At 59.3% G+C, this 55,243-nt stretch carries 66 protein-coding genes and 1 tRNA gene (3 of these 67 running past the window's edge); 53 read left to right on the top strand and 14 right to left on the bottom strand.

Translation table 11 applies throughout. The features are described 5' to 3' along the window. Window positions 1-4, top strand: partial view of a recombination protein NinG gene (locus V476_RS25345; RefSeq protein WP_024961032.1) — the end only. 635 nt of this gene lie to the left of the window's left edge; only the last 4 of its 639 coding nucleotides appear in the window; the start codon falls outside the window, past its left edge; the stop codon is at window positions 2-4. Continuing rightward, window positions 1-528 carry the 3' portion of a hypothetical protein gene (locus V476_RS25340; protein WP_024961031.1) on the top strand. 18 nt of this gene lie to the left of the window's left edge, so 528 of the gene's 546 nt are visible here — the last part of the coding sequence; the start codon falls outside the window, past its left edge; it ends in the stop codon at window positions 526-528. The genes V476_RS25345 and V476_RS25340 overlap by 22 nt, the downstream gene beginning before the upstream one ends. A 162-nt stretch (window positions 529-690) precedes the next feature. After that, window positions 691-1,095 (top strand): hypothetical protein, encoded by a 405-nt coding sequence (locus tag V476_RS25335; RefSeq protein ID WP_024961030.1) that lies wholly within the window; start codon window positions 691-693, stop codon window positions 1,093-1,095. 119 nt (window positions 1,096-1,214) lie between these two features. On the opposite strand, the gene V476_RS25330 is transcribed toward V476_RS25335, so the two are convergent. Next, complete coding sequence (locus tag V476_RS25330) at window positions 1,215-1,544, bottom strand: hypothetical protein (RefSeq protein WP_024961029.1); 330 nt, start codon at window positions 1,542-1,544, stop codon at window positions 1,215-1,217. 114 nt (window positions 1,545-1,658) lie between these two features. On the opposite strand from V476_RS25330, the gene V476_RS25325 reads away from it, so the two are divergent. The 4 genes from V476_RS25325 to V476_RS29125 all read left to right on the top strand — a co-directional run bounded on the left by V476_RS25325 (window position 1,659) and on the right by V476_RS29125 (window position 3,612). After that, window positions 1,659-2,030 carry a DUF3450 domain-containing protein gene (locus V476_RS25325; RefSeq protein WP_024660209.1) on the top strand — a complete coding sequence of 124 codons (372 nt, stop codon included), beginning with the start codon at window positions 1,659-1,661 and terminating at the stop codon, window positions 2,028-2,030. Beyond that, on the top strand, window positions 2,030-2,368 hold the full coding sequence (locus tag V476_RS25320) for a hypothetical protein (protein WP_024961028.1): 339 nt from the start codon (window positions 2,030-2,032) through the stop codon (window positions 2,366-2,368). Before V476_RS25325 ends, V476_RS25320 begins: the two co-directional genes overlap by 1 nt. Before the next feature lie 634 nt (window positions 2,369-3,002). Then, window positions 3,003-3,233 carry an Acb2/Tad1 domain-containing protein gene (locus V476_RS25310; protein ID WP_024961026.1) on the top strand — a complete coding sequence of 77 codons (231 nt, stop codon included), beginning with the start codon at window positions 3,003-3,005 and terminating at the stop codon, window positions 3,231-3,233. Window positions 3,234-3,477: 244 nt separating this feature from the next. After that, complete coding sequence (locus tag V476_RS29125) at window positions 3,478-3,612, top strand: hypothetical protein (protein ID WP_258043937.1); 135 nt, start codon at window positions 3,478-3,480, stop codon at window positions 3,610-3,612. Between the two features lie 19 nt (window positions 3,613-3,631). On the opposite strand, the gene V476_RS25305 is transcribed toward V476_RS29125, so the two are convergent. Continuing rightward, entirely contained in the window at window positions 3,632-3,952 is a 321-nt protein-coding gene (locus V476_RS25305; RefSeq protein ID WP_024961025.1) for a hypothetical protein, read from the bottom strand. A gap of 119 nt (window positions 3,953-4,071) precedes the next feature. On the opposite strand from V476_RS25305, the gene V476_RS25300 reads away from it, so the two are divergent. Further along, a complete protein-coding gene (locus V476_RS25300; RefSeq protein ID WP_024961024.1) occupies window positions 4,072-4,518 on the top strand; it encodes an Ntn hydrolase family protein in 447 nt (148 codons plus the stop codon). Window positions 4,519-4,532: 14 nt separating this feature from the next. Here V476_RS25300 and V476_RS25295 read toward each other — a convergent pair whose 3' ends face one another. After that, the gene (locus V476_RS25295; protein ID WP_024961023.1) at window positions 4,533-4,733 is read right to left on the bottom strand and encodes a hypothetical protein; all 201 of its coding nucleotides are present in this window, start codon (window positions 4,731-4,733) and stop codon (window positions 4,533-4,535) included. Between the two features lie 117 nt (window positions 4,734-4,850). On the opposite strand from V476_RS25295, the gene V476_RS25290 reads away from it, so the two are divergent. The 21 genes from V476_RS25290 to V476_RS25190 all read left to right on the top strand — a co-directional run bounded on the left by V476_RS25290 (window position 4,851) and on the right by V476_RS25190 (window position 21,364). After that, a complete protein-coding gene (locus V476_RS25290; RefSeq protein ID WP_024961022.1) occupies window positions 4,851-5,474 on the top strand; it encodes a putative metallopeptidase in 624 nt (207 codons plus the stop codon). A 31-nt stretch (window positions 5,475-5,505) separates the two neighbouring features. Then, window positions 5,506-5,967, top strand: a complete 462-nt coding sequence (locus V476_RS25285) for a DUF2280 domain-containing protein (protein WP_024961021.1) — start codon at window positions 5,506-5,508, stop codon at window positions 5,965-5,967. Further along, window positions 5,954-7,255 (top strand): terminase large subunit domain-containing protein, encoded by a 1,302-nt coding sequence (locus V476_RS25280; protein ID WP_024961020.1) that lies wholly within the window; start codon window positions 5,954-5,956, stop codon window positions 7,253-7,255. Before V476_RS25285 ends, V476_RS25280 begins: the two co-directional genes overlap by 14 nt. Next, the gene (locus V476_RS25275; protein WP_024961019.1) at window positions 7,252-8,673 is read left to right on the top strand and encodes a DUF4055 domain-containing protein; all 1,422 of its coding nucleotides are present in this window, start codon (window positions 7,252-7,254) and stop codon (window positions 8,671-8,673) included. Before V476_RS25280 ends, V476_RS25275 begins: the two co-directional genes overlap by 4 nt. Further along, the gene (locus V476_RS25270; protein WP_024961018.1) at window positions 8,648-9,733 is read left to right on the top strand and encodes a minor capsid protein; all 1,086 of its coding nucleotides are present in this window, start codon (window positions 8,648-8,650) and stop codon (window positions 9,731-9,733) included. Before V476_RS25275 ends, V476_RS25270 begins: the two co-directional genes overlap by 26 nt. A 96-nt stretch (window positions 9,734-9,829) precedes the next feature. Continuing rightward, window positions 9,830-10,141, top strand: a complete 312-nt coding sequence (locus tag V476_RS25265) for a hypothetical protein (protein WP_024961017.1) — start codon at window positions 9,830-9,832, stop codon at window positions 10,139-10,141. Between the two features lie 82 nt (window positions 10,142-10,223). After that, complete coding sequence (locus V476_RS25260) at window positions 10,224-10,952, top strand: hypothetical protein (RefSeq protein WP_011267977.1); 729 nt, start codon at window positions 10,224-10,226, stop codon at window positions 10,950-10,952. Window positions 10,953-10,964: 12 nt separating this feature from the next. After that, window positions 10,965-11,915, top strand: a complete 951-nt coding sequence (locus V476_RS25255; protein WP_002553404.1) for a major capsid protein — start codon at window positions 10,965-10,967, stop codon at window positions 11,913-11,915. Window positions 11,916-11,960: 45 nt separating this feature from the next. Then, on the top strand, window positions 11,961-12,389 hold the full coding sequence (locus tag V476_RS25250; RefSeq protein ID WP_235810975.1) for a CTP synthase: 429 nt from the start codon (window positions 11,961-11,963) through the stop codon (window positions 12,387-12,389). 3 nt (window positions 12,390-12,392) lie between these two features. Further along, window positions 12,393-12,893, top strand: coding sequence for a DnaT-like ssDNA-binding protein (locus V476_RS25245; protein ID WP_024961015.1), 501 nt, complete (start codon window positions 12,393-12,395; stop codon window positions 12,891-12,893). A gap of 35 nt (window positions 12,894-12,928) precedes the next feature. Further along, window positions 12,929-13,123 (top strand): hypothetical protein, encoded by a 195-nt coding sequence (locus V476_RS25240; protein WP_024961014.1) that lies wholly within the window; start codon window positions 12,929-12,931, stop codon window positions 13,121-13,123. A gap of 17 nt (window positions 13,124-13,140) precedes the next feature. Next, complete coding sequence (locus V476_RS25235) at window positions 13,141-13,509, top strand: hypothetical protein (RefSeq protein WP_024961013.1); 369 nt, start codon at window positions 13,141-13,143, stop codon at window positions 13,507-13,509. Then, window positions 13,506-14,162 carry a hypothetical protein gene (locus tag V476_RS25230; RefSeq protein WP_024961012.1) on the top strand — a complete coding sequence of 219 codons (657 nt, stop codon included), beginning with the start codon at window positions 13,506-13,508 and terminating at the stop codon, window positions 14,160-14,162. The genes V476_RS25235 and V476_RS25230 overlap by 4 nt, the downstream gene beginning before the upstream one ends. Next, on the top strand, window positions 14,159-14,569 hold the full coding sequence (locus V476_RS25225; protein ID WP_024961011.1) for a phage tail terminator-like protein: 411 nt from the start codon (window positions 14,159-14,161) through the stop codon (window positions 14,567-14,569). Before V476_RS25230 ends, V476_RS25225 begins: the two co-directional genes overlap by 4 nt. 71 nt (window positions 14,570-14,640) lie before the next feature. After that, window positions 14,641-15,297: a phage tail protein gene (locus V476_RS25220; RefSeq protein ID WP_002553409.1), complete on the top strand. Its 657-nt coding sequence runs from the start codon at window positions 14,641-14,643 to the stop codon at window positions 15,295-15,297. A 3-nt stretch (window positions 15,298-15,300) separates the two neighbouring features. Next, window positions 15,301-15,684, top strand: coding sequence for a phage tail assembly chaperone (locus tag V476_RS25215; RefSeq protein ID WP_002553410.1), 384 nt, complete (start codon window positions 15,301-15,303; stop codon window positions 15,682-15,684). A 62-nt stretch (window positions 15,685-15,746) separates the two neighbouring features. Next, a complete protein-coding gene (locus tag V476_RS25210) occupies window positions 15,747-15,995 on the top strand; it encodes a DUF1799 domain-containing protein (protein WP_024961010.1) in 249 nt (82 codons plus the stop codon). Between the two features lie 10 nt (window positions 15,996-16,005). Then, on the top strand, window positions 16,006-19,497 hold the full coding sequence (locus V476_RS25205) for a phage tail tape measure protein (protein WP_024961009.1): 3,492 nt from the start codon (window positions 16,006-16,008) through the stop codon (window positions 19,495-19,497). Window positions 19,498-19,499: 2 nt separating this feature from the next. After that, window positions 19,500-19,838, top strand: a complete 339-nt coding sequence (locus V476_RS25200; protein ID WP_002553413.1) for a phage tail protein — start codon at window positions 19,500-19,502, stop codon at window positions 19,836-19,838. A gap of 9 nt (window positions 19,839-19,847) precedes the next feature. Continuing rightward, entirely contained in the window at window positions 19,848-20,597 is a 750-nt protein-coding gene (locus tag V476_RS25195) for a phage minor tail protein L (RefSeq protein WP_024961008.1), read from the top strand. Window positions 20,598-20,599: 2 nt separating this feature from the next. Then, window positions 20,600-21,364, top strand: coding sequence for a C40 family peptidase (locus V476_RS25190; RefSeq protein WP_024961007.1), 765 nt, complete (start codon window positions 20,600-20,602; stop codon window positions 21,362-21,364). 30 nt (window positions 21,365-21,394) lie between these two features. Here V476_RS25190 and V476_RS25185 read toward each other — a convergent pair whose 3' ends face one another. After that, a complete protein-coding gene (locus V476_RS25185) occupies window positions 21,395-21,697 on the bottom strand; it encodes a hypothetical protein (protein WP_024961006.1) in 303 nt (100 codons plus the stop codon). A 139-nt stretch (window positions 21,698-21,836) separates the two neighbouring features. Here V476_RS25185 and V476_RS25180 point away from each other — a divergent pair, with 139 nt between their 5' ends. From V476_RS25180 to V476_RS25140, 9 genes are all read left to right on the top strand, one after another. Next, window positions 21,837-22,259, top strand: coding sequence for a hypothetical protein (locus tag V476_RS25180; protein WP_024961005.1), 423 nt, complete (start codon window positions 21,837-21,839; stop codon window positions 22,257-22,259). 55 nt (window positions 22,260-22,314) lie between these two features. Further along, window positions 22,315-22,908: a tail assembly protein gene (locus V476_RS25175; RefSeq protein WP_024961004.1), complete on the top strand. Its 594-nt coding sequence runs from the start codon at window positions 22,315-22,317 to the stop codon at window positions 22,906-22,908. Window positions 22,909-22,965: 57 nt separating this feature from the next. Then, entirely contained in the window at window positions 22,966-26,688 is a 3,723-nt protein-coding gene (locus V476_RS25170; RefSeq protein ID WP_024961003.1) for a TipJ family phage tail tip protein, read from the top strand. 8 nt (window positions 26,689-26,696) lie between these two features. After that, a complete protein-coding gene (locus V476_RS29015) occupies window positions 26,697-27,005 on the top strand; it encodes a hypothetical protein (protein WP_024961002.1) in 309 nt (102 codons plus the stop codon). Then, window positions 27,005-27,685, top strand: coding sequence for a hypothetical protein (locus tag V476_RS25160; RefSeq protein ID WP_024961001.1), 681 nt, complete (start codon window positions 27,005-27,007; stop codon window positions 27,683-27,685). Before V476_RS29015 ends, V476_RS25160 begins: the two co-directional genes overlap by 1 nt. Window positions 27,686-27,710: 25 nt before the next feature. Further along, window positions 27,711-29,048, top strand: a complete 1,338-nt coding sequence (locus V476_RS25155) for a tail fiber domain-containing protein (protein WP_024961000.1) — start codon at window positions 27,711-27,713, stop codon at window positions 29,046-29,048. Between the two features lie 64 nt (window positions 29,049-29,112). Continuing rightward, a complete protein-coding gene (locus V476_RS25150) occupies window positions 29,113-29,646 on the top strand; it encodes a glycoside hydrolase family 19 protein (RefSeq protein ID WP_024960999.1) in 534 nt (177 codons plus the stop codon). Beyond that, window positions 29,643-30,155 (top strand): DUF2514 domain-containing protein, encoded by a 513-nt coding sequence (locus V476_RS25145; RefSeq protein WP_032629577.1) that lies wholly within the window; start codon window positions 29,643-29,645, stop codon window positions 30,153-30,155. Before V476_RS25150 ends, V476_RS25145 begins: the two co-directional genes overlap by 4 nt. A 26-nt stretch (window positions 30,156-30,181) precedes the next feature. Further along, window positions 30,182-30,394, top strand: a complete 213-nt coding sequence (locus V476_RS25140; protein WP_010439676.1) for a hypothetical protein — start codon at window positions 30,182-30,184, stop codon at window positions 30,392-30,394. Between the two features lie 300 nt (window positions 30,395-30,694). Here the strand turns inward: V476_RS25140 and V476_RS25135 are convergent, their stop codons facing one another. Continuing rightward, a complete protein-coding gene (locus tag V476_RS25135; protein WP_024960997.1) occupies window positions 30,695-31,288 on the bottom strand; it encodes a hypothetical protein in 594 nt (197 codons plus the stop codon). Between the two features lie 382 nt (window positions 31,289-31,670). On the opposite strand from V476_RS25135, the gene V476_RS25130 reads away from it, so the two are divergent. Both V476_RS25130 and V476_RS25125 read left to right on the top strand, forming a co-directional pair. Then, entirely contained in the window at window positions 31,671-31,889 is a 219-nt protein-coding gene (locus V476_RS25130; protein ID WP_235810974.1) for a hypothetical protein, read from the top strand. Then, a complete protein-coding gene (locus V476_RS25125; RefSeq protein ID WP_024960995.1) occupies window positions 31,886-33,130 on the top strand; it encodes an SGNH/GDSL hydrolase family protein in 1,245 nt (414 codons plus the stop codon). Before V476_RS25130 ends, V476_RS25125 begins: the two co-directional genes overlap by 4 nt. Before the next feature lie 14 nt (window positions 33,131-33,144). Here V476_RS25125 and V476_RS25120 read toward each other — a convergent pair whose 3' ends face one another. From V476_RS25120 to V476_RS25090, 7 genes are all read right to left on the bottom strand, one after another. Beyond that, window positions 33,145-33,489 carry a hypothetical protein gene (locus V476_RS25120; protein ID WP_024960994.1) on the bottom strand — a complete coding sequence of 115 codons (345 nt, stop codon included), beginning with the start codon at window positions 33,487-33,489 and terminating at the stop codon, window positions 33,145-33,147. Between the two features lie 186 nt (window positions 33,490-33,675). Beyond that, window positions 33,676-33,761: transfer RNA gene (locus V476_RS25115), tRNA-Leu, on the bottom strand. Window positions 33,762-33,928: 167 nt separating this feature from the next. After that, window positions 33,929-34,999 (bottom strand): DNA topoisomerase IB, encoded by a 1,071-nt coding sequence (locus V476_RS25110; protein ID WP_024960993.1) that lies wholly within the window; start codon window positions 34,997-34,999, stop codon window positions 33,929-33,931. A gap of 89 nt (window positions 35,000-35,088) precedes the next feature. Further along, complete coding sequence (modC, locus tag V476_RS25105) at window positions 35,089-36,177, bottom strand: molybdenum ABC transporter ATP-binding protein (protein WP_024960992.1); 1,089 nt, start codon at window positions 36,175-36,177, stop codon at window positions 35,089-35,091. A gap of 3 nt (window positions 36,178-36,180) precedes the next feature. Further along, window positions 36,181-36,861, bottom strand: a complete 681-nt coding sequence (gene modB, locus V476_RS25100) for a molybdate ABC transporter permease subunit (protein ID WP_003314826.1) — start codon at window positions 36,859-36,861, stop codon at window positions 36,181-36,183. Further along, window positions 36,862-37,629 (bottom strand): molybdate ABC transporter substrate-binding protein, encoded by a 768-nt coding sequence (modA, locus tag V476_RS25095; protein WP_024960991.1) that lies wholly within the window; start codon window positions 37,627-37,629, stop codon window positions 36,862-36,864. It lies immediately after the preceding gene. Window positions 37,630-37,730: 101 nt separating this feature from the next. After that, entirely contained in the window at window positions 37,731-38,810 is a 1,080-nt protein-coding gene (locus tag V476_RS25090) for an NAD(P)H-dependent flavin oxidoreductase (RefSeq protein WP_024960990.1), read from the bottom strand. 135 nt (window positions 38,811-38,945) lie between these two features. On the opposite strand from V476_RS25090, the gene acuR reads away from it, so the two are divergent. Then, window positions 38,946-39,605, top strand: a complete 660-nt coding sequence (acuR, locus tag V476_RS25085) for an acrylate utilization transcriptional regulator AcuR (RefSeq protein WP_003416942.1) — start codon at window positions 38,946-38,948, stop codon at window positions 39,603-39,605. Window positions 39,606-39,654: 49 nt separating this feature from the next. Next, complete coding sequence (acuI, locus tag V476_RS25080) at window positions 39,655-40,638, top strand: acrylyl-CoA reductase (NADPH) (RefSeq protein WP_024960989.1); 984 nt, start codon at window positions 39,655-39,657, stop codon at window positions 40,636-40,638. Between the two features lie 5 nt (window positions 40,639-40,643). Here the strand turns inward: acuI and V476_RS25075 are convergent, their stop codons facing one another. Further along, a complete protein-coding gene (locus V476_RS25075; RefSeq protein WP_024960988.1) occupies window positions 40,644-41,108 on the bottom strand; it encodes an antitoxin Xre/MbcA/ParS toxin-binding domain-containing protein in 465 nt (154 codons plus the stop codon). 223 nt (window positions 41,109-41,331) lie between these two features. Between V476_RS25075 and V476_RS25070 the strand changes: the two genes are divergently transcribed. From V476_RS25070 to V476_RS25015, 11 genes are all read left to right on the top strand, one after another. After that, on the top strand, window positions 41,332-42,297 hold the full coding sequence (locus V476_RS25070) for a site-specific integrase (RefSeq protein ID WP_024960987.1): 966 nt from the start codon (window positions 41,332-41,334) through the stop codon (window positions 42,295-42,297). Window positions 42,298-42,630: 333 nt separating this feature from the next. Further along, window positions 42,631-43,023 carry a cupin domain-containing protein gene (locus V476_RS25065; RefSeq protein WP_003410749.1) on the top strand — a complete coding sequence of 131 codons (393 nt, stop codon included), beginning with the start codon at window positions 42,631-42,633 and terminating at the stop codon, window positions 43,021-43,023. Then, window positions 43,016-44,515, top strand: coding sequence for a methionine--tRNA ligase (locus tag V476_RS25060; protein WP_024960986.1), 1,500 nt, complete (start codon window positions 43,016-43,018; stop codon window positions 44,513-44,515). Before V476_RS25065 ends, V476_RS25060 begins: the two co-directional genes overlap by 8 nt. Before the next feature lie 14 nt (window positions 44,516-44,529). Then, window positions 44,530-45,684, top strand: a complete 1,155-nt coding sequence (locus V476_RS25055; RefSeq protein ID WP_024960985.1) for an NAD(P)/FAD-dependent oxidoreductase — start codon at window positions 44,530-44,532, stop codon at window positions 45,682-45,684. Continuing rightward, complete coding sequence (locus tag V476_RS25050) at window positions 45,681-46,661, top strand: ABC transporter substrate-binding protein (RefSeq protein WP_032629574.1); 981 nt, start codon at window positions 45,681-45,683, stop codon at window positions 46,659-46,661. The genes V476_RS25055 and V476_RS25050 overlap by 4 nt, the downstream gene beginning before the upstream one ends. A gap of 44 nt (window positions 46,662-46,705) precedes the next feature. Then, complete coding sequence (locus V476_RS25045) at window positions 46,706-48,025, top strand: lysine N(6)-hydroxylase/L-ornithine N(5)-oxygenase family protein (RefSeq protein ID WP_024960983.1); 1,320 nt, start codon at window positions 46,706-46,708, stop codon at window positions 48,023-48,025. Between the two features lie 5 nt (window positions 48,026-48,030). After that, complete coding sequence (sbnB, locus tag V476_RS27780) at window positions 48,031-50,091, top strand: 2,3-diaminopropionate biosynthesis protein SbnB (RefSeq protein WP_080278600.1); 2,061 nt, start codon at window positions 48,031-48,033, stop codon at window positions 50,089-50,091. After that, window positions 50,091-51,839 carry an FAD/NAD(P)-binding protein gene (locus tag V476_RS25030; protein ID WP_024960981.1) on the top strand — a complete coding sequence of 583 codons (1,749 nt, stop codon included), beginning with the start codon at window positions 50,091-50,093 and terminating at the stop codon, window positions 51,837-51,839. Before sbnB ends, V476_RS25030 begins: the two co-directional genes overlap by 1 nt. 15 nt (window positions 51,840-51,854) lie before the next feature. Further along, a complete protein-coding gene (locus V476_RS25025) occupies window positions 51,855-52,499 on the top strand; it encodes a LysE family transporter (RefSeq protein WP_024960980.1) in 645 nt (214 codons plus the stop codon). A 23-nt stretch (window positions 52,500-52,522) separates the two neighbouring features. Continuing rightward, the gene (locus V476_RS25020; protein ID WP_024960979.1) at window positions 52,523-53,677 is read left to right on the top strand and encodes an iron-containing alcohol dehydrogenase; all 1,155 of its coding nucleotides are present in this window, start codon (window positions 52,523-52,525) and stop codon (window positions 53,675-53,677) included. Window positions 53,678-53,680: 3 nt separating this feature from the next. Next, on the top strand, window positions 53,681-54,871 hold the full coding sequence (locus V476_RS25015; protein WP_024960978.1) for a serine hydrolase domain-containing protein: 1,191 nt from the start codon (window positions 53,681-53,683) through the stop codon (window positions 54,869-54,871). On the opposite strand, the gene ftrA is transcribed toward V476_RS25015, so the two are convergent. Beyond that, on the bottom strand, window positions 54,831-55,243 hold the 3' portion of the coding sequence (gene ftrA / locus V476_RS25010) for a transcriptional regulator FtrA (protein ID WP_003314848.1). 541 nt of this gene lie beyond the right edge of the window; 413 of the gene's 954 nt are visible here — the last part of the coding sequence; its start codon lies beyond the right edge, outside the window — the gene reads right to left on this strand; its stop codon occupies window positions 54,831-54,833. The two genes, V476_RS25015 and ftrA, sit on opposite strands and share 41 nt — an antisense overlap.

The raw sequence follows: 55,243 nt of genomic DNA, 5'->3' as shown, positions 1-55,243 counted from the left end.
GTAGCAGCAGTGGTCCGGGCTCTGGCCGCGGAAACCATCAACTCGGCCGGCGGGTGTGATTTCGAGCCAAAGGTTCAATGCGCCAAGCAGAAGGGCGAGATCGTCGGCAAGGAGGCAGCATTCCTGACCGACTGTTGGGTTTTCGGTCGACTGCACAAGGCGCTGAGCCCGGAGCACTGGCGCGCGCTGGTGGCGAAGTTCTCGACGCACACCGACCGCAAGCACGCGGCGATCACGGAAATCACCAAGCAGTACCGGTCGCCGGCGCCTGAGAGGTTCCGTCACTGCGCGATCGTCACCTGGGCCATGCCAAAGCTTCCTGGCATCGAAGGCAAGCGCAGCACAAATGTGCTTCCAGCCACCTGGTACGAGATGGACAACTGGAGCGACGATCCGCACCCAATCAAAACGCAGGAGCGGTGGAGGCGTGACATTCGCAAGGGCCTGGAGAGCATGGTAGACGTGGCGCTGACTGAGGCTCAGCAAATTTTGGAGGCTGAAGGCATTTTGATTGCAGATTGCGCTTGACGGGGATTGAACCACTGAGCCATTATCCATTCCATCATGTCATTCCTGCGCATATTGAGGATTGAGGACATGGAAGCCCGTCAGTTATGTCGGGTTTTTTGTTTGATAGGTTTTGCTGGTTGCTTCTCCGAATTACCTTCTTGACAGGGATGCTGGTTTTATATGACGACTGATCTCGGTGGGTTAATGTTGGAGCTTCATAAAGAGGCAAATGAGTACCCGTATACTACGCCCTCATCGGATGAATATCCGAGTTTCGCCGTAAGGGTTCAGCTTTCTAATCCTGAGCTGTATGACGACCTTCACGAAATCATGGAAAAGCACGGATTTAACAGAACCATTCGTGATAGCAATGGGACGCTGAAGTATCTTCCGACCGCCATGTATAACTACATTGCGAAGACGGAGTACCTATCCTGTGAGACGGTCTGCGATTACGCCAAGGATGCTGTTAACGAACACCTTGATTCCACCAATCAAAAAGACGCAGGGGTTGAGCTTTTCGTTTCAAACTTGACCGGCGCGTGGTTCGTTCTGAATGAAGCCAAGGAAGTAGGCAGCGACTGATGTATCGACCACCCAAGCCCAGCCTCATTGCTGGGCTTTTTTTATGCCTGCGATTTACTCAAACCCCTTGGAACCTCTGATCATCAAGTTCAGAGAGGGCCTCATTCGGCACCAGGTCTTCATAAAGGTCTTTTACCGCTACTCACGTCGGCTAAGTCGTGAATCAGAAACTTCAAGAATTCTAGGGCGAGTAAAGCGTAAAAGACGGCCTCCAAGATTTCCCACCGGTTGATCGGGTCGCCGTTCAGGCCGAAGTCCAAAAGCTTCGATAGGCAAAACACCATGAGCAGAAAGCCGATTCCGAATCTCGCGATCACCCTAATCAACACCCTGATCAACTTCCCAGTTTTTTGACTGATGGTTTCGATCAGGGCTGACTTGTTGATCTGGTGCGCTATGACAGTCGCGATAATTGCCACCAACATTGTTATCCATAGATCCTTTGGCATCCGACAGTCCTTGTAATTTTATTGATGTGAGAGTCAACGAGATTAGACGAAGGGCTAGCGGAAGCTTTTATTTTTGTTTGGCCGTGCGGCCAACCTAATTTCCCCGGAGTAAAGATGGACCCAACCGACCTCGGCCCAGGCACCGCTACCTGGCTGGGCGGTACGGGCACAATCCTGCTGGGTGGCTTCCTGTGGTTGAGGAAATTCCTCTCCAGGGATGCGACCGACCGCGCCATGGACAACGCCGACATCGGCACCGTTCGCAGGCTGAACGAGCTGCTCGACTCTGAGCGCCTGGCTCGCAAAGAGGCCGAGGCCCGATCTGACCAGTTCGCCAAAGAGCGCAACGAACTGGCTGCCGCTGTCGGCCGAATGGAAGGGAAGATCGAAGCCCTGACCAGCCAGATCACTCAACTCACTGACAAGGTCACATCGCAGAGCGCAGAGATTGCCCGCCTGCGTACCAAGTTGGGAGGGCTCAACTGATGGAAAGATGCGTCAGAGATTTCATCGCCCGGCGCTGGTGGCGTCGGGTAGAGGTGTGGGTTATTGCCTCGCTGCTGGTAACCGGCTCGTTCGCGCTGGGCTTCGGTGCTTCGCAATGGTCGCTTGCCAGTTGGTATAGCGCCCAGGTCGCCGAAGTTCGCCGTGGTTATGACGAGGCCACCGTGCAGCGCGACATGCGCCTGAACAAGTTGGCCAAGACCGCGACCGATGCAGCAGGGAAGGTTGAGGATGCAGCCGGCAAGGCCACCAAGGCGGCAGAGACAGCGAGCAAGGCAGCAGACAAGGTCAACGAGGCGGTAGAGCGGCAGACGCCATAGCGCCAAAGTAGAAAGTATGGCGCGCAGACATCCTTACATTACATTCCTTCGAAAACTATCTGAGCGCTTACGAGCACTTGATCTTTGAAAGTGACTTTACAGAATGTCTCGGGAGCCGAGCCCCCAGCAACCTTCTTCAAAGATTCGCATTTAAGCTGCACGTTATCCAAGCCTTCAAGCGGCACTACAGCTCCATTAATGGCTTCGCTAAGGGGGTACTTGAATGGCCTCCGGTAGCCAGCCCCTGCCCAAATCTGTGGCCCATTAGCACTAATCAGGCCTGACGAGGGAGTCGCGCATAAATTGAAGCGCGTACGTTTGCCGTCAATGATCTGCGCATCTGTATAGCAGACATATCGCCCATTTTCAGTGACGATCTTGGAAGGGCCGTGGTTTGTCCACGTTTCCTGAGGTTGCGTGGCGCAGCCGCTGAGAACCAAAGATGCGAGGATTGATACTGCAGTGATGCGGGTGCGTGTAAACGGCATTAGGTTAGCTACCTTGCTTTAAAAGTCGCCACTAATACCGGCTAACGGCCATCATTTCAAGCGCTGCGTAGAAACTCTGGCACCACGGTAGCGCTCCACAAATTCAGACACTGCCATTTCGTGGCGCGAACGACAGAGGAAAGATCATGGATAACCAGCACAAGAAAATCACCGGCTATCGCGACCTGAGCCAGTCGGAGATCGACGGCATGAATTCGATCAAGGCCTTGGAGGCTGATACCGGCGAGCTGTTCAAGCAGATCGGCCAGATTGAAGGTGTTGATCCCCGAGTACTGGCTCTGGCTAAGACCAATCTTCAGCAAGGGTTCATGTGGTTTGTGCGCGCCATCGCCAAACCAGCCGACCCCTTTATCTGATAACCCGCTGCGGTACGGAGTGACCATGCCTCATCCCACTTTCCACAGTGTCCGAGACGGCCGTGGTATTAGACGCGTGTTCGTGAATGGTAATGAGGTCGACAATGTTCTCTGGTGCGATACGGCTATTGGCATTGTGGTCTACGCGCCCAACCCTGTTATAGCAAAGCGTCCTGCCCGTGAAGAGGTCTACACCCGGCGCTTGCGCGGACGAGTAACAGTTACCCCTCGATGGTGAGTGATCATGACCAAAAAGAATTGGATGGTCACGACGCCCGAGCACAAACCATTCCCGATGATCCTTCTTGAGTGCGCCCTCGATCACGCAGGGGCGCTTGCCTTTGCCCGGTCGATTTGGCCGAACTGCAAGGTTGAATGACCAGGTTTTTGTTCCTGCTTCATGGCTCCTGTTTTTTACGTTTTGCGCTAATAGAGCGAGCGCAGTTGCCCAACACTGCTGCTGAATAAAATAAAGCGTTAGACAGCGAAGCAGCGAGCGCATAAATGTCGAGACGGCCGGGGTATCCGCTAGCAACGCAGAATTTCCATACGAAAACGACAGAAATCCCTGCACCGACCCCCATCACGAAGTTCCCCGTCAGGCTCTGCCAGTAGCCTAAAACTCTGGTGGGTTTTGTTGAGTGGGCCACTGCTAACGCAACGCTAAGCAAAAGAAAAAACGTCGGGATTCCGACGGTAAACATTTGAAAGCCGTTCATGCACACCTTCTTTTTTTGGATCGGTAGTCGCGAGATTTTCAGCAAAGTCGTTCAGCGCAGCAGTTTAAATGCATGGCCCATGCATCATCGATAACTTTTAGCAGCATCGGAGTCTCAACATGACGACCATTGCCTACAAAGACGGCGTGATCGCCTATGACTCGCGAACCACAAGAGGCACGACAATCAGTGACGATGACTGCGAGAAGCTGCAGACCGTCAACGGTGTTGAGTTCCTCTGCACAGGCTGCGCCTGCGATTTTGATGCGCTGATAGCTGGATACTTTGGAACTGTCGCAAGCAGCCAGGTGGAAGCGTCTGGTTACGCCATTGATGATGGAAAGCTTTTCCTGATCGGTTATGACGACAAAACTGGATTTTGGAAGTCGGCCTTGGACCTCGATCGTGTAGACGCCATCGGCAGCGGCTCACCATTCGCTTTGACGGCCATGGATATGGGCACCACTGCATCCGAAGCGGTAGAGATGGCCAAGAAGCGGGATACAGGCACGGGCGGGAAGGTCAGGATGTTGAGCATTCGCGAAGAGGGTGTGCCGCAGGTTTAGTGCGGCACGATGGATCAGCCTTTTAGAGCCGCCTGAATCTTATCTGCGTAATCCGAAAGGCTTGCTATTTCCTGACTCAAATCAACTGCAGCAGAGCTTGAGGCGCGGGCCGCTATTAGCTCTAAAGCTATACCGACAGCGAAAGCGCGCTTGTCGCTGGTGTCATAGGCGGCATTATTACTGTTAAGCGTTGCTGCATGAATTGTCGTAGACATTTCTACTTCCTTGCATTTGATGATTCCCATCAATACCGGCAAACGGCCATTACTTCAATCCTTTTTTAGTGATCTGAATTCACTTACTACCACCAAGCAACTCGCCTGGGAGGGAGCATGAATAGGCCAACGCCACCAGCCGAATTGCTGAGGGGGTCAGAAGAATCAGATGTGTTCATGCGGCTTGTGCCAGCGAAAGGCGTGTGGGATTGGGTGCAGAGCGAAATCCTTGCCGACACTGGCACCATCCACAACGAAGACCATGCTCATCTGATCGATGCTGACATCTGCATCATGTGGGCTTCATCTGCATTCACGAAGCAAGGTCGCACAGTGCTGGGCCAGGCCGAACAGGTTGCGTTCCGAGCCGGTGGTTGGCAGAAGGCCCGGATGGAGCAGCAGATGCGTGACTGGTTCGGCTACGTACCGAGCTACATCATCACCCTGGCCGCCGATTACTGCTCGCAGTGCAGCGATGCGGACTTCTGCGCACTGGTCGAGCATGAGCTCTACCACATCGCTCAGGCGGCCGATCAGTACGGTGCTCCCAAGTTCACGCAAGACGGATTACCGAAGCTGGAGATGCGCGGTCATGACGTCGAAGAGTTCGTCGGTGTGGTTCGTCGCTATGGGGCAAGCCCAGACGTCCAGCTGCTGGTCGACGCTGCAAACAAGCCTGCTGAGGTAGGTAAATTGAATATATCGAGGGCCTGCGGAACCTGTCTGCTCAAGTCGGCCTGAAATTTGACAGGCATTAGACGGAATCCAACCTATGGCAGCCCTGAAGCATGAGGTGAAGAGCTTCATCGTTCAGGCGTTGGCTTGCTTCGACACTCCCTCGCAAGTTGTAGAGCAGGTCAAACAAGAATTCAGCATTGAGATATCACGCCAGCAGTGTGAGTCGCACGACCCAACCAAACGAGCTGGAGCAACCCTAGCGGCCAGATGGGTGACGCTGTTTCACGACACACGTAAGCGTTTCCGTGAAGACACGGCAGAGATTCCGATTGCCAACCGGGCCTATCGGCTGCGCGCCCTCGGCAGGATCGTTGAGAAAGCAGAGGGCATGCGCAACTTGGCGCTGGCCCTTCAGGTATTGGAACAGGCTGCTAAAGAATCCGGCGATATGTACGTCAACCGTCACCGCAAGGATGAGCCGGGCGAAGAGCCGGCGATTCCGACTCGCATCCAGGTCGACGTAGTGGACGCGAGGAAGCCTGATGCCCAGCCTTAACGTCCCGCAATCGAAATTCCTGCTGCTGCCCCACAAGTTTCGTGCATTTGTGGCCGGTTTCGGCTCTGGGAAGACGTGGGTCGGCTGCTCGGCGCTGAGCAAGCACTTCATGGAGTGGCCGGGTGTCAACGCCGGTTATTTCGCACCGACTTATCCGCAGATCCGGGACATCTTCTATCCGACGATGGAGGAGGTGGCTTACGAGTGGGGCCTGAAGACAAAGATCAATCAGGCGAACCATGAGGTTCACATCTATAGCGGTCGGCAGTATCGCGGCACCGTGATCTGTCGCTCGATGGAGAAGCCGCAGACCATTGTTGGTTTCAAGGTAGGGCACGCCCTGGTCGACGAGCTGGACGTTCTGACCTCGATCAAGGCGCAGCAAGCCTGGCGCAAGATCATCGCGCGAATGCGTTACAACCTGCCCGGGCTGAAGAACGGCGTAGATGTCACCACGACACCGGAAGGCTTCAAGTTCGTCTTCCTGCAGTTCGTGAAGCAGCTGCGCGACAAGCCAGCGCTCAAGGAGATGTATGGGCTCATCCAGGCGAGCACCTTCGACAACGAGCTGAACCTGCCGGACGACTACATCCCTTCGCTGATGGAGTCGTACCCAGAGCAATTGATCAGGGCGTACCTGAACGGCCAATTCGTCAACCTGACGTCTGGGTCGATCTACCACGCTTATGACCGAAAACTGAACCAGTGCTTCGACACGGTCCAGGTCGGTGAGCCTCTTTTCATTGGCATGGACTTCAACGTCGGCAAGATGGCAGCGATCACGCATGTGAAGCGTGACAAGGGCCTGCCCCGAGCCGTGGACGAATTCGTGGACGGCTACGACACGCCCGACATGATCCGACGCATCAAGGAACGCTACTGGCGCCACGATGGCGACAAGTACATCAAGACCTGCGAAGTCAGGGTTTACCCAGACGCCTCCGGCGACTCGCGCAAGTCAGTCAATGCCAGCGTCACGGATATCGCCATGCTCAAGCAGGCAGGCTTCACAGTGATCGCCCCTGCGGCCAACCCTCCGGTGAAGGATCGAATCAACGCTATGAACGCGATGTTTTGCAACGCGCAGGGCGAGCGCCGATACCTGGTCAACCCTTTCACCTGCCCGACATATGCCGATGGCCTCGAACAGCAGGTCTGGGCGGCCAACGGTGAACCCGACAAATCACAAGGCAACGACCACGCGAACGATGGCGGCGGTTATTTCATCCACCGCGAGTACCCGATCATAAAACCGGTCACCTCTCTAGCCCTGGGATACGCCCGATGAATAATGACGTTTCCTTCAAACGGCCCGAATACATCGAGGCTTTGGATCGCTGGCTTACTGTGCGCGACGTCTGTGCTGGCCAGCACCGTGTTGTTGACCGGCTGCCTTACATCAACCGACACGACAAGTCAGAAGAGAACGTCGAGCGCAACAACGCGTACCGCGAGCGCGCGGTGTTCAAGAACGCCACCGGCCACACCCGAAACGGGCTGATTGGTTTGGCGTTCCACAAAGACCCCACGCTAACGGTCCCCAAGAACCTTGAATACCTGCAGGACAATGCCAACGGCGCAGGCGTGAGCATCTATCAGCAGTCGCAAGGCTCGCTTGAGAAGGTCTTGGAAGCCGGTCGTCATGGTCTTTTCGTGGACTTCCACGAGGACAGCGGCATCGGTGGGCATTCGGTCATCCTCACTTACACGGCTGAAGACGTCATCAACTGGCGCACCGGTATGGTGGACGGCCACAACGTCCTGATCATGGTTGTTCTGCGTGAGATGAACGAAGAGCCAGATGGGTTTGGGCTGAAGTGCACTGAACAGTTTCGCGAGCTGGCCCTTGGCGAGGATGGACTGTACGTTTGTCGCGTCTGGCGTCGTAAAGGCCCGCGCGGCGGTGGCCCTCTTGAGGTTGTGGAAGAGTACATGCCAGCCGGGAAGGGCGGACGTCTCAAGGAGATCCCTTTCACTTTCATCGGCGCGCAGAACAACGACCCAAGCATTGACGAGTCGCCGCTTTACGACATCGCTATGATCAACCTCGGCCATTATCGGAACAGCGCGGACTACGAGGACAGCGTGTTCTGGTGTGGCCAGGCTCAGCCATGGATCAGCGGCGTCGACGACCAATGGCTCGAAATGGCGCGCAAAGAAGGCGTCTACGTAGGCTCCCGCGCTCCGATCCCTGTGCCTGCTGGCGAAACGTTTGCTTTTGCCCAGCCCCAGCCCAACACGCTGGTGAAAGAGGCGATGGCCGACAAGAACCAGATGATGATTGAGCTGGGCGCACGCATGGTTGTGTCGTCGATGACGGCCAAGACGGCTACAGAGTCGAGAGGCGACCAGTCGGCGTCCACGTCGGTGCTCGCGATCTGCGTATCCAACGTCAACGAGGCCTATACCCGAGCGCTGGGTTGGTGTGCTCAGTTCTTGGGCGCCACCGGCAAGACGGCTTACCTGGTCAATCAGGAGTTCGTCGAGCTCAGCGCGGACCCGCAGATGATCACCGCGCTTGTGCAGCTATGGCAGAGCGGCGGGTTTGCCAAAGCCGATCTGCGCGGGTACCTGCGCAAGTTGGGGCTGATCGCACCGGAGCGAACCGACAAGCAGATAGACGGAGAGCTTCAGGAACAGACCGACAACCTCGGCCTGGATGATGACGAGGACTTAAACGATGGCCGTCAACCAAGCGGTACTTGATGCCACGATTCGGCACTCGGTGTTTCTGGAGCAACTGAAGGCTGGAGAGGTCGAGAAATTCGCTCCTTTTCTCAAGGAGATCGACCGGGCGGTGCGCGAGCAGCTCACCAATGCCGACCTGAGCGAGTACAACATCAAGCGGCTGAACCAGCTGCTCGACGAGGTCGACAGCCTGCTGCTCGGCATCTTCGACCGCTATACCACCACGCTGAACCTTGATCTGATCGACTTGGCCAACTACGAGGCTCAGTTCGAAGCGACGGCGCTATCCCGGTCCGCCCCTGTGGGTGTCACCTTTGATGCAGTGGTACCGCCAGCGCGCGCGATCCGCTCGGCGGTGCTCAACAACCCGCTCAGCGTGCGCGACAACGGCGGCGGCAAGCTGCTGGAGCCGTTCATCAAGGACTGGGCAACTACCGAACGCGAGCGCGTCAGTGGTGCCATCAGGCAGGGATTCTTCGAGGGGCAGACGAACTTTCAGGTCATCCGCAAGATTCGCGGTACCAAGGCTGCTGGGTACAGCGACGGGATATTGGCAACGACCAAGCGCAATGCCAGTGCAGTCGTGCACACGGCTGTGCAGCACGTCGCCTCGCAGGCCCGAATGGAGACGATCAAGGCCAATCCTGATGTAGTCGCCGAGATTGAGATCGTCGCCACACTCGATAGCAAGACAACCCAGACCTGCAGGTCGATGGATAAGCGTCGCTTCCCAGTCGATTCCGGGCCGCGGCCCCCGTTCCATATCAGGTGCCGGACTACCTTCGTTCCTGTGACCAAATGGACCAAATTCCTCAGCAAGGATGCTACCCGCGCCTCGGTGGGGCCGGACGGCGGAGGCCAAGTGGCAGCCGATCTGAGCTATTACGATTGGCTCAAGCTCCAGCCGGCAGCTTTTCAGTATCAGGCGCTTGGCCCAACCCGCGCCAAGCTGTTCCGTGATGGCGGACTGACGCTTGAGCGCTTCTCTGAGCTGCAGCTCGACCGCAATTTCAAGCCGCTCACGCTGGAACAGATGAAAAAGCTTGAGCCGCTGGCATTCGAGCGTGCAGGTATTTAGTCCTTCAAATGCGGTAGCGGATTGGTAACAGCGAAAATGATTGAATTGGGCCGCCCTCCTTGAAACTATCGAGGCTGGAATCTTTGGACCTCCGTCATGACTTACAAAATCATAAAGCTGCAAACCAACAAAAAACGTAACTACATCCTGCTTTCGGATATTTTCGATTGGTTTGAACCGGAGATCATTGGCGGTACAAAAAAGTCAGAGAGTTCTTCGAGAAAGGCTTACGTGATCTACGGAAATATTGAGACCGTGGAGGACTTTATCGTTTCTGATAAAAAAATCTTTCGCCAGCGTAAACGTCGCTTCGTTACGGCTTTCCTGGACCAGCACGGCCTCCATAAGGGTGACCTCGTAAGAGTGGAGCGACTCGCGCCTTTCACGTATCGATTTTTGCCAGGTTAGACCGGACATTCATTATCAACCCGCTTCGGCGGGTTTTTTTATGCCTGCAAAGCGGGCGAACAAACCCAAGGGGTGCATCACCGTGGCAGAAGAAAACGAAATCGACCTGGAAAACCCGGCAATCAAGGCCGCTATCGCGACTGCCGTTGAAGCATCCGTTTCGGGGCTGAAGACCAAAAATACCGAGCTGCTGGGGAAGTTGAAAGACACCTCCACCAAGCTGACTCAGTTCGAAACCCAGTTTGAGGGCATCGACATCGACGCCGTCAAAGGGCTGCTGAGCCGCGCCGGTCAGGACGAGGAAACCAAGCTGCTTACAGAGGGCAAGGTGGACGAGGTATTCAACAAGCGCACCGAGCGTCTGCGAGGCGACTATGAGAAGCAGTTGAAGGCAATCAGCGAGCGCGCGACGAAGGCTGAAACATTCGCCGCCAAGTTCCAGGGCAAGGTCCTGGGCGACTCGGTGCGCGGTGCAGCCCTCAAAGCCGGCGCGCTGCCTGAAGCAACCGACGACATCATCCTGCGCGCCAAAGGCGTGTTCTCACTGAACGAAGAGGGCGAAGCGGTCGCCGTTGATGAGTCTGGTCAGACCATTCTCGGCAAGGACGGCAAGACCCCTCTGACCCCGCTCGAATGGGCGGAATCCTTGCGCGAAAGCGCTCCTCACCTGTGGCCAAGGGCCTCGGGTACGAATGCCCCGGGCGGGGGTGGCGGCCAGGCTGCACTGAAGCGCTCCGAAATGACAGCCACGCAAAAGCGCGACTACCAGCGCAAGCACGGCCAAACCGCATACCTCAATTTGCCCAAGTAAGGGGATTCACCCATGGCAACAACTGTGAACAGCGATCTGATCATCTACAACGATGAGGCTCAGACCGCATACCTGGAACGTGTTCAGGACAACCTAGACATCTTCAACGCGTCCTCCAACGGCGCAATCATCCTCGACAACGAGCTGATCGAAGGCGACTTCCGCAAACGTGCCTTCTACAAGCTGGCAGGTTCGCTGGATCACCGTGACGTCAACTCCGAAGCCAAAGTCGTCGCCAAGAAAATCGGCGCCGGTGAGGCAGTCGGCGTCAAGGCTCCGTGGAAGTACGGCCCGTATCAGACGACCGAAGAGGCGTTCAAGCGTCGCGGTCGCCCGGTAGACGAGTTCTCCCAGATCATCGGCCAAGACGTTGCAGACGCAACCCTTGAAGGCTTCGTGCAGTACGCAACTGCCGCGCTGCGCGCTTCGATCGGCTCCAACCCTGCAATGGTCGTTGAAGCCAGCATCGAGACCGACGGCAAGAAGACGCTGACTCGCGGCATGCGCAAGTTCGGCGACAAATTCGGCCGTATCGCGCTGTGGGTCATGCACTCGTCGGCATACTTCGACATCGTCGACGAAGCCATCACCAACAAGCTGTACGAAGAGGCGGGTGTCGTGATCTACGGCGGCCTGCCAGGCACCCTGGGCAAGCCGGTACTGGTTACCGATACCGCCCCGGTTGACGTGATCTTCGGCCTGCTGCCAAGCGCCGTGACCATCACCGAATCCCAGGCGCCTGGCTTCCGCTCCTATGAAGTCAACGATGAGGAAAACCTCGGCATCGGCTACCGCGCTGAAGGCGTCGTGAACATCGATGTTCTGGGTTACAGCTGGAAGGAAACTGCCGGCGGTGCGAATCCATCGCTCGCTGCTGTCGGCTCGTCCGCCAACTGGGTCAAGCACTCTGCCAGCGACAAGGTCACTGCTGGCGTGATGATCGAACTCACTCCGGCTGCATAAGCCATCCTACAGGTGCGGTCAGAAATGGCCGCCAGGGAGAACATCATGGAACTCGTTTATAGCAACCAGCGCGGCGACTTCGATCCCAACAAGCGCTATCGCAACCCGGATCTGTTCCGGAACGTCGAACGCGGCGTGACCAAGGTCACAGTGGTTGGCGATTACCCGGAAATTGTCGATGCCTACAAGGCGGTCGAGATTGAGGTGGAGATCGAGACACGCAAGACGCCGGTGAAAGGCAAGGCCAAGGCCGCTGACAAAACTTCTGCAAAGCCGGGCAAAGGCCCAACCAAGCCTGAGTCCAATGGCACCCAGAAGGATGGCACCAAGGAAGAACCGGTCTACATCCCCAAGCTGGAAGCAGATAACCAGTGGATCATCATCACCCGTGACGGTGTACGATTCAGCGACTTTGCTGGTGATGAGGCTCAGGCCAAGGCCGAAGCAGATCGCCTGAACGAAACCAAGGAATAAGTCATGCTCATCATCGAGGACGGCACCGGCGTGCCGGATGCTGAAAGCTACGCCACTGCCGCTGAACTGGTCATCTATGCCGGAAAATTCGGTGCGGCCATTCCGGCTGACGAGGCTGCGCAAGAGGCTGTTTTGCGCCGGGCCGCCTTAGTGATGGACGGCATGACCTGGAAGGGACGCAAATCCACCGGTGATCAGGCACTGTCCTGGCCTCGCCGGGAGATTCGCCTGGATGGCGAGAATAAGCCGGAGCGGTACCTCCCGGCACGCATTCAGTACGGCCAAATGGCTCTGGCCGCAGAGATTCATGCCGACGACATTGATCCTATCGACAAGCGCAAGGGAGCGGTGACGAAGGAAAAAGTCGACGGCGCGGTAGAGCGTGAATACGCGACCATCAGCAATACGAGCAGGCGACTCTTGCCTGCTGCGCCGGACAGGCCCAGCGCTACGCAGTTCGCGGACTATCTGCAGAGGCGTGGCTTGTTTGCAGTCCGGGTGTAGTGATAGCGTCAAGCCTTCGATAACTGGAGGTGCTTATGGATCAGGAAGAACGAGAAGTTTGGGACCAGTACTTTGCAGCTGCTATTACTGGTTTGCTCGCAAAGCCAACGCAGGCCAGCGCTAGCGGCGCCCCCGGGATGATGGCTTCAATGGGAGCTAACACCAAGGCCTTCACAGAAAAAGCCGCAAGAATCGCCGACGAAATGCTCGAAGAGCGGCGCTCACGTTAGATATTTTAGGAGTCCTCATGGCCTTTTACGACGAAATGGCCGTGATGGCTCTCGATCTGATCACCGAATACGGCCAGGCAGTCACCATCCGCGACTCGATCAAAGGCGAGTACAACCCAGGCTCCGGCACCACATCACCAGATACGGTCACGGAGCGAACCGCCCAAGGCATCCTGATCGACTTCACTGGGCAGGAGTTCCAGACCAATACCCTGATCAAGGTAGGCGACAAGAAGCTGAAGATTGCCGCTCGAGGCTTGAGTGAGCCACCGACGCTGCTCAGCAAGGTGGTGGTCCAAGGTCGCACCTGGTCGATCATTCCACCGCTGAAAGAGATCAACCCGGCAGGCACGCCACTGCTCTACGAGCTGCAGGTGCGCTCATGAGCCGCGCAGGCGCTGGTCAGTCCGGTAGCTTCGCTCTCGACCTCGCCAGATTTGCCCAGCAGGCCAAGGAAGCGGTTGATGCCAGCCTTCGCGAGATCATCATCGAGATCGGCAGCAGCGTCATCCGGATGTCTCCAGTGGGCAATCCTGAGATATGGGCGGCCAACCTGGCGTTTCGTGATGCCAACACCCGCGCAGCCGACGAATACGACTTCAAGGTTTCCCTGCGCAATACGGTCATCAACCTGACAGAGTCGAACTTCACGAAGTCCGGCAAGCTGAAGCGAGGTGTGAAATACGCCAAGCCGTTGACCAAGACCGAGCGTGTCCAGAACTTCAACGTCAACGGGCTCGTAGCTGGCCAGGATTACGTCGGTGGCCGGTTCCGTGGCAACTGGATGTTCGGGATTGGCGCGCCAGATGGGACGACTACAGAAGAGGTCGACCCGACTGGCAGCAAATCCACGGCCCGCATCGTCAACGGTGCGCTGGAATTCCACGCCGGCGACGTCGCCTACATCACCAACAGCCTGCCGTACGCCATCCCGCTGGAATTTGGGCATTCGACCCAGGCACCGGGCGGTATGGTTCGAATCACCGTGGCGCGTTTCCAGCAGATCGTTGAGGCGGCCATCAGGAATCATCAGGTATGAGCCACAAAATAATCCGCTCACTGTTTGAGCAGAGACTCACGGTGTGGGCGGGTGGGCGCAACCTGAGGATCGCCTACCAGGGTGTCAGTTTCACGCCAGAGACAGACGAGACGTATCTGGCGGCGTTCATGCTTCCAGCCGGGACCGGTACCGACACCTTGTCGGGTGATCACCGCGTCTATACCGGCGTGTTTCAGGTCAACGTTGTCACCCCAGCAGGCAATGGGACTGGCGAAGCTGAGGGCCTTGTCGACGACATTGCCGCTTTGTTTCCGGCCTATCTCAGGCTCAAGCAAGACGCTTTCGAGGTGCTGGTGCTCACGCCGGTCGAACCTGGGCCGCTGATCACCGGTGACAGCACGCAGACAGTCTCTGCCTCGTTTCAGTACCGCGCCGACACCAACTAATTCGCCCATTGGGCAAACCCAGAACCCGCCATTGAGCGGGTTTTGTCATTTCTGCACAGAGGAAAACCAACATGGGCTTCAGACTCCCCAACGGCGCAACCCTTCAGATCGCCTCCGCATATGGCGCGGCAATCCCGGTAACTGCGCTGAGCAATGCAAATCCGGCTGTTGCCACTGCCGCAGCGCACGGCCTGGCTGACGGTGACATCATTGCCGTAACTTCGGGCTGGACTCGCCTGAATGATCGCGCCACTCGCGTCTCCAAAAGCCTGAGCGGTACGTTTGCGCTGGAAAACATCAACACCACCAATCTGCAGCCATACCCAGCTGGTTCAGGCACCGGCTCAGTGCGCAAGGTGACCAGCTTTGTCGAGGTGCCCCAGATCACCGAGGTAAACACCAGTGGCGGTGACCAGCAGTTTCTGACCTTTGGCTTCCTCGCCGACGACGATGATCGTCAGATGCCAACCACCAAAAACCCGATCAGCATGTCGTTTACCGTGGCGGATGATCCAGACCTTCCCTATGTGGCTGTGGTGGAGGCTGCCGATGATGACAAGCAGGCCCGCGTGCTTCGTTTGAACCTGCCGGGCGGCAGCAGCATCGTTTACAACGCTTACGTGTCCATCACCACGACGCCGACGCTGGGCCGAAACAACCTGATGAGCCGTGTGATGACCCTGTCACTGGCCGGTCGTCCAACCCGTTACTCGGCAGTGGTGGCGTAACCCATGGCCAAGATCAAGATCGCTCAAAACCCGACGTTCAAAGCGCCGGTGATGATCCCTCGCATCGGCGAAGCCGCGGTGAAGGTGGACTTCGAGTTCAAATACATGGACCGCACAGAGCTGGCCGAGATGTTCGGGCGTTGGAATAAGGCGCGTGCTGAACTTAACGCCAAGAGCGTTGAAGATGGCATGAGTTGGGAGAAAGTGACTGCGTCCGAGATCGCGCTGCAAGTCGAGCAGATCAAGGAAGTTGTGACCGGCTGGTCTTTCGACGACAAGTTCACCGGCGAGGCCGTGGCCGCACTTGTGACCACTTGCGTCGGCGCGCCTCAGGCAGTCATCGACGCATACCAGTCGGCCTACGACCCAGCACGCTTGGGAAACTGAAGGCGGCGGCCCGGGCGCTGTACGAGCCTGGGCCGTCGGAGGAGCAACTTGCCGCTTTCGGTATGACCTTGGACGACGTGCCTGCTGAGGAGGTCGAGGTCTGGCCCGACTCATGGAAGGCATTCCGGCTATTCGAATCGCTCTCCACTCAGTGGCGGACCGGTCCGGGCGGCGCATCTGGACTTGATTACTCCGTTATCCCCGCCACTGCACACATGCTGGGCATCAAACGGCACGAACTACCTGGCATCTTTTCCGACCTCCGCACGCTGGAAGTCGAAGCATTGCTCGTGATGAGCGAATCGAAATAACGGAGCGCTCATGACGACCATTGCAGAACTCGGGATCAAGGTTGATTCCGGCGATGCCGCGCAGGCGGCTACCGATCTGGACAAACTGGCCGCCGCTGGTGCTCGGGCAGAGAAGGCTGCTGAAGGGGTTTCCTCGGGCTTTGACAAAGCGACGTCAGCAGCATCGGGCCTGTCAACGGCTGAGGGAAAGCTCAACGAAACAACGGACCAAGCGATCGCTCGCCTCACAGCGATGGCCAAGGCCTCGCTGGATTCGAGCGAGTACTACCAGCGCCTGACAACCAGTGTCACCGGAAACACGGCGGCTGTGGACGCCTCAAGCTCTTCTGCCAGCAGCCTGGCAGCGCTTCGGCGTCGACTGCAGGCTGATTCTGATGCCTTGGTGGGGTCGACCGACCAACTTGCTGAATCGACGAAGAAGGCAGCGGCCGCTACTGGCATTGAGGCTGAAGGGCTACAGGCGCTTCTGGGTAAAATCAACCCGACGCTTACAGCGCTCGGCAAACTTGATGAGCAGCAGGCACAGCTCCAGAAATACAAGAACGCCGGGCTTATCGATGCCGATACGTTCAAGGAGTACTCCACCCGGATTGACGCGTCCCGTCAGAAGCTTGGTGATTTCAGTGAGACGCTCAAAAAAACCACCTCAACGTCGGCTCAAACTGAGCAGGCGCTGAAGCAGCTGCCCGAGCAATTTACCGACATCTTCACCAGCATCATCGCGGGGCAAAGCCCGCTGCTGGTTTTGCTGCAGCAGGGCGGACAGATCAAGGATTCGTTCGGCGGCATCGGACCAACGCTTGATGTGCTGGGCAGCAAGATCAAATCCATCCTCGGTATTGGTGGGACCGTTGGTGCGGTAGGTGAGGCGTTCGAGAGTGTTGGTACTGGTGCGAAAGCGGCAGCCGATGGAGCTGAAGCGGCAGGTGAGGGCCTGGGTGCCATGGCCGAGGGTGCAAACACGGCCGCTGACGCTGCGAAGAATGCCAAGGAGGCTGCTGGAGCGCTGAACTCTGCAACTCCACCCCTCACCGCTGGGTTTGGTCTTGTAGTCGGTGGCGCGGTTGCTGCTGCCGCAGCTATTGGTGCGTTGATCTACGGCTACAGCCAGGGCACTAAGGAAACTGACAACTTCAGCAAGGCGCTGATTCTGACCGGCAACGTCGCAGGCACTACTTCCGGCAATCTGTCGGTAATGGCGCGACAAGTGGCGGCGGTCAACGGGACTATTGGCGAGGCGGCTGCATCCCTCGCACAGATCGCGAGCAGCGGAAGTATTGCCGGCGGCAGTTTCAAGACTGTGGCCGATGCCGCTGCGGCAATGGAGGATGCAACTGACAAGTCAGTTGAGAAGACCGTCGCTGAGTTTGCCAAAATCGGAAAGGACCCTGTTGCTGCCGCAAAGGATCTGAACGACCAGTACAATTTCCTTACTGCGTCCGTTTATTCTCAGATCGTGGCGCTGAAAGAGCAGGGCGACACCATCGGCGCTGCCAAGCTGCTGACCGATTCCTATGCCGATGCGATCAATGACCGCTCAGGTGAGATTACAAAGAATCTAGGGCTATGGGAGCGCGGATGGAAGGCTGTAGGTGACTCGGCAAAAGCAACGCTCGACTCGGTAAAGAACATTGGCAGAGAGCAGGACGATGCGCAGAAAATAGTCGCACTGCAGCAGAAGGCTGCCTATGCCCAAAGCCAGCTAAATTACGATCCAACAGACACCGATGCGGCTCAGCGCCTCAGCACCGCGAAGCAGGAACTGGCTTTCCTTACCCAGCAGCGCGAAACACAGGCGGCGATCGCAGCCGCCAAGGGTAACGAGGCGCAGCGCCAGAAAGAGGGTATTGCTGCCGAGCAGCGTCTCAAGCTGATCAGTGATTCCAACCTCACCAACGCTGAGAAGCGCGACAAGCTGACTAAAGCCTACCTGCGCGATGTTGAGGTGCTGAAGAAGGCCAACCCGGACGACCCTAAAGTCCAGTCTGACTATGTCGCCAAGACCCTGCAAAACATCAAGGATAAAAACAAAGACCCTGCCAAACCTGCTACAGCGATCGACCCGACTGCATTCAACGCTGCGCAAAATCAGCTGAAGTCGATCACCGGCTATTACGACGGCATCCAGAAGGAACTGGACGCATCGCAGAAAGCTGGACTGGTGTCTGCCGAGTCCTATGCCAGCCAGCGCGCGGCCATCATCGAGCAGCAAAAGGGCGATGTCACATCGGCTTATGAGGCAGAGATAACGGCTCTGGAGGCGGCTAAGGGAAAGGCCTCGACCAGCGCTGAGCAGCGCATCCAGCTTGACCAGAAGATCGCCGATGCACGCACCTCAATGGTGGAAGCCCAGAAGAAGGCCGAGACCGAGCAGGAAGTTCTCGCTACGGCAGAGAAGGGCCGGCTTGAGAAGCAGCGGTTAGCTGTTTCCGCCTATACCAGCGCTTTGGAGCAGCAGGTCAAAACGCTGCGCCAACAGGGGCAGCGCTCTGCTGCAACGCTTGGCATGGGCGATCGCCAGCGTGGGCTGACGGACCAGCAGAACTCCGTAGATGACCGGGCCAACCAGCAGAAGGTCGAGCTGGCCAACCAATACGGTGATGGCTCTCGGGGGATGAGCCTCGACGAGTACAACCTGAAGCTGGCTGCGCTCAACAAGAACCAGCAGGATCTGCGCGACACGGTTCAGGCCAACTATGACGACATGACCGTTGCCCAGGGCAGCTGGAGTGCTGGCGCATCATCGGCCTTCCAGAACTATCTGGAATCGGCCAGGGACGTCGCCGGGCAGACTAAGAGCCTGTTCACGAGTGCGTTCAGCAGCATGGAGGATTCGGTCGCCAACTTCGCGATAACTGGCAAGGGGTCGTTTTCAGACTTTACCAAATCAATCTTGGCCGACATGGCAAGGATTGCTACCCGTCAAGCAAGCTCAGCGCTGCTGAGCAGTCTGGTAGGTGCTGCCACCAGCTATTTTACTGGCGGCACCGGCAACGGGCTTGCGTCAGGCTCGGCAGGCGCTATCTCATCAAACGCTGGCGCGAGCGCGGCAGGCTACAGCAACTCAGCATTGAGCGGCTGGTCAGGAGTGGCCCAAGCCAAAGGCGGTGCATGGTCCAACGGCGTGCAGATGTTTGCCAACGGCGCGGCATTCACCAATAGCGTCGTCAGCAAGCCGACGGCTTTCGGTATCGCTGGCGGAGGTGTGGGGGTGATGGGCGAGGCGGGTGACGAAGCGATCATGCCGCTCACCCGCACTGCCGGTGGCCAGCTCGGCGTCCGCGCGCTGGGCGGAGGCGACAGCAGCGGAAGCAACACCTACAACTTCCCCGTCTCGGTATCTGTCCAGACGTCTGGCGACTCGGGCAGTTCAAGCACGCAGGAAGCGTCCACTCAGCTCGGCAAGGGCATTCAGCAGGCGGCAAAAAACGAGGCCGAGACTGCAATCGCTCGCGCGCTGCAACCTGGCGGTTCTATCTGGAGGCTCACAAATGGCAGGTAGTTATGGCGATTGAAACCTTTACCTGGCCAACCCAGCACGGAGACGCGCCCGATATCACCTATCGGGTGCGCACCTCTCAGTTCGGCAACGGCTACAAGCAGGACGTCGGCGACGGGCCGAATAACAAGGAGGACTCATACCCGATCACCTTCACGGGCACGAAGGATAGGGTCCTGAAGATCATGGAGTTCCTCGACAAGCACGCCGGAGCGAAAGCGTTCCTCTGGACCACGCCGCTCGGCCAGCTGGGGCTGTTCACCTGCAAAAATCCAGTGCCCACCCCAATGGGTGGCAACGTATTCAAATTGACGGCCACGTTCGACCGGGCCTTCCACCCTTAAGGACATCTCATGCCGTTGATTGCTGACATCCAGGCGCTTGAGCCAGGCAGCGAAGTATTGTTGTTTGAGCTTGATGGCTCTGATTACGGAGCAGACATTTTGCGCTTCCATGGTCATGCCATTCCGCACACTCCCGCTGAACTGATAGCGGTCGGCCTTGAAGCTGACCAGTTACCCGCGAAATCGATCTGGTGGCAAGGCAACGAGTACGGTGCCTGGCCCATGCAGATTGACGGCATTGAGGCCAATGGAGACGGCACGGCAGTTAGGCCAACGCTTTCGGTGGGTAACGTCAACGGACGTATCACGGCGCTCTGCTTGGCATTCGAGGATCTGCTCGAGTTCAAGCTTACGATGAGGCATACGCTCGGCAGGTATCTGGACGCCGAGAACTTCCCTGGCGGCAACCCCGACGCTGATCCGACTCAAGAATCTATCGAGGTCTGGTATCTCGATCAGAAAACTAATGAGGACGGTGAAACGGTCAGTTGGGAGCTGGCCAGCCCGGGCGACGTCGGCGGCGAATCGATTGGCCGGCAGATGACCACGCTTTGTCACTGGTGCCTCACTGGTGGATACCGCGGGCCGAACTGCGGCTACACCGGGCCATACGTCGACAAGGACGGGCAGCCCACCGATAACCCTGAACTTGATGTCTGCGATGCTACGTTGACGCGCGGCTGCACGCCGCGCTTCGGGGCTGGCAACGAAGTACCCTTTGGCGGTTTCCCCGCCGTATCCCTGATCGCGCGGAGCTGACCATGCTGAAATACATCCTGGCGGACGTGCAGGCGCATGCGGCGGCTGAGTACCCGCGCGAGTGCTGCGGGTTGCTCCTGAGCGTGGGGCGAAAGCAGCAGTACTTTCCTTGCTCCAACTCGGCGACCGATCCAAACGAAGAGTTCCGCATCAGCCCCGAGAATTACGCAGCGGCGGAAGAACTGGGCGCCATCATCGGAGTTGTCCACTCGCACCCCGACGCGACCAGCAGGCCGTCACCTCGTGACCTGGCGATGTGCGAAGCTACGGAACTGCCCTGGCATATCCTCAGCTGGCCCGAGGGCGACCTGCGCACCATCGTGCCGACTGGCAACACGCCGCTTCTGAAACGCCCGTTCGTGCACGGCGCCTGGGACTGCTGGCAGGTCTGCGCCGATTGGTACAAGTGCGAGTTCGGCCTGGAGTTCGAAGCATTCGAGCGCACAGACGGATGGTGGGAAAGTGCGGATGCGGAAAGCCTGTATGAAACCAATTACGAGGAGGCCGGGTTCGTCAGGGTTGATCAGCTGCAGCGCGGCGACATGATCGTTATGGAGGTAGGGCGGACCAAGCACCCGAACCACGCCGGCATCTATCTCGGCGCGGACGCTTCGCTGACCGGTGAAGAAAGCGGGGTATTCGGCCCCGGTCCTTTCCTGCTACACCACCTGTACGGCAGGAACAGCGAGATAATCGTCTTCGGCGGCCCGTGGCTGGACAGGATTCGTCTGATTCTCAGGCACAAAGAAGCATCATCGACCACGTGATGCGGCAGGGCCAGTGACCGGGAAAGTCCTTTATCTACCGAGCTTGTCGAGAGCTTCGCTCAGCGCCGAAATTGCAGATAGAGCCCATACGTGATGCTGCTCTGTGCTGTGGCCAAGCGTCACGTCGTATCCGAGCATTGACGATGCGTGAGCGCGCAGACGCTCAATATTTTCACCAGCGTATGGGGCACGCTCTTTGAAATAGTCATCCAAGTTCTTCACAAGGATTGATATCGCACTGAAGGCCGCGGCACGCTGAAACAGATCGTCGGTCCCGCGTGCGGCGCTGAGAAGATCCTCTATTTTATCGAGAGCCTGTTTTGGATCGTTCATAAGTTGGTCTCGTTGGGTTAGCCTCAAGCGAGGCAAGACGCTACTACTCGAACTGTCCTGACGCCACTGGCATTCCATCCACGCTGGATGGGCGACCAGGTCAGTGCTAGTCTTTGGTTTTACTCATGGAGGGATCATCATGCGAATGTTAATAGGGACTCTGTCGTTGGCGCTGCTTGCCGGCTGTTCTAGTGCACCAATATCCGTTGGCCAAGCGGAGCCTGTGCCAGCTGACGAGCTTTATGCTTATCAAACGAAACCTGCCGGTGATAGCGGGAAAGTTACGGTCATTCGAGACAAGGACTTGGTTGGGTCGGGCTGCGATATCGTTGTCTACGTGGATGGTCGCAAGGCCGCCAAGGTAGGAACTGGTCAGCGCGCGAGCTTTTACCTGAAGACTGGTAGTCCAAGTATTGGTGTAGGTCTTGCGGAGTCTGGATTATGCGCAGGCGCAGCTGTCAGGACTATATCTGCGAACGTGCAGAACGGGCATGAGAGCATTTACAGGATTACTGGTGATATGGGTGGTTTTTATATTGGCCCCTACGTCGAATACCAATGAGTCAATCTTTTCAAAAGGCCGCCTCCGGGCGGTTTTTTATTGCCCGGAGAAACACATGGCAGCCATTCACTACTCACCCATGAGCACGATCAAGCTATCAGGATCGCTCGCCCGCAAGTTCGGCCGAGTTCATCGCAGACAGATTGACTCAGGACAGACCTGGGAAGTCTTCAAGGCATTGAAGGCAACGCTTGAGGGTTTCGCTGACGAGATCCGACGCCTTGACCGACTGGGCATGCGCTTCGCGATATTCCGTAACGGTAAGAACGTCGGAGAGGACGGCTTTGGCCTAGGCGGATCACGTGAGGTGCGTGTAGTGCCCGTTATTCATGGCAGCAAGCGAGCCGGTGTGCTCCAGACCGTTTTGGGTGTGGCACTAATCATTGCGTCGTTTTTCGTCGCGCCGGGCTCTCAGCCTGCGTTCTTGGCGGCAGGTATCGGCTCAGCTGCTGGCGGCGTAATCCAGATGCTCAGCCCCCAGGCCTCCGGACTGAAACAGAGCGCATCACCGGAAAACTCCCCGTCCTACGCATTCGGCAGCGCCAAGAACACCACGGCCAGCGGCAACCCGGTCCCGATCTGCATCGGCGAGAGGCGTTGGGGCGGGGCGATCATTTCGGCCTCGATTTACGCAGAAGACAAAATGTAACCACTTTTGCGAGACCACGCCGCCCGAGAGGCGGTTTTTTTATGCCTGGAGAAAAGCATGGGCGCAGCACTGAAGATCGATATCCACGGTGAAAAAGGCGGCAGCAGCAGTCCGAAGTCGCCGACCGAGGCCTCCGATAGCCTGCGCTCCACCAACCTGGCAAAGCTGCTCATCGCCGTAGGTGAGGGCGAGTTTGAAGGCACGCCTACGGCTGCCGACATCTACCTCGACAACACGCCGATCAACGATGCAAGCGGCAACGTCAATTTCCAAAACGTGAAGTGGGAGTGGCGAACCGGTTCAGTTGATCAGTCGTACATTCCTGGCATTCCGTCAATCGACAACGAGTCGACAGTCAACGTCGAGTTGCGCAACGACTCTCCGTGGGTGCGCTCGATCACCAACACGCAGTTGTCAGCCGTGCGCGTGCGCCTTGCATGGCCCGCGCTCCAGCAGCAGGACGACGAAGGGAATGTCGGCGGCTACCGCATGGAATACGCTATCGACGTGGCCACTGACGGAGGCAGCTACAAGGAGGCGCTGCTCGAGGCCGTGGACGGCAAGACCACCACCCGGTACGAGCGGTCGCGCCGCATCGATTTACCCGCCGCGACATCAGGCTGGCAGATCCGCGTCCGCCGTCTGACCGCCAACCAAAACACCAACAAGATCGCCGACACCATGCTGGTGGCCGGGCTCACAGAGGTCATCGACGCAAAGCTGCGCTACCCGAATACGGCGCTGCTCTACATCGAGTTCGACGCCGAGCAGTTCACCAACATTCCCGCGGTAACGGTCAAGTGCAAGGCGCGGAAATGGCAGGTGCCGAGCAATTACGATCCGTTCAGTCGCACTTATTCGGGCGTGTGGGACGGCTCCATGAAAGAGGCATGGACCAACAACCCTGCCTGGGTGACATATGGCGTATGCACTCAAGACCGGTTTGGCCTCGGTAAACGCATCAAGCCGTGGATGGTCGACAAGTGGGAGCTGTATCGCATCGCGCAGTACTGCGATCAGGATGTCCCGAACGGAGCCGGCAGCGTAGAGCCTCGCTTCCTGTGCGATATGAACCTGCAGGGCAAGGCCAATGCCTGGTCGCTGCTGCGCGATATCTCCGGCATTTATCGAGGCATGACCTACTGGGCCCAGGGCCAGCTCGTTGCGCAAGCCGATATGCCGCGGAGCCAGGACTTCGATTACGTCTTCACTCGCGCCAACGTCATCGACGGCAAATTCACTTATGGCAGCGCCTCGGCGAAGACGCGCTACACCCGGGCAATCGTTGGTTACGACAACCCGGACAACAACTACGACACCGACGTCATCCCGTTCGCCGACCCTGTGCTGCAGCGCCGCTTCGGTGACAAGCCGACTGAGCTGACAGCCATCGGATGCACACGTGCTTCTGAGGGGCAGCGCCGGGGTAAGTGGGTCGTGATGAGCAACAACCAAGACCGCACCGTCAGCTTCAGTACCGGCATGGAGGGCGCGATCCCGCTGCCGGGATACATCATACCGGTCGCTGATTCACTGCTGGCTGGCCGGGAGATCGGCGGACGCATTGCTGGTGCTGCTGGAAGAGTAGTGACGCTCGATCGCGATACACTGGCCAAGGCTGGCGACCGTTTGATTGTGAACTTGCCCAGCGGTCAGGCTGAAGGCCGTACCGTGCAGTCCGTAGCAGGCCGGGCGATTACCGTCACCGTCGCTTACAGCGAGACGCCTACCACACAGTTGCAGTGGGCGCTGGACGCCGACGACTTGGCTATCCCTCTGTACCGGGTGCTGAGCGTCAAGCGCAGTGCGGAAGGCGAGTACGCAATTACCGCTCTTCAGTACGAGCCGAGCAAGTTTGCCTACATCGACACCGGTGCACGGCTGGAAGAGCGTCCCATCAGCGTCATTCCGATCACCGTTGTTCCATCGCCTGCCAGCGTTTCGCTGACTTCGACGACGGCGATCGCGCAAGGCCTGGCCGTTACAACGATGACCATCAGCTGGCCCGCCGTGGCCGGCGCGGTGGCTTATGATGTCGAGTGGCGCAAGGACAGCGGCAACTGGATCAAGGTGCAGCGTACCGGCTCCACCAGCGTCGACATCACTGGCATCTATGCCGGTGCCTATCTCGCCCGCGTACGTGCCGTCAGCGCCTATGACATCTCGTCGAGCTGGCGGAATTCGATCCTGACCCAGCTCAAGGGTAAAGAGGGCCTGCCGCCTGCCGTAACCTCACTGACAGCCACCTCGCTGATATTTGGGATCGCGCTCAAGTGGACTTTCCCACCTGGTGCGGAGGACACGCAGCGCACGGAAATCTGGTACGGGCCGACGACAGACCTGGCCAAGGCCACGAAGCTCAGCGACCTGGCCTACCCGCAGTCGGAACACGTCATGCAGTCGTTGAAGGCGGGCGTGACGTTCTTCTTCTGGGCGCGCCTGGTGGATCGGACCGGCAACGTGGGGCCGTGGTATCCGACCGGCGTGGGCGTCATGGGGCAGACCAGCAGCGATGCAAGCCCTGTTCTGGATCTGCTGGACAAGCAGCTGACCGAAAGCCAGTTCGGTGAACACTTGCTTGGCAGGCTCGACCTCATCGACGGCGACGGACCTGGTTCCGTTAACGAGCGCCTGGAAGAGCTCAAAGCCAATATCGGCGAAATCACCGACGCGCTGGTCTATGTGCCGACCGATGCCTATGTGCGCGACAACACCGTGCGCGTGGGCGATAACCTCTGGACGGCCATTGATCCAGTCCCTGCCAAGGCCGACGGGTCAAACGGCCCACCGAACCCGCTGTACTGGGTCAACACCGGCCAGTCGATCCGGTCGGCCAATGCCCAGGCCGCGCAGGTCAGCAAGAACGCCGTCGATATCTCGAAGGTTGACGGCAAGACCACGGCGACCGCCACTCAACTGAATGCTCTGCAGGCGTCGACGAGAGACGACAACGTCGAGGGTGAAATGGCCGCGGCGCTGAAAGCTTGGGAAGACACAGCCAACTACGCGCAGGAGGTGAGGGTACGGACAGAAAATGACTTTGCGCAGGCTCAGCGCACCACCTTGCTTGATGCTCGGGTGGCGGGCAACGACGCAAAGATCAGCATCGTTGAAACAGCGCAAGCCACGGACAGGGAGGCGACTGCGCAGCAGATAACCAACCTGACTGCCACGGTAACCACAAACCAGACGACGGTTCAGGCGGCCATTCAGTCCGAAGCGCTCACGAGGTCTAACGCTGACGGTGCGTTGTCTACCCGGATTGAGACGGCGCAGGCCAAGGCAAACGACGCGACAGTTGCGGTTCAGCAGACAACCAGCGCCCTGGCCACCACCAACAACAAGCTGGCCGGAATCTGGTCGGTGAAAATGGAGCTCACGCAAAACAACATCCCGTACGCGGCCGGGTTCGGTCTTGGACTTGAAAGCGGGGCGGCAGGCACGACCTCGCAGTTCGTAGTGAGGGCCGACACGTTCTTGGTGATGAATACCAGCTCGCAATCGCCGCAGTCGTTTTTCGGCATTACTGGCGGGCAGACATTTATCCGTTCGGCATTTATTGAGGACGCCTCTATCGGGGTTGCCAAGCTTACGCAGAGCCTTCAATCCAGTGACTACGTCGCTGGCCAGAGAGGCTTGAAGATTAACTTTGTGACTGGTGAATTCGAGTACAACAGCGCACTCGGCGGCGGAGGCCGACAAACTGTAAATAGCGCGGGCGGCAAAGTATTTGATGAGAAAGGCCAGATTCGCTATCAGTGGGGGAACTTGAGCGTATGAGCTACGGGATAAGGGTATGGGGCGCTGATGGCGCCCTTCAGCTTGACGAAAATTCATTCACGATTCGTGTTGCGCTGTCGACGCTTGTCACATTCTCCGGCACCACAAAGACCAGCCAAGACTTTGCTGTGCCGGGAGTCGGGCCGGGTAACGGGGTCGCGATTGTAATTCCAGTGGGTGCTTATTACTCAAATCAGAGGCAGCACGAAACTGAATTGCTTGATGGAGTTGCGCGTGTTTACAACCACACCCGGACCTACAGTTCAAGCACAGTGTCAGGCGGAACAATGAGACTTCTTGTTATGAGGTTTTCTTGATGTCCTACGGTATTCAGTTTTCAAATAATAGTAACGTAGTAGTTCTCGACTCTGAATACGCCCGTCTTATGGTTATAGCGGCGGGCCGATTTCAGCCTACAGAAGAAAACGGACTGGGTTCCACCACGTATTTCCCGACAGTTGTTACATCTCAAGAGCCTCCTCTGGTGTTTGTCAGGCCCGATACGGTCAACGCTGTGGCAGGTCTTTGCGCTATGCGACTTATAGGTTCTGCTGGCAATTGGACGGGTTTCTATGTTCGGGCATATGACGTCAACACAGCGCAGCCGAACGGGCGCTACTTTGTTGCCCAATTTGGCGCGCAGCCTGTTGCCTCCTTCGGGTTCCGGATTTGGGACGCAAGCAACAAGCTACTATTCGATTCAGGAACGCCGAGCGCAAACTTTACTCGCGCGTTTCAAAATTGGACCTACGAGCGATTTGATTATTCATCGCAAAATCTGGTTCGTTGTTACTACTCAGTGCCATTCAACTTTCCCGAAAACGAATATCTGCTCATCAACTCGTTCGGCATGGGTTTGAACTCAGGTAGTGCCATATCAAGGGCGCTTTACTGTTGGTGGGATTTCCCGAATAAAAAGCTATACGCAATAACTATAGCAGCGGCCAACCCGACAGCATTCTTTTTACCGGCAGTCTTCGCAAAGATGAATGTCTGACAAACTATTTAAGTGAGTAAATCATATGCCTTGGTCGAGAAACGGCACAGTAGCCGTCACCCAAAATTCCACGACTGTAACCGGCACCGGCACAACGTTCACGGCCTCAAGGATCGGCGATGGTTTCAATGGGCCTGACGGCCGCCGTTACGAGGTATTCAACATCATCAGCGAAACCGTGCTGGCGATTATCCCGGCCTACACGGGCGCAACCGTTAGTGGCGCTGCATATTCCATTGAGCCAGTCCAGGGTTACCCAAAGGCGCTGACAGATGCGTTCAATGCGGTAAACCAGCGCTGGGGTAATACACTTGCGGCGCTGGGCAGCACCGGCAACTACGACATGCTGCCACTGGCGAAAGGAGGCACAGGCCGCATTGACGGGCGGGCACTTTTCTCTGAGGTCGGGGTACAACAGGCAAGCGCCATTTACAATGTCCAAGGCTTGTATATGGGCTGGAACGCCTCTGGCAACGGCGAGGGGCACTTTATTGTTAACCGTGGTGGCGGTAGCGGCGGGTTTACTTGGCGCTCCGTCAACGGGGCCAATACTGCAACCGGGCCAAGCATGAGCTACAGCTACGACGGGTTGCTAAGTGTGCCGTCGTTGTCTGTAACTGCTGCCCCAATCGGTATCGCATCAGGCGGAACCGGGGGTAACTCTCAGGCAACAGCACGGAATTCATTGGGCGTAGGGCCAGATTCAGCCCCGACCTTTGCCGGGCTTGAACTCAGCAACACCAGTCCTTACATCGACTTCCATTACGGCAAAACAGCCGCCGACTTCGACGTCAGGCTTATAAACTCAGCTGCAGGAATATTGACCTTGCAGGGGGCTTATGAAGTCACGGGGCGGCTGGCATCGGCGGGCACTTGGTGCCGGGCGGGTCTGAGCGCTGGGCGTGGCGGAACGGTTTACAACTACAACTGGACCGGCTCGAACGTTGACGTGTGGATCGACAACACCTACGTCGGGACCATGACCTTGTTCGGGTCTGACTACCGGTTCAAGAAGTACATCGCCGATGCGAAAGTGCCTTCGTACCGCGATCGCATCAACGCTTACAGAATCGTCACCTACCAGCGCAAGGTGTTCGGCGCAGTGTTTCGTGGCGATGGCACCACCTATCAAGGCCTGATTGCACATGAGGCGCAGGCGGTAAATCCCCTGGCCGTGACCGGCGAGAAGGACGGCGTCGACGAAAGCGGCAACGCGCGCATTCAACAGTTGGACCCAATGGCCTTGATCACCGATCTGATGGGCGCAGTCAAAGAGCTGCACTCCGAATCGGTAGAGCTGCGTGCCGAACTGGCGGCGCTCAAGGCATCGATTCAACCAGCCCCAGAACCTGCCGCCGCATAACACCAGAACAGCAGCACCCGCACCCCGCCATCGAGCGGGTATTTTTTTGCCTGGAGAAACACCGATGCCGATCACCGCGAAGCAACTACTGCAGATCCTCCCGAACGCCGGCCAGAAAGCCGGCGTTTTTGCACCCGTCCTCAATACGGCGATGAGCAAGTACCAGATCGTGACGCCGCTGCGCATCGCGGCCTTCATCGCCCAGGTCGGTCATGAGTCCGGCCAACTGCGCTACGTCCGCGAGATTTGGGGGCCGACTCCGCAACAGTTGGGGTACGAGGGGCGCAAAGACCTGGGCAATACCGTGCCGGGCGATGGCTCCAAATACCGTGGGCGCGGCCTGATCCAGATCACTGGGCGGGCGAACTATGCCGAGTGCGCCGAAGCGCTGGGCCTGGATCTGATCAACCATCCAGAATTGCTCGAGCTGGCGCAGTACGCCGCGATGTCGGCGGGGTGGTTCTGGCATCGGGCCGCGCTGAACTCGCTGGCCGACAAGGGCGACTTCTTGACCATCACCCGTCGTATCAACGGCGGCACGAACGGCTTGGCAGATCGGCAGGCGCTTTACGCTCGTGCGCTTGAGGTGGTGGCGTGAAGGCCCTGCCGTGGAAGGCAGTCGGCCTGCTGCTGATCCTGCTGGCTCTGGTGGGCGCGCTGTACGGGGCATACCTGCACGGCGTGTCCGTCACCGATCTGGCCTGGAAGGCGAAGTGGGCCGAGGAAGTCAGCGCCCAATCCGAAGCGGTGGCCACCACGACCACCGAGTACCGAACCGAAGAGCAACGCCGCCAGAAAGCGGCCAACCAGGTGGCAAACGATGCGAGACAAGAACAGACCGCTGCGCTCACTGATGCTGCTGTCGCTGACGCTGCTGGCGACCGGTTGCGCGTCGAAGCCGGAAAGCTGGCAGCCGCAACCAGTTGCGCCCCCGGCAATACCGGCGCTGCCGAACGAGGCAAGGCAGCCAGCCGCGCCGCCATGGTGCTCTCCGAGCTGCTCAGCAGGTCTGACGCGCGAGCGGGAGAGCTCGCTAAATACGCTGACTCAGCCCGAATAGCCGGCCTGGCGTGTAACCGCTTTGTTGATGCGCTCCCAAAGCCCTGATTACCTCCGAGTAACGGAACAATAAAATGGCAAATACCCAGCTGATTCAAAAATACATGGGCCAGACGATGCTTATCGTCAAGGCGAACGGCGGTAGCGTGACCGTCGAAAAGCAGGCCGGCGGTAGCTGGGTGGTGACTGACACCTTTACCAAAGACGGCGGCTACCTGCTGCAGCTCGGCAATTCTTCGACACGCATTACACCAAATGGTGGCGCTGTCTTCGAGGTGACGCGATGAGCCTTCTGGTCAGTCAGGTTCCTCGCAGCAACCTAATTTGCTGTGACTTGGAACTTTCGAAATCACGTAGTTGTTCAATTGGAGAAATAAAAACGAACCAAACGACCTACAATGTTAGCGGTGGTCCAGTGGTTATTTAAGTCTATAGTGTTATCGGGTAACGAAGAGTTTGGAGTTGGTGTGCTAGTTTTGGGTGAATACTCTCCTAGAGAAAAAGTGAAGTTTACAATAATTCAGATCTAACGCTGAATTTTAGTTCAGCGCAGTCTGTTTGTTTGCTAATGCTAAGCTAGACGCTGGTTACTCTTTCTTCCAGCCGTGGGTTTCATAAGCTACAGCGCATAGCCTGCAAATTCCTACAGTATCTGAGCCATCCGACGAGGTCGCGCACGAATAAACCATTAGAACATCGAACGCCATGTTTTTCGTACCGTTTGAGAAAGGTATTGTATATGACTTGCTCAGATGCTCCCAGCTGTTATCTACGATTTGAAATACTGTCGAAATAAGCGAAGTGAGGTTGACTGCGAGCGGCGCTATAACGTCTGTAGGCAGGCTTTGTAGAAGCTGCTGCTGTATCCACAAGCCGATATCAGCGCTATCGGTGAACTTCTGCTTGTCCCATACGAGCATGTCATCGAAACTTACAACCTTAGATCCAGGCATTGCGTTCACAGGGACGGTTACGGCATCTTGAAATATATAGCCGAATGCCGGGGTGAAATTTGCCCGTACCCAATTGTCGGTCGATGAGGATATGGCGCCGTATGAAGCGTTAGCGTCACCTAACGCATGCTCTGACTTTCCGTCGATCAGTGCATTTAAGCCTGCCGACAAAAATGTTAGCGCGCCTATAATTACCGGATTGTTACCGCCGCTGCTGCCTCTGCTCATAATAGATTACTCGCTAAGTTATGGGGGACCCTGTGTGGCGATTGGATAGTAGTAGGGTTTTTCTGATAAGCCAGCTGGTATCGGAAAAAAAATGAGGTTTTAAGGTTTTCTAGATATTTTAGGCTGATAATTGTCCGGTTATTTATTTTTAAATAATGTAAATATCATATAAATCAATGCCTTCTTGTAGAAGCTTCGTCAGGAATATATTTGCGTTGATGAAAGCGTGTTTTTTTGCTTTTTTGGAATTTTCACATGTCGCCCTGGGCGCATAAATTTAGTGCAGGCCTTGTGAGTCCTGCTCGGTAGGTTGGAGGTGAGAGTTATCGTTGTTTGTAGCGAAATTAAGGCCAAATAGTCAATATTGATCGTGGGGTTTGATGTGCAAAATGTCATAAAAGAAGAAGTCCATATCCGCAACATGAAGGTCACGCTCGCACAGGTTGCCAATCGCGGCAACGTGGCGGTGGCGCTTGAGGTGGGGACTACCTGGATCACCAGCGATACCTTTCACGTCGATGGTGCGTATCAGATCAACATATCACCGGTGATCATCCGTGTTGCTCCAGCCGCCGACGCAAGCTTTGAGGTGCACTCATGAGCCTTCTGGTCAATCCCATCCCACGCCGCCAACCCATCCGGCGCGGTCTGGGCCTGCTCGGCGATAGCTTATCGGGCAACTGCCACACCATCGCGGCGACGGTGTTCGGCACCGAGGTCTATGGCTATGCGGCCTGGATCGCGGCGCGCACCGGCCTGTTCCCGAGCTACGTCGACAATCAGGGCAAGGTCGGCGACCACACCGGTCAATTCCTGGCTCGCCTGCCGACCTGCATCACTTCATCCACCGCCGACCTGTGGATGCTGCCATCCCGAACCAACGACAGCACGACTGCGGGCATGACGCTGGCGGACTCCAAAGCCAACGTGATGAAGATCGTGATGGCTTTCCTCAACACGCCGGGCAAGTACCTAATCGTTGGCACCGGCACGCCGCGCTTCGGCAACAGGGCGCTTACCGGGCAGGCGCTGGCCGATGCGATCGCTTACAAAGACTGGGTGTTGAACTACGTCAGCCAGTTCGTGCTGGTGGTGAACATCTGGGACGGCTTCACCGAGGCAATGACCGTTGAAGGCCTGCACCCGAACCTCCTGGGTGCCGAGTTCATCAGTTCGCGGGTGGTGCCGATCATCACCGCCAACTTCGAGTTTCCCGGCATCCCGCTGCCCGCGGACGCCGGCGACATCTACTCGGCCATTCGCCCGTTCGGCTGCCTCAATGCCAACCCTTTGCTGGCGGGCACTGGCGGCGCGCTACCGGCAGGCGTGAATGCCGTGGCCGGGTCGATGCTGGCGGACGGCTACAAGGCTGTGGGCTCTGGCCTGGCCGGGATCACCACTCGTTGGTACAAGGAGCCTGCCGCCTATGGTGAGGCGCAGTGCATCGAGCTGCGTGGCAACATGGCGGCGGCGGGCGGCTACATCTACATGCAACCCACGGCCAACTTGGTACAGACCAACCTGGCGGCTGGCGACGTTATCGAAATGGTATCGGCGGTAGAAATCATAGGTTCGTCGCGCGGCATTCTGGCTTGGGAGGCTGAATTGACCATCACCAAGACCGTCAGCGGTGCTGCGTCCACGTTCTACTATCGGTCGATGGACAAGTACCAAGAGCCGTTCACCATGCCGGCCAGCTTTTCCGGGGCGTTGGAAACGCAGCGCGGCACGATTGACCTGAGTGAAACCGTGATCACCTCGCGTATGGGCCTGTACCTGGCAGCAGGCGTGCCGCAGGACTCGACGGTCAAGGTCGCGCAGTTCGGGATACGCAAGGTGTAGGCCCGCTTAGAGCGCTAAACCTTTTCACCCCATCTTTCCGGGCTGATTCCAGCGCCTCTCATAACCTCGCGATGCTGCTCGATGACGTACTTCTGTGAGTTGATTGTTGCCCAGGAATCGCAAGCGTCGCGCAGCAGATCAGATATCCGGCTGTCCGCGTCTCTCAGCTTTATCCTGAGCTTGTCACGCTCAAGGGCCGCGTCGTTGTGCATGTCAATCAGCTTGGTGACGTGTTTACGATATCGGTCTACCTCATCGCGCAAGAGCCTATTTTTTTCCGATACCAGGTGCGCGTGTTGCTTGAGCATCTGCTCCTCCGTCGGGCAGAACGGCCAGTCTTCGGCGTAGTCGATGTTCATGATGAGTGATTCTCAATTGCTGTATATGCATACAGTAGTCGAGTGCTTCGGGTTTGGGGAGTGGTGTTCGTCGGCAGGACGCCGGGAGGGTAGGGTTTACGACGAGTTGCGGAGCAGCATTAATTATTGCGGAGCATGAAGCTCAAGGGGTATGTGACTAAAGCCACTTAACCCCTTGATTTTAAATGGTGCCCCGAGCCGGGGTCGAACCGGCACGTCCAAAGGACGAGGGATTTTAAGTCCCTTGCGTCTACCAATTTCGCCATCGGGGCGGTAGCGCCAAGAGCAGGGAATATATACACCCGGACCCCATGAAGCAAGCTTGAAAGCGTCTCGAAGGGTGCAAGACGCCGCTTTTTTGTCTGTCAGAAATGCTTGGCAAATCATGAGGCTACGAAATTTTTTTGGCGCAAAGGCTGACGTGCCGTGATCCGGCGACTCAGGCTTTGCTGTCTTTCACCACCGCATCGTTCACCACGGCCTCGACCTTGTCAGCCAGTATTCGCAGGTAGCTCGCCAGGGCAACTTCTTCCAGGCGCAGGCCTTTGCGTTGTCGGGAGCGGGGGAGTTTGGCCAGGTTGCCGAGCAGAAAACCTTCCAGGACCGCCGGGTGGATGTAGCATTTTCGGCAGATGGCGGGGGTGTTGCCCAGTTGTTTCGAGACTGCCTTGACCATGTCGACGATGTGCCGTTTGGCGTCGGCTTCTGGCTCCCAGTGTAGTTTTTGCAATGTTGCCAGCGCCAGCGCGCTGGCCGCCCAGGTTCGGTAGTCCTTGGCGGTGAAGTCCGAGCCGGTGAGGCTTTGCAGGTAGGCATTGATATCCGATGAGGTCACCGCGTGGCGCACGCCGTCTTCGTCCAGGTACTGGAAGAGGTTTTGTCCGGGCAACTCCATGCAGCGTTTGATCACGTTGGCCAGACGTCGATCCTTGACGCTGACTTTATGCTCGACGCCACTCTTGCCGCGGAACTCGAAGAGGATCTGGCCGCCTTTGACTTCGACGTGCTTGTTGCGCAGGGTGGTCAGGCCGTAAGAGCGGTTTTCCTTGGCGTACTGGCTGTTACCGATGCGGATCAAGGTCGCGTCCAGCAATGAGATGACCGTCGCCATGACTTTTTCCCGGCCCATGCCCGGCTGGGCGAGCTGTGCTTCGATCTGCTTACGCACTTTGGGCAGCGCATGGCCGAACTCGATCAGCCGCGAGTATTTGTCCTGATCACGTATTTCGCGCCAGCGCGGATGGTAGCGATACTGCTTGCGCCCGCGGGCGTCGCGACCGGTGGCCTGCAGGTGACCCAGCGGGTCGGCGCAAATCCACACTTCGGTGTAGGCGGGCGGCACTGCCAGAGCGTTAATGCGCTTGATCTCCGAGTCGTCCTTGATGCGCTGACCCTGAGTGTCGAAGTACGCGAATTTGCCGCGCAGTACCTTGCGTGTGAGGCCCGGTTGAGTGTCATCTACGTAATGCAGTTCACTGGCGGGCTGGCTGATGGCAGTCGAGTCAGGCATGGCTAAGTTCCAAAGGCAGTTAAAAACACTGACCTCGGCCTTTTACGGTGGTGCCGTTTATTTGCTGCGTGGCGGTTTTTTTCGAAACGTCAGGCCAGCACCGCGACTGCCTTGATCTGCGCCCAGAGCGACTGGCCTCTGTGCAGGTTCAGTTGGTCGCTGGAATAGCGAGTGATGCGCGCGAGCAGCGGCGTGCCGCCAGCGTCCAGCTTGACCAGCACGTGTGCCGAATTGTCGGCCAGTGCTTCTTCTATCACCGTGACCGGCAAGCGGTTGAGGATGCTGCTCTGGTAATCGGGTTGCAGGTTGAGGCTGACGTCACGGGCCTGGACCTTGATGCGCAGCAGGGTGCCGACCTGCATCTGCGCGTGAGCGACGCGCATGCTCAGCTTGCTGTCGGGCAGGGTCACGGTGAGCAATTGGTAATGCTGATCATAGGCGCTGACCGTGCCTTCGATGACCACCCCCGCATCACTGCCCATCGCCAGCGGAAGGTCCAGCCGCGCCAGGGTTTCTTGGATCGGACCGCTGGCCAGCACGTTGCCTGCGTCGAGCAGCACCAGGTGGTCCGCCAGGCGTGCGACTTCATCCTGAGCATGGCTGACGTACAGCATGGGGATGTCCAGTTCCCGGTGCAGGCGCTCCAGGTACGGCAGAATTTCACTTTTGCGCCGGGTGTCCAGCGCCGCCAACGGCTCATCGAGCAGCATCAGCCGCGGGCTGGTCAGCAGGGCGCGGGCGATGCCCACGCGCTGGCGCTCTCCACCGGACAGCTTGTCAGGGTTGCGCTGCAGCAGGTGATCGATGCCGAGCAGTTCGCTGGCCTGCGGCAGTTGAATGCGGCGCTGCTGGCGCGGGATACGTTTCATCCCGAACTCCAGGTTGTCCCGCACCGACAGATGCGCGAACAGGCTGGCTTCCTGAAACACGTAGCCGATCGCCCGCTTGTGCGGAGTCAGGAAAATACCTTTTTCGGTGTCCTGCCAGACTTCATCGTGAACGCGGATGAAGCCCTGATCGGCTTTTTCCAGACCAGCGATGCAGCGCAGGCAGGTCGTCTTGCCCGAGCCGGAAGGCCCGAACAGCGCGGTAATGCCCGACCCCGGGAGGCTCAGGTCGGTACGGACGGTGAAATCCGGGTAGGCCATCTGCAGGCGAACTTCTATAGGCGACGCCATGGCTCAGCTCCATCCCGTTCTGGATTTTCCGCTGGAATACAACGCCAACAGCACCAGAAAGGAAAAGACCAGCATCGCGCCGGCCAGCCAGTGCGCTTGCAGGTACTCCATGGATTCGACGTGATCGAAAATCTGCACCGACACCACACGGGTTTTCTCGGGAATATTGCCGCCGATCATCAGGACCACACCGAACTCGCCGACCGTGTGCGCGAACCCGAGGATGGCCGCGGTGATAAACCCCGGCTTGGCCAGAGGCAGAATCACGTGAAAAAAGGTGTCCCAAGGCCCCGCCCGTAAGGTGGCCGCCACCTCCAGAGGGCGGGTGCCGATCGCTGCGAACGCGTTCTGCAGCGGCTGCACGACAAAAGGCATCGAATACAGAACCGAGCCGATCACCAGCCCGGCAAAGCTGAAAGTCAGCGTACCCAGCCCCAGGCTTTGTGTGAGCTGACCCACCGCGCCGTTGGGGCCGAGCAGCAGCAACAGGTAAAAACCGATAACGGTTGGCGGCAGCACCAGGGGCAGGGCGACCACTGCGCCAATCGGCCCCTTCAGCCATGAATCAGTGCGCGCCAGCCACAGCGCGATGGGCGTGCCGATGATCAGCAGGATGACGGTGGTCAGCGACGCGAGTTTCAGCGTCAGCCAGATCGCCGCGATGTCGGCACTCCCCAGCGGCATTTACAGCTGATATCCGAAGGACTTGATGATCTCGGCGGCTTTCGGACCTTTGAGGTACTCGACCAGCGCCTTGGCAGCGGCGCTGTCCTTGCCTTTGTTGAGGATGACCGCGTCCTGCTTGATCGGGTCATGCAGGTCATCCGGTACGATCCAGGCCGAGCCGCTGGTCAGCTTGCCATCCTTGTAGACCTGCGACAGGGCCACGAAACCCAGCTCGGCATTGCCGGTGGAGACGAACTGGTAGGCCTGGGTAATGCTCTGACCTTCGACGATCTTGGCTTTGGTGGCTTCGGTCAGGCCCAGTTTGCTCAGTACTTGAGTCGCCGCGAGGCCGTACGGCGCGGTTTTGGGGTTGGCGATGGACAAGTGTTGATACTGATTGGTCTTGAGCACTTGGCCCTTGCTGTCGACATAACCATCCTTGGCTGACCACAACGCCAGTGTTCCGACCGCGTAGGTGAAGCGCGAACCCTTGACGGTGTCGCCTTCCTGCTCGAGTTTTGCCGGAGTGGAGTCGTCAGCCGAGAGGAATACCTCGAACGGCGCGCCATTCTTGATCTGCGTATAGATCTGACCGGTAGCGCCAAACGCGGCGACGAGTTTGTGGCCGGTGTCCTTCTCGAAGTCAGTGGCGATCGCCTTGATCGGCGCGGTGAAATTGGCCGCCACGGCGACTTGCACTTCGTCGGCAGACGCATGGGCTGCGCCAGAGGCGGTAAAGGCCAGCACGGAGAACTTGAGAATGGCGCGTAGCGTGGTCGTTCGCATGAAACAGCTCCTTGATGATGAAAACGCACGCCATCGGGGTAAGGGCGTTTCGCTATATAGATAAATATATAGCGTCAGCCTGTTGTTCTGAAAGCACTGTTTTATCGCGGAGACAGAATTTTCAGCGCATTTTCAGCCAGTTGCCGCGTCAGTTCGGTGGCTCCCAGCCGATGTTTGATGCCGACTGCCTGGCCTGCCCAGAGGTTCACGAAGTCACTGCTGCCCAGTTTTTCCGCCTGCGCGCGCAGCTGCATCAAGGCACCGCCTGCCAGCGGAAACGCCGGGGCGAGCGGGCTGATGGGGCCGGCTTCGCGCATGAGCCGGTTGACGATGCCTCGCGCCGGACGCCCGGTGAAGAGGTTGGTCAGCGCGGTCTGGCTGCCCGAGGCATCGTGCAGCACCTGGCGATGCAGGGCGCTGACGCTGGCTTCCGGGCAGAACAGATATGCGGTTCCGATCTGTACCGCCGAAGCGCCCAGGACAAATGCCGCCGCTACACCGCGACCGTCCGCGATACCACCTGCGGCGATGACCGGGATGCTTGTCGCGTCAGCGATTTGCGGGACCAATGCAAAGGTGCCGACCTGGGTGTGCAGGTGATCGCTGAGGAACAGCCCCCGATGGCCGCCTGCTTCGTAGCCCATGGCAATCACCGCGTCGCAGCCGTGTTGCTCCAGCCAGATAGCTTCCTCGACCGTGGTGGCTGACGAGATGATCTTTGCACCCGTGGCACGGACCCGATCCAGTAATGATGGCTGCGGAAGGCCGAAATGGAAACTCACCACTTCCGGCCTCAAGCGCTCGATCAATGCGCAGCTGTCGCTGTCGAAGGGCGCGCGGTTAGAGACCGGTGTCGGCGCATCGAAATCGGCACCTAATTCCTCGTAATAGGGCTTGAGCGACTGCTTCCAGCGTTCGGCGCGCTCGGCATCGTAGGCAGGAGGCTGATGGCAGAAAAAATTCAGGTTCAGCGGGGCGTTGCCGGTCCGTTGCCTGAAAGTCGCGACTTCCTGGTCGATTTTCTCAGGGGTGAGCATGGCGCAGGGCAATGCCCCCAAGCCGCCAGCCTGAGCCACAGCAATGGCCATCTGCGATCCGCTGGCGCCCGCCATGGGAGCTTGCAACAGCGGCAGTTCGATGGCGAACAGTTCAATGATGCGGCTATCTGGCCATTGGCTCATGTGGTTCTCCGGCAGGCATTCGGCAGACGCTCATTGAGCGCGAGAATGGCGTGAATGGCAAACGCCACGTCGAGCGTCGACAAGCCGGGAGGGTCGCTTGGTTGACATAAAAAACGATCGGTCTACTATTCGGGAATGACTCAGCCAACGATCCCGCTACCTACTCCCTCACTCGCCAGGCCCCGGCGTCCCGGCCGGCCGCCGAAGGTTGATCGCGATAACCTCGAGACCCGCGAGGCGCTGCTGCGTCGCGGTCTGGAAGTGCTCACCGAGCAGAGCTTTTCTGCCACGGGGCTGGATTACATCCTCAAGGAAGTCGGCATTCCCAAAGGTTCGTTCTATCACTACTTCCCCAGCAAGGAGGCCTTTGGCCGGGCGGTGCTGGATGAGTACGCGCGCTATTTCGCGCAGCGGCTCGACCACTGGCTGCTGGATGAAGCGCTTTCGCCACTGGAACGACTGGTCGGCTTTGTGCAGAGCGCCAAGGGCGGTATGGCGCGACACGACTATCGACGCGGTTGCATGGTCGGCAATTTGGGCCAGGAAATCAGTCTGTTACCGGACGGATTTCGCGAGGTACTGGAACAGACGCTGCTGGACTGGCAGTCGAAACTGGCGGGTTGTCTTAGGGCTGCGCAGTCAATGGGCGAATTGGCCGCAGACGCTGATTGCGATGAGCTGGCCGCGTTTTTCTGGATCGGCTGGGAAGGCGCAGTGCTGCGTGCCCGACTGGTTAAAAGCGCTACACCATTGAACACGTTCATTGCCGGCTACCTTCGCGGTTTGCCGCAATGATTTCTTGTCAGAGTTATTTAAAGACGATCAGTCTAAATTGGAGGCGCATATGTTCAAGGGCATCTTGATCGACAAGGATGAGGCGGGATACCACGTCAATCTGACCGACATCGACGAAGCGCGGCTGCCCTCGGGCGACGTGACGATCAACGTGTCGCACAGCACGCTCAACTATAAGGACGCGCTGGCGATCACCGGTCAGAGCCCGATCGTGCGCAGCTTCCCGATGGTGCCGGGTATTGACCTGGCCGGTACGGTCGAAGCCAGCGATACCCCTGAGTTCAAGGTCGGGGACAAGGTTCTGCTCAATGGCTGGGGCGTCGGCGAAGGGCATTGGGGCGGCCTGGCGCAAAAGGCCCGACTCAAGAGCGAGTGGCTCATTCCTCTGCCACAGGCCTTCACGCCGGCGCAGGCGATGGCCATCGGCACGGCGGGCTACACCGCGATGCTCAGTGTCCTGACATTGGAAAATCACGGTTTGACGCCTGAACATGGCGATGTGCTGGTTACCGGCGGCAATGGTGGGGTCGGCAGCTTTGCCATCGCCATCCTGGCCAGACTCGGCTATCGGGTCATTGCATCCACCGGGCGGGCCTCGGAAAGCGACTACCTGCAGCAACTCGGCGCGGCACAGATCATTGATCGGCAAACCCTCTCGCAGCCTGGGCGACCGCTGGCCAAGGAGCAATGGGCGGCGGCAGTCGACTCTGTCGGCAGCCATACACTGGCCAACGTGTGCGCCGGTATTCGTTATCGCGGCATGGTGGCGGCCTGTGGTCTGGCGCAGGGCATGGAGTTTCCGGGGTCGGTTGCGCCGTTCATTCTGCGCGGCGTCACGCTGGCGGGTATCGACAGCGTGACCCGCCCGCGCGCGGATCGGCTGGAAGCCTGGTCGAGGCTGGCGAGCGACCTGGACATGTCATTGTTGCCGCTGATCAGCCGTGAAGTCGGCTTGAGCGAGGTGATCGACCTCGCGCCGCAATTGATCGGAGGTCATGTTCGTGGGCGGATCGTGGTGGATACTGCACGCTGAGTGAATCACGGCGCGTCGGCACTGGCATACTCGAGTTCGACCAGTGTGCGATGCACTTGCGTCGTGCCGAGCCCGGTTTCGCATAATTGCAACGGCGTGCGACCGCCGAATGAGGTGTTGCGGGCAACCAGCCATTGGCCGGCACGCTCGGGCGTTGCAAACACCTGCAGGGCGTGGCTGGCAATCATCGCCACACGGTCCAGGCGTTCGGAGGCCACCAGATCCAGTGACTGCTGCTGGCGCTGACGCCGTTCGAGGGTTGAAATCGATGCGTTGAACAGCGCTTCCATTTGCCGGGGGCCAAGGGCCAGCGCTTCCCGCACTGCACGGATCCAGCGCGGCGCAAAGCCCGCCTGAATGTTCGTCAGGCGTTCGGCTTCGCTGCGCTGACTGAGCTGGTGGGTCAGCAACCAGAAACTGGCCGCCGCTTCACGACGGCCAGTTGTTTTGCTGGCAGAGGAAGGAATCAAGGTGCGTGCCGGCCTTCGATGGCGGAAAGGACGGCCAAGGCTATCTCAGGCGACGCGTCGTTCAAGCAGCAGGATGTTACCGGGCGTTGCCTGACGGTAAAGGTGGTGCGCTGCAGCGCAGGTGTCGCACCAGAGCCCTCGTGCTAAAGTCGGTCGCCTGAATACGAATGAAAAGCGCCGTGGCTGTTGGCACGCGCTTGCACCAGAAAAGGCGTCGCTTTCTATGCCGCACGACCCTCACACTGATAAGGACGCACGCGTCGTCAGCCAGCCTTCGCTGCCCGACGTCAACAAGCCGCTGCGCCTCTACCTCGACCGCCTGGCACCTTCAAGCCGCCTGACCATGACCTACGTTCTGCAGGATGCGGCAGACCGGCTGGGCATGGCTGACGTCGATATTCATGATATTCCCTGGCATACCCTGCAACCTGGCCACGTTACCGCGCTGGTCGCAACGCTGCGTCAGGATGACTACGCGCCCAATACCACCTCGCTGTATGTGAACGCCATTCGCGGGGTGATGAACGAAGCCTGGCGACACGACCTGATAAGCCACGATCAATTGCTGAAAATCCGCTCCATCAAACCGGTCAGCGGCACGCGATTGGTCAAGGGCCGCAACATCCGTCGCACGCTGATTCGTGAGTTGATGGAAGCCTGTGCTGCCGACCCCAGGCCGCAAGGGCGTCGCGATGCCGCGATCATTGCCATTCTGTATGGCTCGGGGATGCGCAAGTCCGAGTCGGTCAACCTCGACATTTCCCAGATCGATTTCGCCGAGCGCAGCCTGCGGGTGCTGGGCAAAGGCAACAAGCAACTGATCAAGTACGCCCCCGAATGGGCCTTCAAGGCGCTGAACGACTGGCTGGAGTTGCGCCGCTCGTGCCTCCCGCCTGGGCAGGGCGACGACCCGTTCCTGTTCAACCGGATCCGCCGTGGCAGCCATATCACCCGCGACAGAATCACCAAGCACGCCATTTACTTCATCGCCAAGCAGCGCGGGCGCCAGGTGGGCGTGAACATCATGCCCCACGATTTTCGACGTTCGTTCATCACCCGGGTGATCGAAGAGTTCGATCTGTCGATTGCCCAGAAGCTCGCGCATCACACGCATATCTCGACCACCGCCAGTTACGACATGCGCAGTGACAACGAGCGGCGCAACGTTGTGGACCGGTTTGATCTTTAAGCAAAAAAAAGCCACCTCGCGTAAACGGGGTGGCTTAAAAGATCTAACCAAAGGAGTGATGAAGCAGAGCAGAGATTCACCGGCATCGCGATGCGGATTCGCGGGGCCGGGAGAAATGTTCGTTCATCGCCGGCAACGTTAACACCGCCGTCCCCGATTCAGTTATCAGCGTTATCGATAGCCGTCATTGTCAAAAAAAATAAAACGGCGGACCTGCCTGCGGATCGCCATCCAAAAACTGGATAGTTCGACCCTGAGCTATCCGGCAATCGGATAGCCAACAATTGGCAACAATTCCATGCTTTGCCGCACTTGAAACGTACGGGACTGAGCATGGAAAAGTTCGATATACACCGTAAAACCCGATTCGACTCGTTGGTACATGAGTACGGTCTGGATGGCAGCCGCCTGCTGCCGTGGGAAGGCTATCCGATGCCGTTTGCTGGCGGCTGGTGCGTGGTTCGTCCGGGCACCTGCAGCGAGGCACACACCCAGATCGATCAGGAAATCTTCATTGCCATCAAGGGCAGTGCGCGTCTGGTTGTCGGTGACCGGCAGATGGATTTCACCGTTGGCGATATCGCCGCCATTCCGAAACACACCAACCATTACGTCATCAACGATTCCGCCGAGGACTTCCACTTTTATGTGGTCTGGTGGGACATGAACTACGTCAACGCGTTCGTGGCGCAGCACAGCGAGACCACGGGGTGCCTCGATGAGTAAGTTCATTGTCACCATCACGCCACCGACCCCCAACGGCGATTTGCACATAGGCCATATCGCCGGGCCGTTTCTGGCCGCTGATGTCTTCACCCGCGTGCAGCGTCAGCGTGGCCACGAGTGTGTGCTGGTGTCCTACTCCGACGACTACCAGTCCTACATGCTGCGCAAAGGACTGGAGCAGGGCGTCGACCCGGTGGAGCTGGCCAGGCGCAATTCCGACCGCATCGAGGCCTCGCTGGCGGCCATCAACATACAGCCCGACAACTGGATGCGCCCGCACGACAACCCGTGGTTCGCCGAAGCGGTGGGTGAGGTGTTCGGTACGTTGCGTGATGCCGGCGCGATCGAGTGTCGGGATTCAAGCGAGCCGTATTGCCCTGATTGCGATGTCTGGGGTTACGAGGCGTTTGCCCGGGGCAACTGCAATTACTGCGGTGCCGAGTCCGACGCCAGTCAGTGCGAGAACTGCGCCCAGGCCCCTGACGCCGAGCTGATGGCGGACTTGCGCTGCAAGCTCTGCGGTCAGCCCTCGCAATGGAAAAACGTCCATCGCGCGTTTCTGAAACTGGCCGGGTTCAAGCCGCAGTTGCGTGACCGCCTGCTGGGCCAGTCATGGCGCAAGCCGCTCGACAGCTGGTTGCGCGACAGCCTGGAGCACCTGCATGACTGGGGCGTCACACGCCCGGGCGACGGCGGGCTCGACCTGCAGGCCGACGGCTCGTGCCGGGTGCACACCTGGTTCATGGGGCTGGCGGGCTATATGGCGGCATTTCGGGAGTATGCCGACCGCGTCGGGCGTCCGGAGCTGTTTCGTCAGTACTGGCAATCAGGGCAGGGCACGCTGGTGCATTTTCTCGGCTTTGACTGTGTGTTCAGCCACGCCATCGTCTATCCGGCGCAACTGACGGTGCTGCGCGACATCAAGGTCCGCCAGCGCTTCATGCCCAACCAGTTTCTCAAGCTGGACGGCCTGAACCTGTCGACCAGCCGCAACCATGCGATCTGGGTCGGCGACCTGGCCCGTGAAGCCTGCGCCGACAGTGCGCGCCTGTATCTGGCGAGTATCGCGCCGGAGGAAAGCGAGGGTGATTTCCGCCTGGCGCAGTTTCTGGCATGGCGGGCAGAGGTGTTCGGCGAGTTTTTTCCGGCCTTGCTGGAGGCCGGCAGCAACCGCGACGACCACTGGTGGAGCGGCCTCTGCGGGGCAGACGCCGGACTGCTGGAAGCATTGCGCGTGCAATGGAGCAAAGCCTCGGAGCCTGCGCAGTTTTCGATGAAACGCATGGCCCAGGTGCTGCTCGACGTGATCGCCATTACTCGCGCGCGTCTGGCCGAAGGTCGCCCGATCAGCCATCTGGCAGCTTTAATCGCGGTGCTTGGCAAGGCGCTTATCCCGGAAACGTCAGCGCAGATCATCAGCGCGTACGGACTGCCTGAAGCCCGCGTCCACGCCACGCTCATGAACGGCCCGGCCGCTGAATACTCCATCTGAACGGATTCACGACAATGCTCATCGATTATGAGATAGCGGTCATTGGCGCCGGGATCACCGGCGCCAGTATCGCGGCGAAGCTGTGCAGCGCCGGTGTGTCGGTCGTGTTGATCGACAAGGGCGCAGCCGGCAGCCTGGGCGCAAGCGGCTATTCCGGCGGCCTGGTTCGCCTGTATGACAGCGATCCGCTGCTGATGGAGCTGGCGGCCTATTCCATCAGCCTGATGGACGACGGCGTTTTTGCGACCACTTACGCCAGTGCGTTGCGGCGTACCGGGGTGATTTACCGGGCGGCTACGGACCAGCTGGATAACCTGCACCGCGCCATCGACCAGTACGGCAGCGAACGCTACCCGATGCGCCTGCTGTCAGGTCACGAGCTCGATGGCCGGCGCTACCCGCATTGCCCGACGTTGGAACGAGTCAACCTGTTCGAGCCGCGCGCCTGCGTCGGCAATGTGCGCCAGGCCGTTGCTGCGCTGTGTCAGTCAGTACGCCAGCAGGGCTTGCTGCTCGAGCATCGCGAGATCAAGTCCATTGACTGCCGGGCCCCCGACCTTGTGCACATCGATCTGGGCAGCGCCACGCTGCGTTGCCGGGCCGTGGTGGTCGCGGCCGGTGCCTGGAGCCAGCACCTGGTGTCGCACCCGGGGCTGGAAGCACGCTCGATTCCCCTGGCCCGGGTGCTGACCGAAGGCGACTGGTCAATGCCGGTGATCGATGCGGTCACCCAGAGCTACGGCATACCGCTGACTCGGCATATCGTGCAGACCGGTTGTGGCGCGCGTGACAGCGGCCTGTGGCCCGAGCACCTTGCGCAGCCCGATGCACGGCATAGCGAAGACGCCTCCAAGCGCGTCGCCCAGTTGTGCGCCTCGGCCGGCAAGCCGCAGGTGCTCGATGTGTTGCCCGGTTTCGACAGTTACAGCGCCGACGGTCGGCCGATGCTGGGGTTCTGTGCCGAGCGCAGCCCGGTGTATCTGGCCGCAGGCATGTCCGGGCTGGGCTTCAAGTTCGCGCCCGGCGTGGCGCACATTGCTGTCGAGCAACTGCGCAGGCATCTGGCTGGAAAGGATCGCGCTTGCTCTGGCTGGTCGGCATTGTCGCCAGGCAGGTCGATGCCGGGCTTTTCGGTACAAAGCCTCGCGCTGGCGAGCGTGCAGTCATGATGCCCTCGGTCGACTCGCGCCTGCCGGGCTTGCGGGTCGGGGTCAGCGCTCTGTTCGATCCCGACGACACGCCGCATGCACGGACCTTCATGAGGGCGCTGGCGGTGGCGCGCAACTGCATGCCGGGGCTTGAGCGGGTGCAGTGGCACTTTCTCGACGACGCGGCCGATGCCGTTCGCGGGGCCGATGTAGCCCGGCAAATGATCGACTGGAAGGCCGACCTGGTCATCGGTCATTTCTCTTCGGATGCAGCCGTCGCTGCCGCGCCGTTGTATCGACACGCCGGTATTGCCCTGCTAACCCCCGCAGCAACGATCGATTGCCTGACCCTGGAGCACCCCAACGTCTTTCGTTTCTGCCCCGCGGACCGGCAACTGGCGGCGGATCTGGTCAGCTGGCTGGCGACTCGTCAGTGGCCGCGCGTGCATGTTCAGGCGGACGACAGTGCTCACGGTCGGGCCTTGTGCGTTGCCATCAGCGCGGCGCTGGCTAGTGCTGGGTTGCAACGTGTCGACGAGCTCGAGCAGGCCGATGTCGAGGTGTTTGCCGGACGCCTCAAACCCAGTCGCGAGTATTGGCAAGCGCGGCGGCAGACCGGCAGTACCCGACCGCTGGTGCTGACCGACGACGCTGCCTCGCCGTATCTGGGGCGCGCCGCAGCGCACGACGGCAACACCTTCGTGATCGGCTTCGGAGCCCCCGACAGCGCCGGACATCGTTGTCAGGCCCAGGCACTGCACCGCTCACTGTTCACTGCCGAGCCACAGACCTACTTTCGCGAAAGCCTGCTGATGCTTTACGTGCTGGCCGAGGTGGCCCGCAGCGGTCTTCGCGCCGGGCAACTGCCGGATGCGTTTCGGCACAGCACCTTCAACACCCCGCTGGGCACGGTCAGCTTCGATCAGGGCGAGCTGCGCAGCGCGACGACCTGCCTCTGGACGCCAGGCCCCAACGGGCTGAGCCGTGTCACCCGATAGCCCCCGAAACACCGCTTTACACCAACTCTAAGGACAGGAACTTCATGGGTAACTCGACACCACACACCTTGCATTCGGACGCCGTCTGTATCGGCTTCGGTCCGGCCGGTATCGCGCTGGCCTGCGCGTTTGCCGATGCGCGAGAGGCCAATGACCCACTGGGCGCGATGTCCGTTCGCTATCTGGAAGCTGCGCAGGACAGCCAATGGCATCGCGAACTGCTGCTGGCCGGAACGGACATCAATCATCACGTATTTCGCGATCTGGTGACCCCGCGCAACCCGCGCAGCCGCTTCTCATTCGCCATGTACCTCAAGGAACACGGGCGAATGTTCGATTTCGGCCTGCTGGGCCGCCCGGCCAGTCGTCATGAATGGTCGGATTATCTGGCTTGGGTCGCCGCGCAGGTGGACAGCCAGACCTGCTTCAACACGTTGGTCACCGGAATTGACCCGGTGTTGCGTCACGGACGCCTGCATGAGCTACGCGTATGCACGCCGGATACCAGCTTCACGACGCGCAATGTCGTGCTGTCCAGCGGCAGTGCTCCACGTATTCCGCCCGCGTTCGAGGCGCTGATCGGCCCGACGCTGTTTCACACGTCGCAGTTTCTGAGCCGTCTGCAAGCCTTCGGCGAGCAGTTGCCCAAGCGCTGGCTGGTACTCGGTTCGGGGCAGAGCGCCAGTGAATCGGTGCTGGAGCTGGTCAGCCGCGACGCCGGCATCGAAGTGCATTCAGTGCATCGCTCGGCCGGTTTCAAACTCACCCAGCTTGGCCAGTTCCCCAACCGGGTATTCGCCCCGGATCACGTCGACTATTTCCATAGCCTGGACCCGGCCGCGCGGCAGCGCTTTCTCGATTGGAGCCGCTCGACCAATTACGCAGGGATCGACCCTGATGAAAGCCAGAAGCTGTTTTCGCTGATCTACGAAGACGCCATCGCTGGTCGCAAACGCCTGCAGACCTACGCCTACAACGTGATCAGCGCCATTGAGCCCGTCGCAGAGGGCTACCGTGTCGAGCTGACCGACACCTTCAGCCTGCGCACCCAAGTGCTGGAGGTCGATGCCGTGGTGCTCGGCACCGGGTATCAGCAGTACCTGATACCGCCGATGTTGAGTGGTTTGCAGCCATGGCTGCGGGCCGATGTCGACGGGGGGCTGCTCATCGATCGGGATTATCAGGTCGCCACCCAAGGCGAGTGCGACGTGAATATCTGGGTCAACGGTCTTTCCGAACGCAGCCACGGAATCAGTGACAGTCAGTCGTTTTCACTGATGGCACTGCGCGCCGAGCGTATCGCCACGGCCCTTCAGCAGGCCGTAGCACCGGCCGCCGATCCCTTGCTGGCACAGTGGAAGTGAAGTCCATGTACAACTCTCTTTGCGAAATCGTTCACGATCAGACCTTCCTCAAGGTGACTGGCCTGGGGGCCGATTTTTTCCTGAAAATGGAATCACTCAACCCGGCAGGCTCGATCAAGCTCAAGACTGCCGTGGGGTTGATCAATGACCTTCAGGCGCGGGGGCTGCTGGGCCCGGACACGATTCTGATCGAGTCCTCGTCGGGCAATCTCGGGGTGGCGCTGGCGATGATCTGCGCTGAGCGGGGCATCCCGTTTACTTGCGTGGTCGACCCCAACAGCTCCAGCCACAACATCCGCATGATGCGCAGCTACGGCGCCGAGGTCATCCAGGTCGAAATCCCGGACGCCAACGGCGGGTTCCTTGGGACGCGCATCGAGCTGATCCGCCAAAAAGTGGCCAGCGACCCGCGCTATGTCTGGCTCAATCAATACGAAAATGCAGCCAACCCGCGTGCCCATGCGCGAACCACGGCGCGTTCGATCAGCCAGCATTTCGGCCATGTGGATTATGTGTTCGTCGGCGCCGGGACCACTGGCACCTTGATGGGCTGCATTCAGCATTTTCAGCGCCATCATCCGACCACCCGAATCATTGCTGTGGACAGTGTCGGCTCGGTGACCTTCGACACCCCGGCCAGCCGGCGCTTCATTCCCGGACTGGGCACCAGCCAGCGCCCACCAATCTTCAACGCCGACGGCATTCATGCGCTGGAAATGGTCCCGGAATCACACACCATCGCCATGTGCCGCATCCTCGCGCGTAGCAAGGGCTTGCTGGTCGGCGGGTCGACCGCAACGGTGATCGCTGCGGTGCATGCCTGGCGCGAGCGCATCGAGCCCGGTTCAGTGGTCGTGGCGTTGTCGCCGGACTGGGGCGAGCGCTACCTGGACACGCTGTACGATGACCAATGGGTCGAGCAGCGGTTTGGCCGCGAAGTGCTGAGCATGACCCTGGCAGACCTTTCCTCACCAGTGACCGAGGCATGCCCGGGCAGCATGAAAACGCCTGCGCTTTCCCCGCATTCAAGCTGGACGGTCTGGCTGGCCGCCGAGCGGCTGAAGCGGGCGGCGTTCCATGTGGTCGACGGTGAGGTGGTTGCGCGCCTGCTGACGGCAGATCCGCTGGCCTGTATCGATGACGTGCAGGCGGCGTATCTGGCCCATGAGGCTGGCCACACGATCAACCCCGACAGTTACTTTCTGCGCTTTGCGCAGGCGCCGGCCAATCGCATCATTGCCTTGCCCGCCAGCCTGTCGGGCAAGCAGCCGGTCAGTGGCATCAAATGGATTTCCAGCTTTCCGGGCAATATCGACACGGGCCTGCAGCGCGCCTCGGCAGTGCTGATCCTCAACGATCCGCTGACCGGCTATGCCTTTGCCTGCCTTGAGGCCTCGCGCATCAGTGCCATGCGCACGGCAGCCTCGGCGGTGCTCGCTGCGCGCTGGATGAACCGCCAGCAGCGTCATGTCGGGCGAATGTCGTTCATCGGTGCCGGTTTCATTGCCCGCACCATCCTCGACATGTTCGTCAGCGATGGCTGGACGATGGACGCGGTCAGCGTCTTCGATCAGCACCAGGATTCGGCGATGGCGCTGGTCGGGCATGCTGCCAGTCACCATGGACTGCACAGCGAGCCAGGCGACCTGGCGACGTGCTTGCAAGCCGATGTGGTGGTGTTCGCCACTACTGCGCCGAGCCCCTATGTACTGGAGCCGGTGTTTCAACCGGGGCAACTGGTGCTGAACATCTCGTTGCGCGATCTGGGGCCGGAGGTCATTGCCCAGGCCAACAACATCCTCGATGACGTCGAACACTGCCTCAAGGCTCAGACCTCGCCTGACCTCGCCGTGCAGCAGTATCAGCATCGCTCGTTCATTACCGGGACGCTGGCACAGCTGATGACCGGGCAAGTGGAGCTGAGCCCGGACAAGGCTTCGATCTTTTCGCCGTTCGGGCTCGGCGTGCTGGACCTCGCCGTGGGGCAGCGGGTGTATCGCCAGGCGGTGGCCGAGGGTAGCGCTTTGCCGGTGCCGCAGTTCTTCTTTGAATCGGCGCGCTGGTGATGGCCATGCACACGCATACCGTCGCCATTATCGGCATGGGCTCACGCGGGTTGAGCATTCTGGAGCAGTTGATCGGCATGAGTCGTCACGCCGTGCAGCAACCGCTGCGTATCGAGGTGTTCGATCCGCAGTCGCCGGGCAGCGGGTTGCACCTTGCGCAGCAGCCGGATTACCTGATGCTCAACACCATGGCCGGTCAGTTGTCGGCGTTTTCATCGGCATTTCCGGCGTGTGAACCGCCAGGCCCGACCTTTTTGCAATGGTGCAGCCGTGAGGATGTACGCCTGGATAAGCGCGGCCATGTCAGCCTGGATGGGCAGGGCAGAGCGGTGGCATTTGGCGACTTCGTGCCGCGAGCATTGCTCGGGCGCTATTTGCAGGACAGTTACCGTTTCCTGCTGCAACGCTGCCCGGCGCATGTGCAGGTGCGTCACCACGCCGAGCAGGTGCTGAGCTGCCAGCCAGCGTTGCGAACGCCGGGTTTCCGGCTGCGCACCGGCAGTCTGGCAATGGACGTAGACGGCGTGTTCCTCACCAGCGGACATGCGCCTGATCCCCACGTGCAGCAGGACGTCGGCGAGTGCGTGGTCATCGAAGGCCTTGGGCTGGCGGCCATGGACACGCTGGCGCATCTGACTCAGGGGCGTGGCGGGCGCTACGTGCGTGATGGCGGCTTCGCCGGCTGGCGTTACCTGCCGTCCGGACGCGAGCCCAGGGTGTTGATGTATTCGCGTAGCGGATTACCGTTTCATGCCAGGCCGCAATGGCATGCCTGCCGTCACGCACCGTTGCCAAGGCTGTTTTTCACGGCCGACGCCCTAGCGCGTCTGCGCGAGCAGAAGGAAGGCGGGCGGCTCGACTTTCGCACCGATGTGCTGCCCCTGATCAAGGATGAGATGCGTGCCGTGTTTTATCAGGCCAGGGTCCGGATGGAGGCGCCTGGGCGGTTGGACTCTGTCCAGCGCCTGCTGCGCGAGTCAATCTCCAGACCGGCAGTGTTTGCCCGTCTGGCAGAACAAGGGGGTGCATTCGATCCTGAGTACTGGCTGATCACCCAGCCTTGGTCTGGCGCCGAAGGCTCGTATGGGCCGTGGTTCGTCGACTGGATCAAACGTGACCTGGCCCTGAGTCGGCTGGGCACCGCGCACAGCCCGATCTGTCAGGCGCTGGAGGTCTGGCGCGATTATCGCGACCTGTTGCGTCTGGTCGCCGATCGCAACGGCCTGACCGAGTCTTCGACGCTGGAGTTCTACGGCACTTGGGCAGGACTGAGCAACCGTCTGGTCGGCGGGCCGCAGAAGGAACGCCATGAAGACCTGCTGGCGCTGATCGAGGCCGGGGTCGTGACGGTCTTGCCGCCGATGAGTGACGTGCAGGAGCCGCACAACCGCCTGTCTGCCCGCGTCGCCCACAGCGGCGTGTCGGGCAGTCGTCATGGGTTGATCAACGATCTGCGCAAGCGCGGGCTGATTCGTGCCGCCCATGCCTGGCCTGCCGATGGCATCGACACCGACGCAGCGGGCCGCGCAATTGGCCGCGACGGTGAGGTGCAGCAGCGGCTCTGGGTTCTCGGGCCCGCCGTGGAAGGCTGCACGTTCTACAACCACTACGTACCGACACCTGATCCGACCTGTCGCGCGCTGATCGAGGCGCGCCGGGCGGTCGAGTCATGCCTGGATACGCTGACAAACACAACTTCAAGTGGCATCACATTTCAGTTGAACAAAGCTATTCAAGCTATTAATTAAAAAGGAATTATTGCTATGTACGAAATCACTTTGCTGACCGCCCTTGCTGGCGCGTTCATTGTGCTGATCATCAGCCCCGGTCCGAACTTTCTGGTCATCACCCAACTCTCGTTCAGCCAGTCACGGCAGCAGGGCATCTGTGCCGGGCTGGGCGTTGCCTCGGGCAGCATTCTCTGGGCCTTGCTGGCTGCCACCGGGTTGGGGCTGGTGTTTCAGCAGTTGCCATGGCTGCAACCGACCCTGCAATTGCTCGGCGGTGCCTACCTGACCTGGCTCGGCAGCAAAAGCCTGCGCAGCGCCGGCAGCCAGCCCAAACCCAGGGACATCGCTGCGCTGGGCATTGGCAGTCTGAGCCGTGCCTATCGGTTCGGCTTGCTGACCAACCTGACCAATCCCAAGGCGCTGGCGTTCTACACCAGCGTGTTCACCACCGTGACCACGCCGGGCATGCCGATGTGGGTGCGTACTGCGGGTGTATCGATCATCGCGGTACTGGCGATTTCCTGGTTCGTGCTGCTCGCCACGCTGTTTTCGATACCTGCGGTACAGACGCGCTATCAGCATATGAAAAAGGCCATCGACATCATCACCGGGTTTTTCATGATCGCTTTCGGCCTGCGCCTGCTGATCGGTTTGCTGCCGGCTGCCTTCATTCACTGAAACATCTGTAAAGGAATACCTGCATGCATCGCAACGACTGGCACTACCCGACTTCCATCCGCGCAGGCGCAGGACGCGTCAACGAACTGGCCGACGCCTGCAGGGTGACCGGCATACAACGTCCGCTGCTGATCACCGACAGCTTTCTGGGCAGCACCGACATGATCGCCAGCGCCGTAGAGGACTGCCGCAGCCAATTGGGCCACTGCGGCCTGTTTGACCGAGTCAAGGGCAACCCGACCGGCACCAACGTCGCCGAGGGGCTGCACGCTTACAGAACCGGAGGCTACGACGGTGTGATTGCGTTTGGCGGCGGCTCGGCGCTGGACGCTGCCAAGGCAGTCGCACTGATGTCGGGCCAGACCCGCCCGTTATGGGATTTCGAAGACATCAACGACAACCATCTGCGCGCCGATCCGGATGGCATTGCGCCGCTGATTGCGCTGCCGACGACGGCCGGGACCGGCTCTGAAGTCGGGCGTGCGTCGGTGATTACCGATGAACAGGCGCAGGTCAAACGCACCATCCTGCACATTCGCATGATGCCGCGCATCGCGATTCTGGATGCCACGCTGACACTCGACCTGCCCAGGCACTTGACCGCCGCCACTGGGGCCGATGCCTTGACCCACTGCATGGAATCCTGGTGTTCGCCGGCCTGGCACCCGATGGCCGAGGCGGTTTCGGTCAAGGGCATGCAGATGATCAAAGCGTTTTTACCGCGCGTTGTTGCCGATGGGCAGGATCTGGAGGCGCGACAGCAGATGCTGGTGGCCTCCAGCCTTGGCGCGGCCGCGTTTCAGCGCGGGCTGGGCGGCGTACACGCGATCGCGCAGAGCCTTGGGGCGCTCTACGACCAGCATCATGGCTTGCTCAACGCGATCCTGCTGCCCTACGTGCTAGAGGCCAATCGCTCGGTGCTGCAGACGCAAATGGACGATCTGGCGGTTTACCTGCGGTTGCCGTCGCCCGGGTTTTCCGGGGTGATGGACTGGCTGCTGACGCTGCGCGAGCAGATTGGCATTCCACATACGCTGAGCGAGATCGGCATCGATGATCGCGAAGCCGAGCGGGTCGGACGGATGGCCTTTGCCGATGGATGCTCGCACACCAACCCGATTCGCCATTCGGCGCAGGTCTACGCGCAGATTTTCAGCCGTGCAGTGAGGGGCGAGTGAACCATGGCTACCCTGAACGAGGCGGGCATACAGCGTCTTGACCAAGTCTGGCGGAGTTTCGTCGAGCAGGGCCGGATCGTCGGCGGCGTGCTGTTGCTGGCTCGCCAGGGCCGCCTGGCATACGCCAGTGCGCGCGGCTGGGCCGATCGCGAGCAGCAGATTCCGGTCACCCGCAGCACGCGTTTTCGCCTGGCCTCATTGACCAAGCTGTTGACCTCGGTCGCGGTGTTGCGGCTCTGTGAACGGGGTGTGCTGGATCTGCACGCTTCGGTGACTCACTGGTTGCCAGCCTTTCGACCGCGTCTGGCCAATGGCCGCGAGCCGCTCATCACGCTGCAGCACCTGCTGTCACACACGTCCGGTTTGAGCTATGGCTTTGAGCAGGCGCCCGATAATGCCTATCAGCGGGCCGGGGTGTCGGACGGGCTGGACCGGGTAGCGTTCGACCTGCAGGAAAACCTGACGCGTTTGGCGCGTGTGCCCTTGCTGTTCGAGCCCGGCAGCACCTGGGGGTACTCGCTGGCCACGGATGTATTGGGTGCAGTGGTCGAACAGGCCACTGGCCTGAAGTTGTCAGAAGCCATCGATAAATGGGTCACCGCGCCTCTGCGCATGCATGCGACCTCATTCAGGCACCTGCCGGAGCGGCCGCTGGCCAGTGCCTACAAGGACGGTGTCAGCGGCCCGCAGCGTATCGGCGATGACGATGGTGTGTTGCTCGCCAGCGGCAAGGCGCAGCTTTCCGCAGCCCGCGCCTTTGACACAGATGCGTATCAGTCAGGCGGGGCGGGAATGCTGGGCACGGCGGATGACTATCTTCGGCTGCTTGAATGCCTGCGTCTTGGCGGAGCGCCTCTATTGAGTGAAGCCAGTACCGCGCGTTTGCTGGGCAATGCGATTGGCCAGACGAGCATCGCCAGTCGCGGGCCCGGCTGGAGGTTCGGGCTGGGGCCGATGATCCTCACCGATCCAGTGCTCGCCGGGCAGCGGCAGGGCGCGGGAACCTGGTCATGGTGCGGGCTGTATGGCAGCCATTACTGGGTCGATCCGCGTGCTGCGCTGAGCATGGTGGTCCTGACCAACACGGCGGTTGCCGGCGCGTGGGGCGAATTTGCCGACGCAATCGTCGATGCGCTTTACCCCAGGCTGGGGGTCAGGCCCGGGCAAATTGCTTGCGGTAACTGCTCGGGCTGATGCCTACCAGATTGCGGAAGTGCCGGCGAAACGACTCTTCGGAGCCGAAGCCGGCGCGGTCCACCACTTCGTTCAGGCGTAATTTCGACGATTCCAGCAGTTCCTTGGCGTAGGCAATGCGCTCACCGAGCAGCCAGTCGTAAGGCGTCAGCCCGGTGCTTTCCATGAAGCTGCGGTGCAAGGTACGGGTACTGAGCGCCGCGCGTGAGGCCATCTCCTTGATGGTATGCGGGCGCTGCAAGTCGCTGCGAATCCAGTCCATGAGGTTGGAAATCGGCCCGTCGCTGGCCGATACCAGTTGCCGGGATGCGTATTGCGATTGACCGCCTTCGCGATGAGGTGGAATGACCATGCGCTGCGCGACCATGTTGG

This window comes from Pseudomonas syringae KCTC 12500 (assembly GCF_000507185.2).
Lineage (GTDB): Bacteria > Pseudomonadota > Gammaproteobacteria > Pseudomonadales > Pseudomonadaceae > Aquipseudomonas > Aquipseudomonas syringae.
The sequence above is the reverse complement of the archived record's forward strand: the minus strand, read 5'-3'. Positions and strand labels throughout refer to the sequence as shown.

Coding starts and splice junctions, on each gene's coding strand:
- V476_RS25120 (WP_024960994.1), bottom strand. CDS start 33,489: ATGAACATCGACTACGCCGAAGACTGGCCGTTCTGCCCGACGGAGGAG.
- V476_RS25295 (WP_024961023.1), bottom strand. CDS start 4,733: ATGTCTACGACAATTCATGCAGCAACGCTTAACAGTAATAATGCCGCC.
- V476_RS25250 (WP_235810975.1), top strand. CDS start 11,961: ATGGAACTCGTTTATAGCAACCAGCGCGGCGACTTCGATCCCAACAAG.
- V476_RS25225 (WP_024961011.1), top strand. CDS start 14,159: ATGAGCCACAAAATAATCCGCTCACTGTTTGAGCAGAGACTCACGGTG.
- V476_RS25330 (WP_024961029.1), bottom strand. CDS start 1,544: ATGCCAAAGGATCTATGGATAACAATGTTGGTGGCAATTATCGCGACT.
- V476_RS25060 (WP_024960986.1), top strand. CDS start 43,016: ATGAGTAAGTTCATTGTCACCATCACGCCACCGACCCCCAACGGCGAT.
- V476_RS25195 (WP_024961008.1), top strand. CDS start 19,848: ATGCCGTTGATTGCTGACATCCAGGCGCTTGAGCCAGGCAGCGAAGTA.
- V476_RS25240 (WP_024961014.1), top strand. CDS start 12,929: ATGGATCAGGAAGAACGAGAAGTTTGGGACCAGTACTTTGCAGCTGCT.
- modC (WP_024960992.1), bottom strand. CDS start 36,177: ATGGCGTCGCCTATAGAAGTTCGCCTGCAGATGGCCTACCCGGATTTC.
- V476_RS25335 (WP_024961030.1), top strand. CDS start 691: ATGACGACTGATCTCGGTGGGTTAATGTTGGAGCTTCATAAAGAGGCA.
- V476_RS25150 (WP_024960999.1), top strand. CDS start 29,113: ATGCCGATCACCGCGAAGCAACTACTGCAGATCCTCCCGAACGCCGGC.
- V476_RS25090 (WP_024960990.1), bottom strand. CDS start 38,810: ATGAGCCAATGGCCAGATAGCCGCATCATTGAACTGTTCGCCATCGAA.
- V476_RS25180 (WP_024961005.1), top strand. CDS start 21,837: ATGCGAATGTTAATAGGGACTCTGTCGTTGGCGCTGCTTGCCGGCTGT.
- V476_RS25135 (WP_024960997.1), bottom strand. CDS start 31,288: ATGAGCAGAGGCAGCAGCGGCGGTAACAATCCGGTAATTATAGGCGCG.
- V476_RS25255 (WP_002553404.1), top strand. CDS start 10,965: ATGGCAACAACTGTGAACAGCGATCTGATCATCTACAACGATGAGGCT.
- V476_RS25285 (WP_024961021.1), top strand. CDS start 5,506: ATGGCAGCCCTGAAGCATGAGGTGAAGAGCTTCATCGTTCAGGCGTTG.
- V476_RS25310 (WP_024961026.1), top strand. CDS start 3,003: ATGGATAACCAGCACAAGAAAATCACCGGCTATCGCGACCTGAGCCAG.
- V476_RS29125 (WP_258043937.1), top strand. CDS start 3,478: ATGACCAAAAAGAATTGGATGGTCACGACGCCCGAGCACAAACCATTC.
- V476_RS25025 (WP_024960980.1), top strand. CDS start 51,855: ATGTACGAAATCACTTTGCTGACCGCCCTTGCTGGCGCGTTCATTGTG.
- V476_RS25275 (WP_024961019.1), top strand. CDS start 7,252: ATGAATAATGACGTTTCCTTCAAACGGCCCGAATACATCGAGGCTTTG.
- V476_RS25045 (WP_024960983.1), top strand. CDS start 46,706: ATGGGTAACTCGACACCACACACCTTGCATTCGGACGCCGTCTGTATC.
- acuR (WP_003416942.1), top strand. CDS start 38,946: ATGACTCAGCCAACGATCCCGCTACCTACTCCCTCACTCGCCAGGCCC.
- modB (WP_003314826.1), bottom strand. CDS start 36,861: ATGCCGCTGGGGAGTGCCGACATCGCGGCGATCTGGCTGACGCTGAAA.
- V476_RS25170 (WP_024961003.1), top strand. CDS start 22,966: ATGGGCGCAGCACTGAAGATCGATATCCACGGTGAAAAAGGCGGCAGC.
- V476_RS25270 (WP_024961018.1), top strand. CDS start 8,648: ATGGCCGTCAACCAAGCGGTACTTGATGCCACGATTCGGCACTCGGTG.
- V476_RS25265 (WP_024961017.1), top strand. CDS start 9,830: ATGACTTACAAAATCATAAAGCTGCAAACCAACAAAAAACGTAACTAC.
- V476_RS25015 (WP_024960978.1), top strand. CDS start 53,681: ATGGCTACCCTGAACGAGGCGGGCATACAGCGTCTTGACCAAGTCTGG.
- V476_RS25210 (WP_024961010.1), top strand. CDS start 15,747: ATGACCTTGGACGACGTGCCTGCTGAGGAGGTCGAGGTCTGGCCCGAC.
- V476_RS25190 (WP_024961007.1), top strand. CDS start 20,600: ATGCTGAAATACATCCTGGCGGACGTGCAGGCGCATGCGGCGGCTGAG.
- V476_RS25050 (WP_032629574.1), top strand. CDS start 45,681: ATGATGCCCTCGGTCGACTCGCGCCTGCCGGGCTTGCGGGTCGGGGTC.
- V476_RS25215 (WP_002553410.1), top strand. CDS start 15,301: ATGGCCAAGATCAAGATCGCTCAAAACCCGACGTTCAAAGCGCCGGTG.
- V476_RS25155 (WP_024961000.1), top strand. CDS start 27,711: ATGCCTTGGTCGAGAAACGGCACAGTAGCCGTCACCCAAAATTCCACG.
- V476_RS25110 (WP_024960993.1), bottom strand. CDS start 34,999: ATGCCTGACTCGACTGCCATCAGCCAGCCCGCCAGTGAACTGCATTAC.
- V476_RS25030 (WP_024960981.1), top strand. CDS start 50,091: ATGGCCATGCACACGCATACCGTCGCCATTATCGGCATGGGCTCACGC.
- V476_RS25325 (WP_024660209.1), top strand. CDS start 1,659: ATGGACCCAACCGACCTCGGCCCAGGCACCGCTACCTGGCTGGGCGGT.
- V476_RS25125 (WP_024960995.1), top strand. CDS start 31,886: ATGAGCCTTCTGGTCAATCCCATCCCACGCCGCCAACCCATCCGGCGC.
- V476_RS25220 (WP_002553409.1), top strand. CDS start 14,641: ATGGGCTTCAGACTCCCCAACGGCGCAACCCTTCAGATCGCCTCCGCA.
- V476_RS25230 (WP_024961012.1), top strand. CDS start 13,506: ATGAGCCGCGCAGGCGCTGGTCAGTCCGGTAGCTTCGCTCTCGACCTC.
- sbnB (WP_080278600.1), top strand. CDS start 48,031: ATGTACAACTCTCTTTGCGAAATCGTTCACGATCAGACCTTCCTCAAG.
- V476_RS25300 (WP_024961024.1), top strand. CDS start 4,072: ATGACGACCATTGCCTACAAAGACGGCGTGATCGCCTATGACTCGCGA.
- V476_RS25320 (WP_024961028.1), top strand. CDS start 2,030: ATGGAAAGATGCGTCAGAGATTTCATCGCCCGGCGCTGGTGGCGTCGG.
- V476_RS25160 (WP_024961001.1), top strand. CDS start 27,005: ATGTCCTACGGTATTCAGTTTTCAAATAATAGTAACGTAGTAGTTCTC.
- V476_RS25280 (WP_024961020.1), top strand. CDS start 5,954: ATGCCCAGCCTTAACGTCCCGCAATCGAAATTCCTGCTGCTGCCCCAC.
- V476_RS25020 (WP_024960979.1), top strand. CDS start 52,523: ATGCATCGCAACGACTGGCACTACCCGACTTCCATCCGCGCAGGCGCA.
- V476_RS25140 (WP_010439676.1), top strand. CDS start 30,182: ATGGCAAATACCCAGCTGATTCAAAAATACATGGGCCAGACGATGCTT.
- V476_RS25245 (WP_024961015.1), top strand. CDS start 12,393: ATGCTCATCATCGAGGACGGCACCGGCGTGCCGGATGCTGAAAGCTAC.
- V476_RS25175 (WP_024961004.1), top strand. CDS start 22,315: ATGGCAGCCATTCACTACTCACCCATGAGCACGATCAAGCTATCAGGA.
- V476_RS25070 (WP_024960987.1), top strand. CDS start 41,332: ATGCCGCACGACCCTCACACTGATAAGGACGCACGCGTCGTCAGCCAG.
- V476_RS25205 (WP_024961009.1), top strand. CDS start 16,006: ATGACGACCATTGCAGAACTCGGGATCAAGGTTGATTCCGGCGATGCC.
- V476_RS25235 (WP_024961013.1), top strand. CDS start 13,141: ATGGCCTTTTACGACGAAATGGCCGTGATGGCTCTCGATCTGATCACC.
- V476_RS25185 (WP_024961006.1), bottom strand. CDS start 21,697: ATGAACGATCCAAAACAGGCTCTCGATAAAATAGAGGATCTTCTCAGC.
- V476_RS25200 (WP_002553413.1), top strand. CDS start 19,500: ATGGCGATTGAAACCTTTACCTGGCCAACCCAGCACGGAGACGCGCCC.
- modA (WP_024960991.1), bottom strand. CDS start 37,629: ATGCGAACGACCACGCTACGCGCCATTCTCAAGTTCTCCGTGCTGGCC.
- V476_RS25055 (WP_024960985.1), top strand. CDS start 44,530: ATGCTCATCGATTATGAGATAGCGGTCATTGGCGCCGGGATCACCGGC.
- V476_RS25065 (WP_003410749.1), top strand. CDS start 42,631: ATGGAAAAGTTCGATATACACCGTAAAACCCGATTCGACTCGTTGGTA.
- acuI (WP_024960989.1), top strand. CDS start 39,655: ATGTTCAAGGGCATCTTGATCGACAAGGATGAGGCGGGATACCACGTC.
- V476_RS25305 (WP_024961025.1), bottom strand. CDS start 3,952: ATGAACGGCTTTCAAATGTTTACCGTCGGAATCCCGACGTTTTTTCTT.
- V476_RS25290 (WP_024961022.1), top strand. CDS start 4,851: ATGAATAGGCCAACGCCACCAGCCGAATTGCTGAGGGGGTCAGAAGAA.